Source organism: Paenibacillus timonensis (assembly GCF_022427145.1).
GTDB classification, from domain to species: Bacteria; Bacillota; Bacilli; order Paenibacillales; family Paenibacillaceae; genus Fontibacillus; species Fontibacillus timonensis.
The window spans coordinates 57,672-107,983 of sequence record NZ_JAKSXN010000008.1 but is presented as its reverse complement, the minus strand read 5'-3'; the positions used below and the strand labels follow the sequence as shown (position 1 = coordinate 107,983).

At 57.2% G+C, this 50,312-nt stretch carries 37 protein-coding genes and 1 pseudogene (1 of these 38 only partly in view); 7 read left to right on the top strand and 31 right to left on the bottom strand.

Annotation, left to right across the window (positions count from 1 at the left end):
* Positions 1 to 84: 84 nt before the first annotated feature.
* The 7 genes from MJ257_RS04885 to MJ257_RS04855 form a co-directional block, all read right to left on the bottom strand.
* Complete coding sequence (locus tag MJ257_RS04885) at positions 85 to 4,221, bottom strand: glycoside hydrolase family 2 TIM barrel-domain containing protein (RefSeq protein ID WP_240268181.1); 4,137 nt, start codon at positions 4,219 to 4,221, stop codon at positions 85 to 87.
* Positions 4,200 to 4,904, bottom strand: a complete 705-nt coding sequence (locus MJ257_RS04880) for a hypothetical protein (RefSeq protein ID WP_240268180.1) — start codon at positions 4,902 to 4,904, stop codon at positions 4,200 to 4,202. The genes MJ257_RS04885 and MJ257_RS04880 overlap by 22 nt, the downstream gene beginning before the upstream one ends.
* 222 nt (positions 4,905 to 5,126) lie before the next feature.
* Entirely contained in the window at positions 5,127 to 8,933 is a 3,807-nt protein-coding gene (locus MJ257_RS04875; protein WP_240268179.1) for an Ig-like domain-containing protein, read from the bottom strand.
* Positions 8,934 to 9,057: 124 nt separating this feature from the next.
* Positions 9,058 to 10,605, bottom strand: coding sequence for an ABC transporter substrate-binding protein (locus MJ257_RS04870; RefSeq protein ID WP_240268178.1), 1,548 nt, complete (start codon positions 10,603 to 10,605; stop codon positions 9,058 to 9,060).
* Between the two features lie 31 nt (positions 10,606 to 10,636).
* Complete coding sequence (locus MJ257_RS04865; protein ID WP_178022979.1) at positions 10,637 to 11,521, bottom strand: carbohydrate ABC transporter permease; 885 nt, start codon at positions 11,519 to 11,521, stop codon at positions 10,637 to 10,639.
* Positions 11,522 to 11,536: 15 nt separating this feature from the next.
* A complete protein-coding gene (locus MJ257_RS04860; protein WP_240268177.1) occupies positions 11,537 to 12,562 on the bottom strand; it encodes an ABC transporter permease in 1,026 nt (341 codons plus the stop codon).
* 246 nt (positions 12,563 to 12,808) lie between these two features.
* Complete coding sequence (locus tag MJ257_RS04855; protein WP_240268176.1) at positions 12,809 to 15,115, bottom strand: helix-turn-helix transcriptional regulator; 2,307 nt, start codon at positions 15,113 to 15,115, stop codon at positions 12,809 to 12,811.
* 241 nt (positions 15,116 to 15,356) lie between these two features.
* Between MJ257_RS04855 and MJ257_RS04850 the strand changes: the two genes are divergently transcribed.
* Complete coding sequence (locus tag MJ257_RS04850; RefSeq protein ID WP_240268174.1) at positions 15,357 to 15,899, top strand: flavin reductase family protein; 543 nt, start codon at positions 15,357 to 15,359, stop codon at positions 15,897 to 15,899.
* A 292-nt stretch (positions 15,900 to 16,191) separates the two neighbouring features.
* On the opposite strand, the gene rbsK is transcribed toward MJ257_RS04850, so the two are convergent.
* Genes rbsK through MJ257_RS04825 form a run of 4 tightly spaced genes read right to left on the bottom strand, consistent with a single transcriptional unit; the run spans position 16,192 to position 19,876 of the window.
* Positions 16,192 to 17,490, bottom strand: a complete 1,299-nt coding sequence (gene rbsK, locus MJ257_RS04840; RefSeq protein WP_308193161.1) for a ribokinase — start codon at positions 17,488 to 17,490, stop codon at positions 16,192 to 16,194.
* Between the two features lie 54 nt (positions 17,491 to 17,544).
* Complete coding sequence (locus tag MJ257_RS04835) at positions 17,545 to 18,414, bottom strand: diguanylate cyclase domain-containing protein (RefSeq protein WP_240268173.1); 870 nt, start codon at positions 18,412 to 18,414, stop codon at positions 17,545 to 17,547.
* A gap of 5 nt (positions 18,415 to 18,419) precedes the next feature.
* On the bottom strand, positions 18,420 to 19,505 hold the full coding sequence (locus MJ257_RS04830) for a GGDEF domain-containing protein (protein WP_240268172.1): 1,086 nt from the start codon (positions 19,503 to 19,505) through the stop codon (positions 18,420 to 18,422).
* 11 nt (positions 19,506 to 19,516) lie between these two features.
* Positions 19,517 to 19,876 carry a response regulator gene (locus MJ257_RS04825; protein ID WP_240268186.1) on the bottom strand — a complete coding sequence of 120 codons (360 nt, stop codon included), beginning with the start codon at positions 19,874 to 19,876 and terminating at the stop codon, positions 19,517 to 19,519.
* A gap of 134 nt (positions 19,877 to 20,010) precedes the next feature.
* On the opposite strand from MJ257_RS04825, the gene MJ257_RS04820 reads away from it, so the two are divergent.
* The gene (locus MJ257_RS04820; protein WP_240268171.1) at positions 20,011 to 23,097 is read left to right on the top strand and encodes an ATP-binding protein; all 3,087 of its coding nucleotides are present in this window, start codon (positions 20,011 to 20,013) and stop codon (positions 23,095 to 23,097) included.
* 22 nt (positions 23,098 to 23,119) lie between these two features.
* Here the strand turns inward: MJ257_RS04820 and MJ257_RS04815 are convergent, their stop codons facing one another.
* From MJ257_RS04815 to MJ257_RS04770, 10 genes are all read right to left on the bottom strand, one after another.
* On the bottom strand, positions 23,120 to 24,286 hold the full coding sequence (locus tag MJ257_RS04815) for a response regulator (protein WP_240268170.1): 1,167 nt from the start codon (positions 24,284 to 24,286) through the stop codon (positions 23,120 to 23,122).
* Positions 24,287 to 24,458: 172 nt separating this feature from the next.
* Positions 24,459 to 25,166: a PIG-L deacetylase family protein gene (locus MJ257_RS04810; RefSeq protein ID WP_240268169.1), complete on the bottom strand. Its 708-nt coding sequence runs from the start codon at positions 25,164 to 25,166 to the stop codon at positions 24,459 to 24,461.
* Between the two features lie 44 nt (positions 25,167 to 25,210).
* Complete coding sequence (locus tag MJ257_RS04805; RefSeq protein ID WP_240268168.1) at positions 25,211 to 26,086, bottom strand: carbohydrate ABC transporter permease; 876 nt, start codon at positions 26,084 to 26,086, stop codon at positions 25,211 to 25,213.
* A complete protein-coding gene (locus MJ257_RS04800; protein ID WP_240268167.1) occupies positions 26,086 to 26,988 on the bottom strand; it encodes a carbohydrate ABC transporter permease in 903 nt (300 codons plus the stop codon). Before MJ257_RS04800 ends, MJ257_RS04805 begins: the two co-directional genes overlap by 1 nt.
* 12 nt (positions 26,989 to 27,000) lie before the next feature.
* Complete coding sequence (locus MJ257_RS04795; protein WP_240268166.1) at positions 27,001 to 28,293, bottom strand: ABC transporter substrate-binding protein; 1,293 nt, start codon at positions 28,291 to 28,293, stop codon at positions 27,001 to 27,003.
* A 68-nt stretch (positions 28,294 to 28,361) separates the two neighbouring features.
* Positions 28,362 to 29,321 carry a GNAT family N-acetyltransferase gene (locus tag MJ257_RS04790; protein ID WP_240268164.1) on the bottom strand — a complete coding sequence of 320 codons (960 nt, stop codon included), beginning with the start codon at positions 29,319 to 29,321 and terminating at the stop codon, positions 28,362 to 28,364.
* A gap of 98 nt (positions 29,322 to 29,419) precedes the next feature.
* Positions 29,420 to 30,583, bottom strand: a complete 1,164-nt coding sequence (locus MJ257_RS04785; RefSeq protein ID WP_240268163.1) for a serine hydrolase domain-containing protein — start codon at positions 30,581 to 30,583, stop codon at positions 29,420 to 29,422.
* Positions 30,584 to 31,291: 708 nt separating this feature from the next.
* The gene (locus MJ257_RS04780; RefSeq protein ID WP_240268162.1) at positions 31,292 to 32,935 is read right to left on the bottom strand and encodes a DHA2 family efflux MFS transporter permease subunit; all 1,644 of its coding nucleotides are present in this window, start codon (positions 32,933 to 32,935) and stop codon (positions 31,292 to 31,294) included.
* An 18-nt stretch (positions 32,936 to 32,953) separates the two neighbouring features.
* Positions 32,954 to 33,391 (bottom strand): MarR family winged helix-turn-helix transcriptional regulator, encoded by a 438-nt coding sequence (locus MJ257_RS04775; RefSeq protein WP_240268161.1) that lies wholly within the window; start codon positions 33,389 to 33,391, stop codon positions 32,954 to 32,956.
* A gap of 252 nt (positions 33,392 to 33,643) precedes the next feature.
* Entirely contained in the window at positions 33,644 to 36,679 is a 3,036-nt protein-coding gene (locus tag MJ257_RS04770) for a glycoside hydrolase family 2 TIM barrel-domain containing protein (protein WP_240268160.1), read from the bottom strand.
* A 91-nt stretch (positions 36,680 to 36,770) separates the two neighbouring features.
* Between MJ257_RS04770 and MJ257_RS04765 the strand changes: the two genes are divergently transcribed.
* Positions 36,771 to 37,670, top strand: coding sequence for a helix-turn-helix domain-containing protein (locus MJ257_RS04765; RefSeq protein WP_240268159.1), 900 nt, complete (start codon positions 36,771 to 36,773; stop codon positions 37,668 to 37,670).
* Between the two features lie 26 nt (positions 37,671 to 37,696).
* On the opposite strand, the pseudogene MJ257_RS04760 reads toward MJ257_RS04765, so the two are convergent.
* Positions 37,697 to 38,101, bottom strand: a pseudogene (locus MJ257_RS04760) (alpha/beta hydrolase family protein); the annotation flags it as partial.
* A 312-nt stretch (positions 38,102 to 38,413) separates the two neighbouring features.
* Between MJ257_RS04760 and MJ257_RS04755 the strand changes: the two are divergent.
* The 3 genes from MJ257_RS04755 (at position 38,414) to MJ257_RS04745 (ending at position 42,667) form a co-directional block, all read left to right on the top strand.
* Entirely contained in the window at positions 38,414 to 39,430 is a 1,017-nt protein-coding gene (locus tag MJ257_RS04755; protein WP_240268158.1) for a LacI family DNA-binding transcriptional regulator, read from the top strand.
* A 313-nt stretch (positions 39,431 to 39,743) separates the two neighbouring features.
* Positions 39,744 to 41,192, top strand: a complete 1,449-nt coding sequence (locus MJ257_RS04750) for a tagaturonate reductase (protein WP_240268157.1) — start codon at positions 39,744 to 39,746, stop codon at positions 41,190 to 41,192.
* Positions 41,180 to 42,667 carry a UxaA family hydrolase gene (locus MJ257_RS04745; RefSeq protein ID WP_240268156.1) on the top strand — a complete coding sequence of 496 codons (1,488 nt, stop codon included), beginning with the start codon at positions 41,180 to 41,182 and terminating at the stop codon, positions 42,665 to 42,667. The genes MJ257_RS04750 and MJ257_RS04745 overlap by 13 nt, the downstream gene beginning before the upstream one ends.
* 56 nt (positions 42,668 to 42,723) lie before the next feature.
* Here the strand turns inward: MJ257_RS04745 and MJ257_RS04740 are convergent, their stop codons facing one another.
* From MJ257_RS04740 to MJ257_RS04710, 7 genes are all read right to left on the bottom strand, one after another.
* Positions 42,724 to 44,157 carry an MFS transporter gene (locus MJ257_RS04740; RefSeq protein ID WP_240268155.1) on the bottom strand — a complete coding sequence of 478 codons (1,434 nt, stop codon included), beginning with the start codon at positions 44,155 to 44,157 and terminating at the stop codon, positions 42,724 to 42,726.
* A 19-nt stretch (positions 44,158 to 44,176) separates the two neighbouring features.
* On the bottom strand, positions 44,177 to 44,824 hold the full coding sequence (locus MJ257_RS04735) for a cysteine hydrolase family protein (RefSeq protein ID WP_240268154.1): 648 nt from the start codon (positions 44,822 to 44,824) through the stop codon (positions 44,177 to 44,179).
* 20 nt (positions 44,825 to 44,844) lie between these two features.
* Complete coding sequence (locus tag MJ257_RS04730) at positions 44,845 to 45,879, bottom strand: ABC transporter substrate-binding protein (protein WP_240268152.1); 1,035 nt, start codon at positions 45,877 to 45,879, stop codon at positions 44,845 to 44,847.
* A gap of 55 nt (positions 45,880 to 45,934) precedes the next feature.
* Positions 45,935 to 46,837: an ABC transporter permease gene (locus MJ257_RS04725; protein WP_372489741.1), complete on the bottom strand. Its 903-nt coding sequence runs from the start codon at positions 46,835 to 46,837 to the stop codon at positions 45,935 to 45,937.
* A 38-nt stretch (positions 46,838 to 46,875) separates the two neighbouring features.
* Entirely contained in the window at positions 46,876 to 47,658 is a 783-nt protein-coding gene (locus tag MJ257_RS04720; protein WP_240268151.1) for an ABC transporter ATP-binding protein, read from the bottom strand.
* A gap of 123 nt (positions 47,659 to 47,781) precedes the next feature.
* On the bottom strand, positions 47,782 to 48,162 hold the full coding sequence (locus MJ257_RS04715) for a Na-translocating system protein MpsC family protein (protein ID WP_240268150.1): 381 nt from the start codon (positions 48,160 to 48,162) through the stop codon (positions 47,782 to 47,784).
* 204 nt (positions 48,163 to 48,366) lie between these two features.
* On the bottom strand, positions 48,367 to 48,540 hold the full coding sequence (locus tag MJ257_RS04710; protein WP_240268148.1) for a hypothetical protein: 174 nt from the start codon (positions 48,538 to 48,540) through the stop codon (positions 48,367 to 48,369).
* Positions 48,541 to 48,792: 252 nt separating this feature from the next.
* On the opposite strand from MJ257_RS04710, the gene MJ257_RS04705 reads away from it, so the two are divergent.
* Entirely contained in the window at positions 48,793 to 49,134 is a 342-nt protein-coding gene (locus MJ257_RS04705) for a cupin domain-containing protein (protein ID WP_240268147.1), read from the top strand.
* Between the two features lie 71 nt (positions 49,135 to 49,205).
* On the opposite strand, the gene MJ257_RS04700 is transcribed toward MJ257_RS04705, so the two are convergent.
* On the bottom strand, positions 49,206 to 50,177 hold the full coding sequence (locus MJ257_RS04700) for a Gfo/Idh/MocA family protein (protein ID WP_240268183.1): 972 nt from the start codon (positions 50,175 to 50,177) through the stop codon (positions 49,206 to 49,208).
* Positions 50,178 to 50,311: 134 nt separating this feature from the next.
* Position 50,312, bottom strand: a 1-nt sliver of a protein-coding gene (locus MJ257_RS04695) for a carbohydrate-binding protein (protein ID WP_240268146.1). Its footprint extends 2,690 nt past the window's final position; just 1 of its 2,691 coding nucleotides falls inside the window; its start codon lies beyond the right edge, outside the window; only part of the stop codon is in view: it crosses the right edge, with 1 base visible at position 50,312.

The window sequence follows — 50,312 nt, the reverse complement described above, 5'->3', positions numbered from 1 at the left end:
AAACGAGAACGGTACTTTTTCGGGCAAATCAGGTCTTTCAGGTCCGTTACCGTGAAGCTGAGGTCCGTAGAGGCCATGGTCCGTCTACTTCGGCTCCACCTCGTCCAGCGTCAAGCGGTATGACAGGTCCTTCATATAACCGCCGTCGGGATGTAGGAAGACCAAACCAAAGTCAAGATCCTCGCCGGCCCCTCGTACGATAGCGATCAACCGATTCAAGCCCGGATTCAAGACCATCTCTTGTTCCGGCTCCGGCACCCGCTCACCGTTGATCATGATTTCAACCGTGGAAGAGCCGTCTGCGAGTACCCGCAGCCGCCCTCGGCGAGGAGCTTCCTCTTCTTCCGGCACCGTAACAAAGCAGCTCAGAAACCACGGATCCCGCCCCGCATTGGCGATATGCAATAGACCGTTGGAGCGGCGTTCTTTTTTTTGCATCCAGCCGTACAGGCCTTCCCCTAAATTGTTAAGCGAAAACTCCGGATCCGTATAGTAATCTCGCATTGCGCCGTAATCGACGTAAGCCGGACAAGGCAGCGCCATCATGGCTTCCACGGCCCATTCCCCATCGCCTTTCTCCTCGTTCAAAAGCTCATCGTCGAAAGAGGCACCCAGGTTCGCCAGCAGGCGGGTATATAAGCGCAAAGCCTTCTCGCTTTCGGGGTCCGGCAGCAGTTGGGAGCACACCACGGTTCCGCTCCCCACCTTGGCATCAATTAGGAACGCCCCGGATGGCCGGGCTTTCCGTTGATTCAGCTCCACCAGCGCGAGGCGGCTGTATTCGGCCGTGTACCCCTGCACGAAGAAGTCCTTCCAGGCGGTGCCTTCCACGCTGGTGCAAAGGACGGCGACGCCTGGGGCTTCCAGGCGGTGGGCGGCGAGGACCCGGTTGACCACTTCCCGCGGCGACAAGAACACCTTGTCGAAGCCGAATAAGTCAACCGGGCTGAGCCCGCGGGCGGCGGCGTGCGCGTAGTCCGCCGCCAAATGGTACGTCTCGTGCGGCGCCACGCGCACGGGACGGTCCAGCAGGCGGGCCAACGCCGCCTGCTGCCCGGGCTCCGCCGGCAGGACGAGCACGCGTCCGCCGGCTTCGGCATGGCGCCGGACGGCTTCCGCCGCCCCCGGCGCCTCGAGCAGGCAGGCTTCGGCCACCAGCAGGCCGAAGCCCTGCCCGGGCGGCATGGCGGTGCCCCCGCCATGCCCGCCGAGCGCCGGCGCCGCCAGCGCCGCTACATCGGCCAGCGCGGCGTGCCGCAGCCGCAGCCGGCCGAGCAACGTGGCGGCGGGGCCGCCGGGGCGCACCAGCGCGACGGTCGGCTGCCCCGCCGCCTCGTCCCGCTCCCCGGCCGCGCCGCCCGCATACGCGAGCAGGTTGCGCAGCAGCAAGCAAGCTTGCGGCACGCGATCCGCGTGGGCCATCAGCTCCAGCTGATTGGCCACCATCCGGCCGCGGCCGTGCCGGTATTCCAGCAGCGGCGACCACAGATCGCCGCCGTCGCCGAAATCGCCCGCGCTGCACTCCAGCAGCAGCGTGAAGTCGCCGTAGACCGGCTTCTCGAAAGCGGCGCGGATGATCGGCAACGGGCCGTCTTCGGCAAGCTCCGGTTGCCAGAACATCAGATCGTCGTCGCCGATCCCGGAGAGCGCCGGATGACCGTAATCCCCGGCATGGGCGCGCAGGAAAGAGCGCCGCGACAACGTCAGCTTGCCGAGCGAGAGCTGGTTCTGTTCCAACAGCAGCAACCGGCCGCCCCGCGCGACATACGCCTGGAGCAGCCGTTCCAACGCGCCGTCCGCATCCTCTGCATAACTTCCGATGACCAGAAGCCCTTCGGTCGGCAGACGGGGATCGGCCAACTGCTCCCAATCCACCCGTTCACAGCCGGGCACAAGCCTGTGGATGGTCTCATAATCCGCGTCGTTCCCCCAATAAACCACCGGCCGGTTAACGGGAACGGGACGGCTCCGCAAGCGGGCGGACAGGATCCGGTAGTTCAACCGCAGCTCATGCACCGGCTGTCCGTCGTGAAGAAGCGTTGCCGCAAGCTCCGCCCGCCCTTCCGAATGAACGGGCAGCGGCTGCCACCTCAAGCGGAGCACCTTGGGCTCCGCAGGGCCTTGCGTGAAGCCGAAGCTTTGTTCATGGACGATCGTTCCCCCTTGCTTCACGGTAAATTTCACCATGACATCCCGGGCCGATAACGTATCATTGAACACGTCGAAGCTGCGGTCGACCGGCTGGTCGTCATAGAAGCTCCGGTCGTATTCGGCGGCGAGGATCGTCGCCGGCTTAAACGCCGCCGCCAGGACGGCGAAAGCGGGATTAGGCCGATACGGCGGCTCTTCCTCCGGTAACAGGCCGTTATGGATCGTCAGTGAGTAAGCCGGAATCACCTTCGGCATTACGCCGGGGAAATCTGATTTGACCGGCGGCGGGAGGATCACGTCCCGCTCGGGCATCGCCCGCATGAAATAGTGGGCGAAATTAAACGTCGACAGGCCGGATACGCCCTGGCGGCGCGCATATTCCACGAACAGCCGCTCCTTCTCCGCCAAGCCTAAGGCGCTTTCGTCCGTCCCGCGGTAAGCCCGCAGTCCGACGTACATACTGCTGTTCTGCGGGCAGATGTACCACCAGCCTCCATGTTCGCCGAAGGTTAGCGGAACGGTGCGGTCCCATTGGCCGATCGTCCCGTCGATGTTGTAGTGGCGGCTTTCCACTTCCGTATGCGCTTTGGGCAGCAGCCGGTTATCCCCCTCGGCAACGATCGCCCGCGTCGGATCCAGCTTCCGGATGGATGCCATCAAATCAGGGAGATGTTTCTTGAAGCCGTCTCGCCCGTCCACCCAGCGCATCTCGTTCTGCACGCTCCAGAGGATGACGGACGGATGGTTTTTGTCGCGTTGCACCAGCCGCCGCACATGCTGCCGGCAAGCCTCCAAATAATCGGGATGGTCCGCCTGCATCGATTTGCCCGAGCCGTAAATGGCCGTTTCGTCGACGATCAGCATCCCTTCCTCGTCGGCGATGCGAAGGTAGTCCGCCGGATAAGGCTCCGCGTGCAGCCGGATGCTGTTCACCCCTACGGTGCGGCACATGCGGTACCAGTTGCGGATATACGCCTCCGTCTGCTGGGCCCCGCCTTGAAAATGCCAAGAATCGCCGCGCAGGTTCAGCGGAATCCCGTTCAGCTTAAACTGTGGACCTTCGCACCAGAACTCGCGAAACCCAAACGTTTCCTCACGCCGGTCGATCACCCGTTCCCCGTCCATCAGCTCGAACTCGGCCCGGTACAGAAACGGCGAATCGGGGCTCCACCGCTTGGCGTCGGCCCATTCCAGATGGAACGAAGCGCGGTAAGTTTCCCCGCCGTGCTCGTTCTCGCACAGCCGCAGCCAATTAGCCGCCCCGGCAGAAACCGGCTCAACCGGCTGTTCCGCCACAAGCACCTGCTGCTTTACTTCCGTCGATGTCCCTAAAGTACGCCCCTCATCAAAACTTGAAGCCAGCACCCCCAGCTCGCGAACGCGAAGCCGTACGCGAAGCGGTCCTTCCAAAGCGCCCTCCACTCCTTGCGTCCCGCCGATGACGGCCTCTGCTTCAAGCCGGCCGTTCCGGACGGAAGTGCGCAGGGTGACGTCCTCTACGGCCAGCGCCGGGTAACTCTCCAGATACACATCCTGCCAGATTCCCCGGCAAACGCCGCCAAACCAGGAGCCGACCAGACCGGTCACCTTTTGGGCTCCGGAGGGCAACGTCGTTTGATCAAAGCTCCCGCAGACGAGATGCAGCTCATGCTCCCGCCCCGGCGTCACGTAAGAGGTAATGTCGAGTCTTAGCGGCAAGTAGCCGTCCTCCCATACGGCGATTTCCCGTCGGTCCAGGTAAATCACGGCCTTTTGCATGATGCCGTCCAGTCTTAGCACGATTCGCTGGCCAGCCATCCGCTCCGGCACCCGGAAGCGGCGGTGCAGCACGCCTGCCTCGGCGTCGTCCCATTCCTTCGGGTAACCGTACAAATCCATCGGTACGAAGCCATGCTCCGGGATTTCGCCAAAACGCTTCCCTGCCCCCTGCACGTAGGTTCGTCTCCAACTGGAGGGAACCCTCACCTTCTGTGCCTCATATTCGAGGGATTCCGGCAGCGTGCGGCGCCGCGGCTCGCCATACAGCGGCATAAAATCCCATTCTCCGTTCAGGCATATCGTATGACGCATCGTGTCTCCTCCTCCGTCCGGCGGAACGCCGCGTGCAGCACAAGCTCCAGCTTTCGCCAGAGCTCCTGTCCTGCCGGAACTCCCGTCCACGGGATAAAATGCGGTTCCATCGCTTCGGCCCAGCGTACCGGCTTGAGCGACGTGTTGAGCTTCCCTTCGTAGGTTGCGGGCTCTAGGGTCGCAGGCTGCTCCGAATAGAAAAACAACAAACTCTCATGCAGGCCGATGATGCCGTATTTATCCCCGTCGCCCGGCTTTTCCTCTTGATATTGATAATGGTGGTAGATATAGCTCGCGGCTTCTTCCGGCTTCAGCCTGGCCAGCCTTCCGTAAGGTTCGGCCAAGCGGTCCGAATGCCGCCAGTCCGTACCGGCAACGGGTTGATGGTAATGAAAAATATCCGTCATCGGCGCCCAACGCCGCCCCGTCCCTGTCTCCGTCTCTCCTCCCGGCCACACGATCAGCCGCTCACCAGCCGCCATAAGCAGCCGCTCCGGCGGAACCGCCTCCCGCAAGCATTCATAATACAGATAGAACCGGTTCCCGTCGGCGAACAAGCTGAGATGATCCACCTCCAGCCGTTCCATCGCTTCAGCCAGCGCATGGGAAATCTCCGGCCCCCGCCAGATCTCCGCCCATTCTGCTCCTTCTTCTCCTTCGGCCCGGTATATGTACCGTTTCATGGTCAACCTCCCGATAGCTTTGGGAAATCTATACGAAAAATCGCATAGATTCCCCCCGTTTACGTCGATTTCAAAGGAATATATCTGAAATTTCATACACATTCAGGCTTCAGGAAGACGAAGGCCCCTAATCTATATGAAAAATCGCATAGAATCCCACTTTCTAGCCGCGATCGAGGAAATGTATTCGAAAAATCGAATACAATGATCTCGCAGCAGGGGTCACGGATTCAACGAGATCCGAATATCGTCAAACAGCATGTATTCGAATCCGCTGACGTAAAACCCAACCTTGCCCGATGGCCGGTGGTTCGGATCGGTGCCGGCGATTCGCAGCGAACCGTCTACATAAGCGGCGATGTCGCCGTCCTTCACGACCACCTTCACCGCATATTCCGTATCCGGCTGCAGGTCGAGGCCTGGCAAATCGGCTTCCGCCAGCTTCAACCAGCTGGTGTCGTATAGGATCCAGCCGGAGGTTCCGTCCGCCCGCGTCCGATATCCGATGCGGGTGGAGCCGGCGGAATCCTGGCGGTCGAAAATATACATCACGCCGCCGTTCTCCGGCATCGCGGCCGGGGTTTTCAGCGTGAACTCCAGCACATAGGACTCGAAGTTTCTATCCAGCAGCCCCGTAGCGCCGTTCAAGATCTTGTAGCGCCGGTTGCCGTCGGGGTCGGCCGCGATGCTGCGGTTCGGATCGACCGGCCAGCCGTTGCCGCCGTTTTCGAAGTCCGTCTCATGCATCACGTTGGATACGGTGACCGAGATGTCCGCTTTGATGAGCGGATTCACCGCGGACACCGCCGTGATGACCGTTTCCCCTTCATAAACGGCGTTCACGACGCCCATGGCATCCACCGTCGCCACCGCCGGATCGGCCGATTGCCAGGTAACCTCCGTCACCGGCGTATCCGAGGGGTCGAACGTGAGCTGCAATTGCCGCTGTTCTCCGGGAACCATCCGCACATGGCTTTCAGCGGGAAGGATGCCGGCCAATTCCGTCGACAGCGCCTTAAACCGGATATCGTCAAACAGTATGTGACTGACGCCGGCGACGTAGAACCCGACTTTTCCCTCAGCGTTGTGACCCGGATCATGGCCCTTCAGCCGAAGTCCGCCGTCCACATACACGCTGATGTCGCCGCCTTTGACGAGCATTTTGACCTCATATTCCGTGTTGGGCTGTAAATCGTGGCCCGGCAGTTTCACTTCCTTCAGAATCGCCCATGCGGGATCGTACAGCAGCCAGGCCGAGCTGCCGTCCGCCCGGGTTTTGTAGCCGATCCGGCTCGACCCGCTGCCGACCTGACGGTCGAAGATGTACAAGGTCGCAGCGTTTCCAATCGTCTCCGGCGTCTTCAGCTTGAAGCTAAGCTCGTATTCGGAGAACGACTTGGAGCTCAGCGCCGAGGCTCCGTTCAACACTTTATACCAGCGGTTCTCCCCTTCCTTCACGATGCTTCGGTTCGCATCCTGAGGCCAGCCGTTCGCCCCCGATTCGAAATCGGTGAAGTCCATTACGCCGTCGCCGGCTTCCACCGTGACGTTCACCGTGGCCGTGAACTGCGGATTTTCCGCCGACGCCACCGTGATCACGGTCTGACCTACCGCCAGGCCTGTGACAACGCCGCTACCGTCAACCGAAGCGATAGCCGGGTCGGCGGAGGTGAAGGTCAGCGCCGGATTGTCGGCATTCCAGGGCAGGACCGCGGTCTGCAGCTTCACCGTTTTCCAGCGGTCAACCGTGACGTTGTCGTCATAAACCGCGACGCCCTGTACCGGGTAGCTGTCTTGACCGAGGGTCGTACCCGCTTTGCCTAGGATGCCGATTTCATTGAACGGAATGTTCGGAAACCCGGGAATTTGCTGGAACACTTGCGCATCCGGACGCAGCGACAGGTCCCCGCCCGCCAGATCAACGAAGCCGGGGTCCGCCGCCGCCACCCAGTTGTCAGCATATTGAACCAGCCCGAATTTGTCGTAGGCCCCGTGTTCATTAGTCGTCGTGCTGCGCGGAACCACCGGATTGTAGATCACATTGCCCTGAAACGTGTTCGTGTCGGGATAGTAGCGGTTTTCCGTGAAGAAATCGGCCAGTTCCGGATACTTCTCCAAATAAGGCGTGCCCGCAAAGTTGTTGTTGGCCGCGAACAGGGCCTGCCACTTCGGCATGTAATTCTTCGGCACCTGATCGTCCGGATCGTCGCCGAGATACAAATCCGCGTAATCGTAGGGCACCTTGCTGTCCACGAAGATATTGTTGCGCGTCAGGATGTGCGAGCCCCCGTTGTTTTTGATCGCCGAATTGCCCATTTTATAGAAAATGTTCTCATCGATCGTCAGTCCCATCGTAAAATTGTCGGGATAAACCCCTTCGACCCCGGGTTTCGTCTCCCCGATATGATGGAAATAATTGCGCCGGATGACGGTCCCCCGCTCCTGCGGCGTTTCGCCCGCGTTCATGTAGATCGCGCCGAGGTCGGAGAACGTTTTGCATACATCGTAAATGTTGTTGTATTCCACCGCATGGTCGTTGCCGAAAATCAACACGCCGGGATGGGGCGCATCATGCAGCTCGTTGTGTTCCATTCGGTTGCCCACGCCCGACAGCAGAACGCCGGGATTATAAGCCTTGTGATAATAGGCAAAATCGTGGATATGGGAATTTTTCACGACGTTTCTGCCTGGCGAGAGCGTCGTTTTGTCGCCGCCCGTCAGGGTCACGGCCGTCCCGCCGATATGATGGATATGCGTATTTTCGATCGCGTGGTCCGTGCCGGGGACGCCTTCGAAGTCGTTGTAATAGAACCGGCTTTGGGTGTTCACCAGCACGCCGCTGTTGGTGAAGTTGCGAATTTCGCTGTTTTGGATCTTCATATGGCTGCCGCCCATGAACACCGCTGCCGAATCGCGGCCATTCTCCAGGACCAGCTCGGAGAAGTTGATGTACGAAGCGTTCAGCGCGTTGATCATCGGCGATTTCAGCATCGTCACCTCGATCGTCGGATCGGCCGTCATGAATTCCGCATTCGGCAGAAAATACAGTTTTCCGGCCGAACGATCGATGTAATACTCGCCGGGCATGTCGATTTCCTCCAGCAGGTTTTGCGCGAAATGGAAGTCGGGATACCAGTTCTTGAAGATCCCGCTCATCTCTCCGTAACGGAGCGTAATGGTTTTGGCGGCGGTATCGATCGAGGCGATTTTGTTGTACGACCACTCCCAGCTATAGCCGAAAATCCCATCCAGCCAAATGTCGTCCGCCTGCGTCCAGTATTGCGGACGATCATACGTGTACGTAAACGTCCCCCCTCGCTTATGCACTTCCCCGTCCGGGTCTTTCCGCGTCGGGCCGGGATCCAGGATTTCGTCCATCTGAACGGTGCCCTCGTTCGGCCAGCGCGCCAGCGTCATGCCCTGCCCGTTGACATACAACTCCATCGGCGGAACCTCGCTCAGATCGTTGGCGAGATAATACCCATGCCGGCTTAAGTTCCCATAGTCCGTGAGGCCAAGCGCCGCCAAATCCGCCACCAGCACCTTCTCCCGTGCTTCGGGGCTGATGATGCGGCTTCGCACCGCCTCGTCGGCTACCGGAACGAATGCGGACTTCTCCAGTCGTTCGGAGCCGGAGATGACCACCTTCTCGCCGGGGTACGCCGCGTAGGTGATCGGTTTGCCCGCAGCGCCCGAATCCTGTTCCCGCAGCTCGAAGCTCGCCGATCGCTCGTAGCGGCCTTCGCGCAAATACACCGTGACGCCTCCGGGCGGCAGCCCCTTCTTCGCTTTCAGTTCCCGAATCGCGTCCCGTGCTTTCTCCAAGGTCCGAAACGGAGCCTTCTTACTCCCGTTGTTGGAATCTTTGCCGTTGGTGGCCACGTAATAAACCGTGGCGCGGGGATGGCCGGAATTGCCGGGATGGCCGGGATGGCCGTTTTCCGCCGCGGAAACCGCTGACGGTGCTACAGGACTTAACGTGAATAACAGACTGGCGATCATGAACGTGAGCCAACTCTTTTTCTTCATCGCTTTGCTTCATCCTTTCGCATGAGAACTAAACGGCTTTGCCCCAAAGCGCTGCGGCAAAGCCGTCCCTCACAGCGGGTCTCTCCCTATCTCCGCTCCACGTGCCTTGTGCTGGTGAATCCGGTTACTTTAATCCTTGTTCCTTCAGGAACGCTTCGAATTGACGTGTAACCTCTTCCACGTATTTGTCTTCGCCCGCTTCCTTCAGCTTGCCGTATAACACGGGCCAGGTTTCGTCGAAGTCCAGCGTGCCGGTAAGAATCCCTCTTTTATACTCGCCCCATACGGCATTCAGGTTCGCAATCTCCGTATTGACCGGCTCGGAATTGAATTTGAAGGCGCCAATGGGATTGACCTCTGCGCTCGCATTGATTTTCTTGGTTTCCTCCCACACGTTTTCCGGCTGTCCTTCCTTCAGGTAGGAATTGAATACGCTGCCAAAAACCCAGTCCATATTAGGCTTATAGCGGGAGTCCGGCAACGCCTTGATGTATTCGCCGCTAAGCTTCTCGTAATGCGTGCCTTCCAAGCCGTTGCAAAGCAGGTTGTATAGCTCTTTATCAGTGTTGACCAAGTTCAGGAGCATCATGGCCCGTTCCGGATTCGGCGATGTCCGGCTGATCGATTGGTTGGTGGCCGCCGAATAGCCGTTGGTGTACCAGTCGCTGAGCGGAATGACGATGACGTCGTTGCCGCCGTTTTTCGCCTTCACTTCGGCCTCCACGCCGGGCTTCAGCGTCACATCGAATTGAACCGCGATCTGCCCTTTGGTTTGAAAGTCTTCGAACTTGGCCGTGGCCGCATCCTTGTAAATATACCCTTGCTTATACCATTTGCTGACGAGCCGGTAATTGTCCAGTTCGGCTTCAGGATACCGCTGCAGTGCATAGGTAGGATCGTTCGTCTTGATGTAAAAATGATTGTCGACGCCGGGAACGCCCCAATACTCGTCGTCATGGACCTGCGGAATAAAGTCGAAGTAGTTGCCGAAATTGCCGAACGGGATCACATCCGGTTCGTTTTGCTTAACCTGCGCCAGGAACGGCTCGATGTCCTCAATCTTTTTGATGGACGCCGGGTCCAGCCCGTATTTGTCGGCGAACCGCTTCTGAACGATATAGCCGTAACGGTTGCCGTTGATCTGCTGGTTCGGAATGCCGTAGATTTTCCCGTCGACCGTCAGGCCGTCCCACATCACCTGCGGGACATCCGCTTTTAGTTCGGGAGCGTACTTATCAAGCAGCTCGTCGATCGGTTGGAGCGCGCCTTTGCGCACCAGTTCCTCCGGTTTCAGCATGTACCCGGTCCAAAGAATGTCGAACTTCTCGCCCGCGGCGAGCACGGTATTCATCTTCTGCACGTAATCGCCGATGGCGATGGGAACCAGCTTGACGGTGGCGTTCAGCTTTTCCTTCACGATTTGGTTCACCGCCTCCTGCACCTTATCCTGGTCGGCCTGCAGCTGCGACAACGGATAATACCAGGTCAACGTGACCGGCTCAAGCTCGCTTGCGTTTCCCGTTTCCTCCGTCGGGGCTTTCGCGTTATCCCCGCCGTTCCCGGCATTTCCGCCGTTGGCGCCGTTACCTCCGTTGCCGTTACCGCCGCAGCCGGCAAACACGGATGCGGCCAGCAAGATCAGCGCCAACATACCTAACCATCGTTTTCTCATTGTGTGACCTCCTGTACATATTTGTTTTATGTTAACCCTTGAGGGAGCCAACCGTAAGCCCTTTCACGAAAAATCGTTGAAAGAACGGAAAGATCACAAGCATCGGTCCGCCGGCCAGCACGGCGATCGCCATTCGCGCCGAATTGTTCGGAAAGCTTGCCAGATCGATGCCGAGCTGCTGCGTAAACTCGGAATTGGAAGTGAGAAACTCGATGCTGTTCAAGGTTCGCACCAGCAGCAATTGCAGCGGTACTTTGCTCGGATCGTCGATGTACAACATCCCGTTGAACCATTCGTTCCAGTAAGTGAACGAGATCAGCAGGCCCAACGTGGCCAGGGCGGGCGTGGACAGCGGCAGGATGATCCGGAAGAAGATCCGCAGCTCCCGCGCCCCGTCGATTTTGGCCGATTCGATGATCTCGAGCGGAATTTTCGACATGAACCCTTTCATGACCATGATGTTGAAGGGCGACAGAAGCACCGGAAGGATGAGCGCCAGCAGGCTGTCTTTCAGATGCAGGTATTGCGTCATCAGGATATAGGAAGGCACGAGGCCACCGCTGAACAGCATCGTAAAAAACACGTAAAACGTCGTGATCCGGTTATAGCGGTAATCCGGCCGGGAAATGACGTAGGCGGTCATCGCGGTCAGCAGCAGCCCGGTCAACGCTCCGATCACGGTGACCGTGATCGTTACCCCGTAAGCCCGGAGCAAAATATCGGGAGCGTCCAGCAGATAGCGGTAGGCATCCAGGCTAAACGACTCGGGGATGAATTGGTACCCGTTCTTGGTGATCGTCTTCTCATCCGTCAACGACACCGCAACCACGAGCAGAAACGGCAGTACGACGACGATGGATAGGACGATGAACAACAGATTGAGCCATATCTTGGAGATCTCGAATTTTTTAGGCATAGCCGTTCCTCCTCCTTACCACAGCGAATGGTCCGGATTGATTTTGCGCACGATGCCGTTCGCAAGCAGCACCAGAATGAACCCGACCACCGATTGATAAAATCCCGTCGCCGCGGACATGCTCACGTTGCCGATCTCGCGCAGCGCCCGGTACACATAAGTATCGATCACGTCCGTGGAGCCGTAGAGAAATCCGGAATTGTTCGGAATGAAGTAATGCAGCCCGAAATCCCCGCGGAACATGTTGCCGATGGATAAGATCAGCATGATGATGACGAGCGGAGCCAGCAGCGGAACGGTGATTTTCATGGCCATTTGCCGTTTCGTCGCCCCGTCGATCCGCGCCGCCTCATAGTACTCGCCGTTGATGCCGATGATGCCGGCAAAATAGATCAGCGTATTGAATCCGATCGCTTTCCATAGTTGAACCAGAATCAGGATCACCGGCCACGGTCCGGGATTTTGGTACCAGCTGACCGGATCCATGCCGAACGCCTGCAACGTGCGATTGATGAATCCGTCCGAGTGGTTTAAGAACGCGTAGGCCACGTAACCCACCAGCACCCAGGATAAAAAGTAAGGCAGAAACAAGGCCGTCTGATAATATTTGCTCCATTTTGCCTTCACTTCGTTCAGCAGGATCGCCAGCAGCAACGCCGCGGCCGCCGTGGTCAAAATATAGGCGGCGTTGTACAGCACCGTGTTGCGCGTGATCCGCCAGGCCGCATCGGTGGAGAACAGATAACGAAAATTGTCCAGGCCTACCCATTTGCTGCCGAACATACCGAGATCGTACCTGTAATTTTTAAAGGCGATAATCAGCCCGATCATCGGAATATAGGCAAAGATTAATTTGTACAGGATTCCCGGCAGCGACAGCAGAAACAGCTCCCGGTTATTCCGGAAATGGCGAAGTTCTCTCCGGATTTTCGATTTTTCCCTGCGCGTTTCCGGCGGGATATTCGGCTGTGCCTTCCGTCCCCCCGTCTCCGGCTTTCGGGCCGTCTCCGCGTCGTCCGCCCATGAAACTCGATTCAACATAGCCAAGCTCCTTCCTTATGTGCCTTGCGCTTTGCGGCTGGCCTGCGATCAGGCTTTGCACGTCTAACGATAGCGCAGACCGTGGTTTCTTCGTTACTGTACAATTTCAAGATTGCTGTACGGGCGGGCTGTAACAATTTCGGATAACTGTACCGGGGCGGCTCCCCCGCTTGCACGAACGCAAAAAACCCGCAAGCGGTAGGCTCCGCTGCGGGTCCAAGGTGAAGACGGGTTCTTGGATGGGGTTCAAGTATTGCGGTCAATGGCCGCTTTGAGGCGGTATTCCTTCGGCGTTGCCCCGTAACGTCGCTTGAACAGCCGATAGAAATAGCTTTCGTTGCCAAAGCCGACTTTCTCCATGATTTCCGCCACGGTCAACTGCTGCTGCTCCAAATACAGACGAGCTTGGGCGAGGCGGACTTCGTTGATCCGGTCGACCACCGACAACCCTTCCTCCGCTTTGTACACCTGGCCCAGATGAACGGAGCTCAACTTCAACATGTCGGCGATCCTCTGCACGTTCAGGTCGGGATCCGCGTAATGCTTATCGATGATTTCCTTGACGGTATCGGCCAGCAGCCGGTTTTTGTTCTCGCGTCCGCTGCGGCGTTGTTCCAGCACCTCCCGCACGACCTCCAGGAGCACGGCCTCGATTTCGTCCAGCGTTTCCTGCTCCAGAATGCGCCGGTTGATGGCTTGCAGGTTCACCGACACCGGATTGGCGTTGTGATGGTTCATTTCTCCAAGCGTATTGCTTAGCGCTACCGTCAAATGAAGCAGGCCAGAGTACATATTCTCGAAACTGAACCCGCCCAGAAGCCGGATCCAGCTGCGGATCGCCAGCTCCGCTTCTTCCGGATCCCCGCTTTTCAGCCCTTCCGTCAGCCGCCGTTCCAGCTCCTGCGGAACGCGAAAGGCCTCGTTCGTTTCGTTGGCGTGCAGCCGGTCCGGTTCAAGAATCGCTCCTTTACCGAAAATCATGCGGTAGTTGGAGCGCCGCACCGCCAGATTATAATGCTCCGTCAGCCGGCGGTAATCCTCGAACACTCCGCTTAATGTTACCGTAAAGGTGATCCGGTAGTAGCGAAGGATCGTGTTTTGCAGTTCGCCGAAGCGGTCTCCCAGCTTCTCCAGCGCTTCCGGCTCGCCGCCGACGATGAAGACGAGGTGACCGCTCTTCATATCTGCCGCTTCGCAGGAACCTCCGTTCCCCAGCAGCTCCTGGCCGATATTGGCGACGGCGAAGTAGAGCAGCGACTCCGCCCCGGAGCCTTGCTGTTTGGCCAATTCCCGGGCATCGTCGATCTGCACCAGCGCCAGCCGAAGCGGCGACGGATACGCGATGTCGATGCCGTATTGCGCTTTAAGCTTTAAGAAGGCCGGCTCCTCGAGGCTTTCGCTCAGACTGATCAAGCTGCGCAGGTGATACAACTTCGCGATGTTCCATTGCGAAGCCCGTTCCTGCTCCAGCCCCTTGAGTTTACCCAGCATTTCCGCCACGTTGTCCGCGATAAGCGACAGCTCATCCTTGGCGTGCGCCGCCGGAAGTCCTCCCGGAGGAACCAGCGTAAGCAGATGGCCGACCGGTTTATACAGCCGCATTGCGAAGAACACCGACAACAGGACGGCCAGGAGCGCCACGGACAGCGTTACCGCGATTTCCGTCCACCTCATCTGCCGGACGCTGCCAGACACATCGTCATAGTCCTGAAGGCTGATAATTTGCCAATTGTTTAAAGCTTTGCTTAAAAAGGTGACCTTGTATTTGCTTCCTTCCTGCGCGTAGATAAACGAGTCCAGCGAATGTTCCGAACCTGCGATGCGCCCGAGAATATCCTTTGTATCGAGTCCTGCGGGCAGCGAACGGTCGTTGGACATCAGCAGCCTGCCCTCGCCGTCGGTAACGAAAAGCATGTCGTTTTCCCGGTCGACCACCCGATTAAGCGCTTTCAGATTATCCAGCATCCAACCGGGCTTCACCGTCAGAATCAACACGTCGTCGTTGACGGAACCTAGGGTAAGCCCGTCGTACACGAAAAAAGCAAACACGTCGATCCCCTCGTTCCCGCCGTCCAGGTCGAGCGGCAACAGCTGCAGCTTCGGCAAATCGCCGCCGGATGCCATGATTTTCTCCAAGGCGCCGTACAGCTGTCCGTTGTCCATCCCGTGGTTGATGGACGAGAAGAAACGTTTCTGTTTGCCGTTGTAAAAGACGATGGCGTGCAGATAAGGAGAGGTAGCCACCGTTTTGTTCAGCCGTTCGATTTTCAAAATGCTCTGTTTATAGTCCCCGCCTGACTTCAGCGCGATCATCTCTTCGTCGTTGTACAGCGAAACCGCCAGATCTTTGACGATGCCGTTCATGTTTTCGATATTGTAGTTGAGTTGAGTGAGCAGTTTGCGGTCGGCGTCGTTTTGCAGGCTCAGCACCTTATCGCGCGCGACGGAGTTCAGGACGAGGGAGGCAATGGCAAGCATGGCGACAACGGGCATAAAGCTGAGCATGATCCGCTGCAAGTATTTGCGCGAGCGGAGCATTTGCAGCACATTCATCGGTTCTCACTCCCTGCGGATGGCTTAGGGTAGATGTTCCAAAGTCTTTCATTGGGGCATCGGGAGGATGCCTGGGTTCGGGTGCCCTTACTATATCGCTCGCTTTTTGGGTTGTCAATCCTCTCCCCTTGCCTCCGAACCGGTGAATTGTGACCGCAATCACCTTGCCGCTCGTTCGGCCGCGTTATCCTTCGAAAGAGATGGACAAGTGACAAGAATGATGGATGCAGGAGGACGTAACATGGAGAAAATCGCGGTCAATTACGAAAAAATGTACTATGGTTTCCCGGTCATTCTAACCAGCTTTTACGATGAAGACGGGGTCGCGCACGTGACGACGAGCTCATCCTCTTATTCGCTCAAGGACATGATCGTTTTGGGCTTCAACAGTAAAGGCTTTGCCGCCCAGCACCTCAAGGCAGGCACCGACTTCGTGGTGAACGTACCGGACCGCTCCCAGCAGGAGTCGATCAGCTATTGCGGTTCACGTTCCGGCGCGGAGGGCAGCAAATTCGCCGCAGCCGGCCTGACGCCGGAAGCTTCGGAGCATGTCCATGCCCCCGCCGTCCGGGAGTGCCCGATTTCGATCGCCTGCCGGGTCGTGGAAGTCGTCGAAAGCGAGCAATTCCCGGGCGTGACCAACATTGTAGGTAAAATCGTGAGCCGCTCCGTGGCCAAAGATTATTTGAACGCGGAGGGACGCCTGCAAATCGACAAGCTGAGTCCGGTGATCTACGCGGGAGACGGGGTCAACAAAGGGTTCCGGGATTTGCAGGAAAGCTGAATTTAAGGAAAGTCGAATGCTGGAAAGCCAACAACAGACGCCGAGCTCCAAAATGTTGTATAATGTACAACATTTTGGGCAAGAACCGGCGACATAACCGCAAAATGTTGCATTAAGTGCAACATTCTCAGCGGCTTACCCTCCCAAGGGCTATAAAATGTTGTACTTATTACAACATTTTCGTCTGGAGGGGGTTGTAGACGATGGAAATGTTGTACTTCTTACAACATTTCCTCACGCGAAAAAAGCTGCTTCGTCGCTACCCAAGCGAGGAAGCAGCTTTTTTTAAAATTCACTCCATCAGCCAACGCCGAAGCACGTTCGCGTGATTATACACGGAGTCCTTCGCGGCGTACAGCAAAGTGACCGGGCATTCCCGAGCGAGATCGCGGATGCGGTCGGCCAGCACGGCGCACTCCGGGTTGGCGTTCAATTCCCGGAGATAGCTTGCGCTGAACTCGGCATAAAGCTCCATCCGGTGCGCGAATTGCTTGCGCAGCTCCGGGCTTGGCGCGATCCCCTTCATCCATTCGTCGATCGCGGCATCCGCTTTGGTCATCCCGCGCGGCCACAAGCGATCGACCAAAATGCGGTACCCGTCCTCGGGAACCGCGTGTTCGTAAATCCGTTTCACGCGGATCCGCTCTTCTTGCGCCGTCCGGGACGAGCCGGCCGCCGCAAATAGCCGCACTTCGTCCGCCGTCGGCATGCCCGCCTGGGCGCCGAACTTCGTCACGGCCAGCGCGGAGGCCAGCGATGCAAAGCGTACCGCTGCCTCCGGGCTCTCCCCTTGGGCAAGCGCCGTCGCCAGCGCGGCGTTGAAGCAGTCGCCGGCCCCGGTCGTGTCCACGACGGAGACGGCATGCCCCTTTACCGTGCGAACCTCCCCGGCCTCATCCAGATAGGCCGATCCGGCGGCTCCCAGTGTTGTCACGACCTGGGTCGCGCCCAAGTCCTTCAGCCGCCGCATCCCCGATTGGAGGAAATCGCTGCCCGTGATCGACTCCATCCCGGCGTATCGCCCAAGTTCGGTGCGGTTGGGCGTCAGATAGTCGATGTAACCGTACAGCTCCTGCGGAAGTTCCCGAGCCGGAGCGGGGTTCAAGATCACCTTCTTGCCCAGCGTTTTGGCGGTCCGCGCAGCGTAGAGCACCGTTTCCACTGGGATTTCCAGCTGGAGCAGCACGATATCGGCCTGCTCCAGCTTGTCCGCGTGCCGGTCGATATCCGCCGGCGTTACCCGGTCGTTGGCGCCGGGGACAACGACGATGCTGTTGTCCCCATCGGCGACATAGATCGAAGCGACGCCCGTGGCCGCATCGGACAGCCGTTTGACGCCGCCGACATCCACGCCGTCCCGGCGCAGGGCGGCCAACAGCTCGTCGCCGAAGGCATCCGTCCCCACCGCGCCGATCATCGAAGTGACCGCCCCCAAACGGGCGGCGGCTACCGCCTGGTTCGCGCCTTTGCCCCCCGGGATGAAGCGGACCCGGTCGCCCAGAAGGGTCTCCCCGATTTGTGGAATTTGCCGCGTCTCCACCACGATATCCATATTTAAGCTGCCGATGACAACCACCTTGGGTATTGGCATAACGATCCGTCCTTTAAGAGGTTTTGCCTTAAAGTGTATGCCAGAACCGGCCGTTCAGCAAGCCGGCGTGTTTCGTTCGGCCCGTTCCAAGGCAAGTTCCGCGTCGTCACCGTAAATAAAATAACGGTTCTTCCCTAGTTTTTTCGCCTGGTACATGGCCTGGTCCGCCGTCTTTAGAAGAATGGAGCGGTCGGAATCGCCAGGCGTCCCGAGCCGGATCCCGATGCTTCCCGTTACGAGAAATTCCCGTTCTCCGAGCAGGATCTTTTGCTGAAGGGTCCGCAGCAAGGCCTCGGCCATTCGCTCTGCCCGATCCCGGGTACAGGACTCTAGGATCATCACGAATTCGTCGCCGCCGATGCGGTATACCCGCTGCCCTCCGCGCACGAAGGGATGCAGTCGGATTCCGACCTCCTGAACGAGCAAATCCCCCATATCGTGACCCAACGTGTCATTTACCGTTTTAAAATGATCCAGATCCAGTAACAACAACCCTAACGTTTCCTGCATTTGACAGGTATCAAAAAAGCGGTTCATTTCGTTCCTGTTCGGCAAACCCGTGAGCGCATCCCGGTATGCCATCTGCTCCAGCGATCTCCGATCAGCCACCAGGGTCAACCAGGAGAAGAGGAAAACGAGAAGCAAAGCCGCAGCCACGCCGTAAACCGCCAACAGGTCAACGTTCATCGCATCCCGTTCGCCTCCGTTTGCATACAGCAGCATCCCGGCCACATGCGCCGCCCATACCGCAACGCCCATCGCCGAGGCAATGCCACAAAGCATAAGAGCTCTCGTTTTCCGGTCGGTCTGCGATGTTTTGGCGATGACGGCGGCAATGCCGAGTACGGAAAACGAAGCTAATATAGCCAAGGCCGTCGGAATTCCGACCGTATTCCAATCCAAACCGCCGCCCTTGATTTCCATAGAGATCATCCCCCAACCCAATGCTTCGGATCCTTCGACCTGTACAGATCGGCTTTAGCCGCCTGCAGTACCCCTTCCCCGTGCTTGGAAAACGACCCGATCCCCACGGCTGCAGTCAGACGGCATGCAGGATCGAGCGGGAACGGTCTTGATCCGACCTCCATTGCCAGCCTGCGGCCAAGCATGGTTGCTGCTTTCTCCTCTATATCCCACACGAGCGCAGCAAACCGGCTTTCTCCCATCCGGCATAGCACGGCAGCAGCCGGCAATCCGTCGGACAGCAAATCCGCAATCTGTTTAAGTCCATCATCTTCGGCCACCTGGCCCAACCGTTCCTGAATCTCCTGCAACCCTAAGATTTCAAAATACAGGACGACGAACGGGCGAGGACTCCCCTCGCCCTGCCGGAAAGCCTGCTGCAGCCGTTCCCGGAAAAACGATCGGTTGGGCAACCCCGTCATTTCATCATAGTAAAGACGCCGATGCAGTTCCTCGCGTATTTGCATCCCTTCAGTCGCCAGTCTCAGGAGCTGGCCTCCCACTTTAAGCAGCTCCAAGGCATCGGGTGTCGGCGAAGCATGAATCTCGCGGTGCAGCTCGAAAACAGCGGCCACGCTACCGTCCGATGCCAATATCGGAAATGCCCAACACGATCTCAACTGTGGATGCTCCAAGAGAAGATCGAAGTAGTGCAGGCAACGCGAATCACGGCCGGCATCCGCCACGACAACGAGTCGCCGCTGAGCGGCCGCGGCGCCGCATACTCCCATGAACGGGGCCAATTCCATTCCTTGGATGCGGCGGACGTACTCCCTTGGCAACCCGGATGCGGCGGTTAATAGCAGTTTACCCGGTCCTCTCTCGCGGTCCGGCAAATAAACGGCGCATCGCGCATCGGTTTGCCGTTCGATAAACCCGGCTAGTTCCTGGAGGATGGGCTTCGGCTTTATCCCCTTCGCGATCATGTCCAAGATGCGCCCTTGCTGTTCGAGCAGTTCCAACCATCCTTCTTTCCGAGCCCGGGGAGTTGCCGGCCCGGCGAAACCTTTGGCCGCCCTGAAAATTCCGGCAAGCCGTTTAGTGATCCCCATATTTCCCCACCCTAACTCAGCACTTTCTGTACGGCTTCGATCACCCGTTCTTTTTGAAATGGTTTCACGACGAAATCCAGCGCGCCGGCCTGTATGGCCTGGACCACCATTTTTTGCTGTCCCATGGCGGAGCACATAATAATTTTGGCGGCCGGATCCATCCCTTTTATCGCTTGGACTGCCGCGATGCCGTCCATTTCGGGCATCGTGATATCCATCGTCACCAGGTCCGGCGTCCAGGTATCGTAATAACGGACAGCTTCTAGTCCATCCTTGGCTTCTGCAACGACCTCATGGCCGTCTTCCTGCAGCATTTGCTTGATCACCATACGCATAAACGCGGCATCATCGACTACCATGACGCGTGCCATATCCATCTCTCCCTGCGGTGAATGTTTAGACATTTACCGCATTTTCGCATAGGCAGCTCTACAATTTATCGACAAACACGGATTCTTTTTGACAAAAAGGATAAACCGAATGCCTTAGCGAATGTAAATGGATTATGAAAACACAGAAAACGCTGCTAATCATTGTCTTATTTATTGTTGCCATTACCGGAATCCGCCTCACTTGGCTGGCATTGAACCGTACCGTCGACCATCCGCAGGCATCGGGCGGCATACTGGACTTACGGGGCTGGAAGCTTCCCCCAAGCCATACGATCCCGCTGGAAGGGGAATGGGATTTCTATCCCGATGCCCTGATCGTTCCTTCTTCGGAGCCGGGAAACGAGCTGGCGGGGATTCGCGGCAAAACGTCAATTCCCGTACCGGGATCCTGGCGAAAGTATTTTCCTGAAGAACACCGGAGCTCTTATTATGCCGGCACTTACCGCCTGCAGATTTTAATGGACAAGGAGGCTGCAGAATCCGCTTATCTGCTGCGTACGGGCGATATTAAACGCGCTTCGGCCGTTTATATCAATGGGAAATGGGTGGCCGGTCAGGGTCGCCTCTCGGAAAACGGGGATGAATTCACGCCGAAATATATGCCTTACACCATCCCGGTCCCGCAAGGTTCGACGAAGGTGGACATTGTCATTCAAGCCGCTTCCCATGTCGGGGAGGGCGGTATCGTTCAGTCCATCCGTTTCGGGACGACGTCCGCGGTGAACCACCGCATTGGGTTATCCATGGCCCTGCAAGGGTTACTTTGCGTCGTCTTGCTGGTTCACGCGCTCTATGGAGTCATGCTTTATTTTCTGGGAGCTCCTCGGAAGGGTTTATTATATTTTGCCGCCGTTATCTTTTGCGCGATTCTTTCCGTCATCGGCGCGGACGACAAGCTGCTTTACCATTGGCTGCCCGGCATGTCCTTTGAAATTGGCGTAAGAGTGGTCATCGCCTCGTACATCGGAGTCGTGTCCTTTATCCCGCCCCTCGTAAAGAACATGTTTCCAAATGTGGGACAATCCAGGTTGCTGCGGATCTTCGCCTGGTTCTCCGCGGGGTACGCGGCTCTCGTCCTGTTCCTTCCAACCCGAATTACGCTGCCGCTGGAACGGTTTATGCTGACAGCCGTGCTGCTGTCGGCCGTGCTAATCACGGCCTTCCTGCTCCGTAAAGCGGTTCGAAACCAGGAGGACGTCATTTTTCTGCTCCTGGCTTGTTCAAGCTTGGGCACCAACATCCTGTGGACCATTGCCCAGAGCCGACTTGGGTTGCAGCATATGCATTATCCATTCGATTTGATCTTCACCGTGCTGGCTTTTGCCGCATTTTGGTTCAGGCGTTATTTTCGGACCGCGCAACAAACCGAACGGCTGGCTGATCAATTGCAGCGGGCCAACCGGCAGAAGGACGATTTTCTCGTCAACACCTCGCACGAGTTAAGAAACCCGCTGCACGGCATCATGAATCTTACCCAAAGCGTGCTGGACGATCAGGAACACCCGGCCGGCGAAGCCCAACGTCAAAAGCTGGAGATCCAATTGTCCGTGGCAAGGCGCATGTCGCGGTTGCTCGATGATTTGCTGGATGCCGCCCGGCTGAAGGAGAACTCGCTTCGCCTGAATTTTGTCGCCGTCCGGTTGCAAACCGTCGTGCCGGGCCTTCTGCAAATGCTCGATTATCTGCTCGACGGCAAACCGGTTCAAATGCGAATCGGAATCGCGGATGACTTTCCATCCGTCCGGGCCGATGAAAACCGGTTAATTCAAGTGCTGTATAACCTGCTCCATAACGCCATCAAATTCACCGACCGGGGCGAAATCGCGCTGGAGGCCGATACGATGGGCGATATGGCCTGCATTCGCGTGAAAGATACGGGGATCGGGATGGATGAGGAGACCTGCCAACGGATCTTCAAACCGTATGAGCAAGGTCCATCGATCATGGAAAGGGCCGCTGGCGGATTCGGGCTGGGACTGAGCATCTGCCGCCAGCTCGTCGCCCTGCATGGGGGAACGCTGGAGGTATCCTCCTCCCTTGGCCGCGGCTCCGTCTTTACCTTTACGCTGCCTCTGGCCGTAGGGGGCAAAACGGCCGGGTCCCTTGGTCCGGAGCCTGCAGGGCTGACCGGGCCGCAGGCGGGTCCCGCCGAAGCTGGGGCGCGCGAGGCAGAGCATCGGGATCGGCCGGTAAGTCAGCCGATCGTGAACAGCGGCAAACCCCGAATCCTGGCCGTTGACGACGATCCGGTCAATCTGAAGATCCTTGCCGATTTGCTAGGACCGGCCGAATACGAAATCACGACCGCCACTAACGCCGAGGAGGCGCTCGGCTTTTTGAGCCAGGGAACTTTCGAGCTGGTGGTGGCCGATGTGATGATGCCGGGCGTGTCGGGCTACGAACTGACGCGCGCGATTCGCGGCCGATATACCGTCTCCGAGCTTCCCGTTCTCTTGCTGACGGCCCGAAACCGGCCGGAGGATATTTTTACCGGCTTCGAGTCCGGCGCCAACGATTACGTGACCAAACCGGTGGATGCCTGGGAATTAAGGTCCCGGGTACGGGCATTAACCGCCTTGAAAGTGTCGATCGAGGAACGGCTGCGTCTGGAGGCGGCTTGGCTGCAAGCCCAAATCCAGCCGCATTTCCTCCATAACACCATCAATTCCATCGCCGCGCTCAGCACGGTCGATACCGGCAAAATGCAACGGCTGCTCGAGGAATTCAGCAACTATCTGCGAACGAGCTTCGATTTTCACAATGCCGACCGGGTCGTGCCCGTTGCCAGCGAATTGGATCTAGTCCGCTCGTACCTGTTTATCGAGAAGGAACGGTTCGGCGATCGGTTAAATATCCGCTGGACGTTGGATGTAGAACCAAATTTCACGCTGCCTCCGCTGTCGATCCAAACGCTGGTGGAAAATGCCCTTCACCATGGCATCCTCCGGCGATCCCAAGGAGGAACGGTGGAAATACGCATCGTCCGTTCCGACCAGGGGTACGAAGTGGCTGTGAACGACGACGGCGTCGGCATAAGCGAGGAACTGCAGCGCCTGATTCTCGAACCTTCCTTCCGCCCCGGCCAAGGGGTCGGCCTGCGGAATACGGATCGGCGCCTGAAGCAATATTACGGCAAAGGGCTGAAGATTCGCAGCGCTCCGGATCGGGGAACCTCGGTTTCCTTTCACATTCCCGTATGAACAAAAAAGCCTTCCCGGCAGCTTATGAACTGCTTTGGGGAAGGCTTTTTTGCGTGAGCGACCAATCATGGTACCACTGGAGGATCGACGGGCTGGGGGGTTCGTTGAACTCCTCGGCCAACACCTCTTCCAATCGGCGGTATTGACGAAGCACGAGCGCGCGTTTGTCCAGCGAAGCGTACAGCTTCATCAAGGCGAAATGGGCTTCTTCCGCCAGCGGATTGCGGTCGCAAATCAACTGGTACCCCTCGATGGCCCGTTCCGGGTTCCCGTGCGCCGTATGCCATTCGGCGAATTGGACAGCGACGCGAAGCCACGACGATTTCAAGCGGTAACGCTCGCTTTCCGCCCACCAGTACTCGTCATCCTGCAGGTAATCCCCTTGATATAGGTCCAGCGCCTCTTCGTAATCGGCCAAGGTCCCTTCGTCAAGCGGCGTTCCCGAATGAACAAACCGGTCCCAAGCCTCCACGTCCAAGTCGGCGTTGGCGAGCTGCAGCACATATCCGTCCGTGGCGCTGTTGATATGCATGATTCCGCCGTAAGGCTCCAGCGTTTTGCGGATATGGTACACCGCCGTATACAACTGCGAATAGGCTCGGGCGGGCTCGTACTCCGGCCATAGCAAGTCGACAAGCACGGACTTTCGGACAAGCTGCCCCCGATGCTGTAGTAAATAAAGAAATAGTTCCTGCGCTTTGGTCGTCCGCCAACGTACCTGCAAGGGTTCACGATTCGAAGATTCGATCCGAAACTGCCGGAACAACCGGATGTTCAGCCTCTTGCCCTCTTCGGAGCGGGGGGCCTCCTGTTTCGTCCGTTCGTCCAAACGTTCCTGGATCCGCCGCAGCGTGATTTCAAGACGTTCTTTGGGAACCGGCTTCAAGACATAGTCGAGGGCATTCAACTCGAAAGCTTTGATCGCGTATTCGTCGTATGCCGTAACGAACACCACGTTAAGACGCGGCTTGTCCTGCAACAGCTGCTCGGCAAGTTCGATACCGTCGATCTCGGGCAGGTGAATGTCCAAAAACACCACATCCACATCCACGTCCTTCTCCAGCACAAAACGTTTGGCCTCGAACGGATCGGCAAACTTTCCAAGAATTTCGACCGGGGACACTTTACGCAATTGATGCTCCATATAATTCAAAGCCAGGTGCTCATCATCAACCAAGATAACCTTCATCCGGGGAACCCCTCTTGTCTGATCTTCATTTTTACCTATCCTTTAGTATACCTGAGATCACAGGGATTTCCATCTTAAATGCGGGATGAACAAAAGGGAGGATCGAAGGAACACATGCCGTGGTACAAGCCTTAAAAAAAAGCCGGAACCCCAAGGCCCCGGCCGCTGCCAGCTACAAAAACTGCACCCGCTTGTTCAACGCTCCTCGCGGTACCATAAAGGCTTGGGCCCGTTTGAACCCGGCCGGCGCACCACGCACGACCGTCAGCGCTTTGTAATATTCGATGAAAGGGAAACCGGACGTTTCGCCGCGCGCATAGGCGTAGACATTCATCGCCTTCACCCACGTGTCGTAGGCCTCCTCGGGAATATCCACGAACACCTCCGGCTGGAAGTCGTACGGGTCCTCCCAGTTGTCGGCGTAATAGAGCGGGCCCGAATAATGGTTCGGCAGCGCCCGTTCGATCGTCTTCAGCGCCGCATAAAACCGGGCATCCTCGACGATGTAGTGCGTGTTCGCATGGTCCTTGTGCATCGAGCCTTTCCAGTGCGTGATCAGGAGCGTCGGTTTCACCTCGCGGATCACGTCCGCGACCTGGTATTTCACCTCTTCGTCAACCGGCAGCTCGGCATCCTTGTAGGCAAGGAACCGGACGTCCGCGCCAACGATCTCGGCGAATCGGTGCGCTTCCTCGATTTTTTGTTTGGCATAGTCGTCCGGGGACAGCTTCGGGTGTCCCTTCTCGCCCGGAGTGAGGTGCAAGAACGTCGCTTTATGACCCGCCTGCACGTATTTGGCGATGACCGCCCCCGCCGTCAAATCCATATCCCCGGCGTGGCCGCCGATGGCCAAAATATGCTGTGGCTTATCCAGTTCCATGAGAAAAACTCCCTTCACGTTGCAATGTAGTGGTATTGCAGCCTTTACTCTTTCAACCCGGAGTTCATCATGCCCCGCACGTAGTATTTTTGCAGGACGATAAACACGATCAGGATCGGCACCGTCGAAATGACCAGCCCGGCCATCAGGAGCGGCTGAGTCAACGTCGGATCGAGATGGTCCTTGAGCATTTGTACCCCGACGGGAAGCACCGCCAGTTCGGGATTGACCGAGTTAATGATCAGCGCCCAAATGAATTCGTTCCACTGCCCGATGAATTCGAAAATCGCCAGGGTCGCCAGCGCCGGTCCGGTCATCGGCAGGACCAGCCGAAAATAAATGCGGAACTCCGATGCGCCGTCGATGCGGGCCGCTTCCAAATATGCGTTATGGATCGTCATGATGAACTGGCGCATCAGGAAGATTCCGTACGCGCTGACCGCAAAAGGCAGGATCAGCGAGAGGATCGACGTCGTTAGCCCGCCCACGCCGCCGTTGCCGAACAGATCGTTGCCGCCGACGAGCGGAAAATGCGTCATGATATAAAAGTTCGGGATAAAGAACAGAAAGCTTGGAATCATCATCGTCGATAAAATAAACCGGAAGACGCCGTCCCGCCCGCGAAACCGCAGCTTCGACAACGCATACGCCGCCATCGAACTCGTCAGCAGCACCAGGACGGTGGTGACGACGGATTTAATCAGGCTATTTTTGAACAGCAAGGCGATGTTCAGCGATTCGAACGCCAGTCCATAGTTGCCGAACTGGAACGTCTCCGGCAAGAAACGGTAGTACAAGCTGTTATATTCCGCCGCCCCTTTGAACGAGCTGAAGATCATGTCCAGGAAAGGAAACAGCATCGCGACGGAGCCGATCACGATGATCGCGAAGGAAACCCAAGGCGTTTTTTTTCGTCGCATCAGTAGCTCTCCACCCCTCCCCGTTTAAAGAACCGCATCTGGATCGCCGTTATGATCATGATGCAGACGAACAGCACAAATGCCATGGCGCTGGCGAGTCCCCAATTGCCGAACGAAAACGCCTGTTTATACATTTCCAGACCGGCTACGTTAGTGGCATCGCCCGGCCCCCCGGTCCGCGTCATCACCATGGTCAGCGTAAACGACTGCAGCCCGCCGATAAACGACGTGATCAGCACGAAGGTGATGGACGGCTTCAGCAGCGGCAGCGTAATTCCGACGAACACGTTCCACAAACTTCCCCCCTCCAGATCGGCCGCCTCGTAGAAGTCCTCCGGGATGGCCTTCAGCCCGGCCGACAGGATCAGCATCGAGCTGCCAATCCCGAGCCAGCCGCCCACCACGATCACCGACGTCAGCGCCGTATTCGGATCCTGAAGAAAGTTCTGCCGCGGCAGGCCCACCCAAGTGAACAATTCGTTGATTAGCCCATTTGTCGGATTGTACAGGTACAGCCAGATATTGCCTATGGCCACTACCGTCGTGACCGATGGCAGAAAGTACAGCGTCCGCCACAGCCCCTCCCAACGCAGCCGCGTAATGAAGTAGGCGACCGCCAGCGCGCAGAGGAATGAAACGGCTACCGTGCCGAAGGCGAACGTAAACGTGTTGGTCAGCACGGGATGCAGGAAGTTCGATTCCGGAGAAAACAACAAGCGGTAATTGGCCAGCCCAACCCACTTGATCGACGCGAGATCGAAGCCGCCCCATTCCGTAAAGCTGAGGAAGAAGGAGAAGAAAAACGGGATCACCAGGAAAATCGCATAAAACGCGAATACCGGCGACAGGAACAAATAACCGACTAACCCTTCCCGATGCGCCAAACCCAGTTTCTTTTTCATCGGCCGGCCACCCTATTGCCCCAGCTTCGCCTGGATGTCCTTTTGCGCGTTCTCAAGCACGTCTTCCTTCGTCGCTTTGCCCGCCCACATGTTTTCGATCTGCTTATACAAAATGTCCTGAATTTCCGAAGCGGTCGCCGGGTTTTGCTCGGGGCTCGCGTACTGCAGCGCATCGGAGAATGTCTTGGCAATCGGGTCGGCGGCCAGCTTGTCTTGGATCGTCTTCGAAGCCAGATCCGTTTTGCGCGCAGGTACCGTATTAAAGCCTTCGATCAGGAAATTGCCTTCCGGCGTCATGTCGTTCTTGACGTTAACCGAGTTGAACCATTTGAGAAACTTCCAAGCCGCATCCTGATGTTTCGACTTCGAGTTCACCCCAAAGGCCCAGGTATACGCCAGGGAGCCTTGAGTCTGGCCGTCCGGCGAAGGCAACGGGGCTGCGCCGACGTCGGCGAATCCGTCCTTCATGAGCGTCTTCAGCGAACCAGCCCACCAGCCGGCTTCAATCGTCATCGCCACCTGGCCGGCACCAAACGCCTTGGTCGTTTCGAACCCGATATCGGAGATGCCGCCGCTTCCGTAAACCTTGGAATACAGATCGACCGTCTGCTTGGCGGCATCGCTGTCAAGGTTCGGCTTGCTCATGTCCTCGCTCAGGAGCGTGCCTCCGGCCGTGGCCAGCAACCCCATGAACGGCTGCACGACCTTGCCGGCATAGCCGCGAAGGAAGCCGAAGCCTTGCACCGTCGTTTTGCCGTTCTTGTCTTTTTGTTCGATCGCGGAAGCCATCTGCAGCAATTCGTCCCATGTTTTCGGCGGCTGATCGAAGCCGGCTTCCTTCAGTAGCTTTTTGTTGTAGAACAAACCGTAAGCCTGCACCTCGGTCGGATAACCGACGATCTTCCCGTCGATCGTTGCCGCCGCCACCGCGGAAGCCGGATAGTTCTCCTTGATATCCGCCGCGACGTCATCCGGAGCCGGGGCCAGCACCTTGTTTTTGGACAGCTGTCCGCCCCATAACGTGTACGTATGGACGATGTCGGCTACCTGGCCGGCCGTCTGTTTGGTCATCATCGTGCTCAGCAGCTGGTCGAATTCGACCGGCGTCAGCTTGACCTGGATGTCGGGATTTTCCTTGTTCCATTGCTCGATATAAGGTTGGATGAATTTCTCGTTTTCACCGGTGTAGTGCGAGAGCAGCGTGAGGGTCACTTTCGAGGAGGAGCTCGCGTTATTGCCGGAAGAACAGGCGGTCAAACCGAAGACACATACGATCGTCATAAGCCAAGCTAACGTTTTTTTCACGCTTCTCCCTCCCGGAATTTGAATTTCACTTTCGCATGCCGCATTCCTAAGCGGCCGTCAAGCGGTGATTACGCGAGAGTCTTAACCATGATGTCGAACGTTCTTGTGACGGAAAATCCGGTTTGTTTGTACAGATGCCCGGCCGGGCTTTGCTCGCCGGTCCAGAGGAACCAGGCCCCGTGCAGCGCATGGGCGCGCATGTTCCGAAGGCAGTCGTGCAGCAGGATTTTGCCGATGCCCTGGCCGCGTTGGTCCGGATGGACGCCAAACGGTCCAAACCGCTCGCGGACGCCTTCGTATCCTCCGAACAGGCAGAAGCCGACAAGCCGGCCCCGTTCGCGGGCCACCAAAATTTGCTCCAGCGCCAATCCCTGGAGGATTCCCTCGCGGATCGCCCGCGCCCAATCAGGGTTGAAATGATCCAGGTTAAAGCGGATCAGTTCCGTAAGGTCCGCGTCCTGCGCCGTTTGGAAGGTATACCCCTCCGCCTCCCTTTGACGTTTGAGCGCGGCCACTTCCGCCGGGATCTCGTAACCGACCAGGCTGTAGTCCATTGCGACGGCCGAATACTGCTTAGTGAAGCCCGTTTTGCGCAAAAACGACTCGCCCTTCGGATATCCCGTCGCGTCGATGCCGGGAACGATGTAATTCGGGGCGTAGGAGGCGAAAAACAACTTCTTTCGGCCAAGGCCGCGCAAGAACCCCTCGGCTTCGTCCAGCAATCGGCTGCCAATGCCCTGGCGCTCGGCTGCCGAGTCCACGAAGAAGAACGGAATCCAGCCGTGATCTGGCTCCAGTTCCGTACCGCTCATCGGCAGCAAGCGGCGGACGGCGTACACGCAGCCGACCAGTTGACCTGCTTCGCCGAACGCCAGCCTCATCCCCTCCGGGTCGAAATTGGCGTCCAGCAGCACCAGATTGCGGAATCGCTTGGCCGTTACCGGATCAAGGAGCAGCGTACGGTTCCAAAGCTCGACGATCCGCGGCTCGTCGCCGGGCTTGTAGCCCCGGGTAACGATTTGTTCCATGATCGATCTCCTCCTGCATCAAAATAGTGCCCCCCGCCGTTGGCCTGAGGCTCGCTTGCGGCGACCCATAGCCAAGCTTGGGCGATTCGCGATAACCTTCAATCGGCGATCGCCGCGGCTGCCGCATTATGGAACTTGGCGCGCAAGCCGGCCACGGAGCGGTCCCGCCCGTAGTGGACGCGATTGGTAAGCAAGACGCAAGCCAGCTCCCGCGGAGGGTCGACGTACAGGCTTGTGCCGGTGAACCCGGTGTGACCGTAGGCCACCGGGGAGAGCAGGTCGCCGGCGGCGTCGAACGGATCGCCGCGCAGCACCCAGCCGAGGCCGCGGCAGCCGCCCGGCACGCCGGCCGTGCACGGCCGCGTCGCGGCTTCCACCGCCGCGGCCGAGAGCACCCGCTGGCCGGCGGCGGCGCCATAGCCGCCGGCCAGCCACAGCTCCGCGTACGACGCCAGGTCGTCCGCGGTGGCAAACAGGCCGGCGTGCCCGCTGACGCCGGCCAGGGCCCGGGCGTTCTCGTCGTGCACGACGACGGGATCGCCCGGGGCCGCGGAGCCGACCGCCGCGCCGGGCTCGGCGGTCGAGGCGATGCGCCGGCGCAGCTCCGGCGCCGGCAGGTAGCCGCTGGACGCCATGCCCAGCGGTGCGAACAGCTCCGCTGCCGCGAGTTCCGGCAGCGGCCGCCCCGCCACCTTGGCGATGATCTCGCCAAGCAGGATATAGCCCAGGTCGCTGTACGCCACCCTAGCGCCTGGGGCTGCCTCCGGCGGTGCCTGGCAGATGAAGTCCACGATCTCCTCCCGGCTGAACCCCCGGGAATGCAGATCGTAGAACGGCGCCAGGCCCGCCGTATGCGTGAGCAGATGCCGGAGCGTCATCCGCTCGCCCGCGGCTCCCGGCCGCCGCCTTGCTTCCGCGGCGGCCAGAGCGGGCAAATGCGACGCTGCCGGTTCGTCCAGCCGCAGCTGCCCACGCTCGGCCAGCCGCAACGCCAGCGGCAGCGTCACCGCGATCTTCGTCAGCGAAGCGCAGTCGTAGATCGTATCGAACGATACACGCGTTTGCCCGGTCTCGTCGTCAACGGCGTTGCCGCAGGCGAAGCGGATCCGCCTTCCACGCCGCGATACGACCGCGACCCCGCCGGGGATATCGCCGGCACGCACCGCTTCGCGCAGCGCTTCTCCGATCCACGGAACCCGGTTCGGGTCCAGCCCCATCGCTTCCGCCGCCTCCATATCGACTAGCCAGTTCGCTTCCCTCATGCACGGTCCTCCTCGGGCTTCCTTGTGCTGTTTTCCCATGTGTCCGGCATAGACGGTTATCCTTTCGGCAGGACGTCAGCTGCTCCATGCCGGCTATGTCCATCACCTCGCTCTCCGTAAACCAACTGATAGTTTTACTCTTAGGGCAATTATAAAGACGTCGAAATTTTATTTCAATAAGAAAATATTTTTTGAAATTTAGTTCCGCAAAATTGTCCAATACTTCTCTCGAATCGACAAATCTCCCCCCGGATTACTAACAATACAGAAACACGCGCTGGGAGTAGATGTAGCCTTGTTGACCAGCCATTATGCCGCACAGCATGCTTTAACGCTGATGAGAAACGCTAGGGTGGCCATTTCGACGCGAACCCAATTCTAACGACGCTGAGCCACGCTATTCCTGCGAAAGCACCTCCTTTCACCCGTAAAATGGTGCAATAAGCGCTGTGATCCGCGTTAGAATCGCAATGCCGCGTTTTTTGCCGGTTTAAGACTTGTAGCAAGCGTTAGAGTCGCGTTTGGAAAGTTTCGGCAGATTACGAATTTATAGCTTACGATAGAGCCGTGGTAGAAAAAAAAGACGCAAACCTCCCCTTCTTCGGGAGTTCGCGTCTATATGGCGGCGGGGGACTCCGACCGCAAAAATAAAGCCAGAGCCTTCGCATTCGTGATGCGATGACTCTGGCTTATGCGGAGCGGTTCCGATTAAGCTTGATGCGGAGCGGAAGCTTGAGCTGCCTGCGCCGCACCTTCTTCGCCGCCTTCTTTGGCAGTCAGCGGAGCCGGTGCCTGATTCGTAGACCGAAGCGGCAGTTCTCTCAGGAAGAAGACCAACACGAAAGCCACGACCAGCACCAAGGTTCCGGTCAGGAACACGGTGGACAACGTATCGCCCAGCGCATCGCGGATGCCTTGGATCATCTGCGCGAACAGCGGCTGCGCTTCCGCAGGCAAGCCGGCTTGCGTCTGCTCCAGCAACGGCTTGTTCATCAAGGTTTGCGGGTTAGCGAAAGCGGTCATTTGCTGTACCATCTGCGGATCCATCTTGCTCATGTCAGGTGCTGCGGACGATTGCAGCGCTTCTTTCAAGTTTTTCGTCAAATTGTTCGACATGACGGTACCCATGACCGCGATCCCGATCGTACCGCCGAGGTTACGGAACAGCTGCGTCGAAGCGGTAACTACCCCAAGCTCTTTATGCGGCACGGCGTTTTGCGTGGCCAGCGAGAATACCGGCATCCCGACGCCCAGTCCCAAACCAAACACGATCATGCTGAGGATGGCGACCGGTACGCTGTTCATGAAGATCATAATGGCCATCCCCGCAATCATGATCGGAATGCCAAACAGCGCAAATTGCTTGTATTTGCCTTTCTTCGCGATCATTTGGCCGGTGACGGCACTCGCGACGACCATCACGATCGACATCGGCATCGTTACGTAGCCGGCATACGTCGGCGAAATGCCGAGCACGCCTTGCACGAAGAACGACAGGTAGATCAAGGCGCCCATCATCCCGAAGTTCATGATGAAACCGATGATATTGGAAATCGTCACGACATCGTTTTTAAACAAGTGAAGCGGCAAAATCGGATTTTTCACCTTCGATTCCACGAACACGAAGATCAATGCGGATACGACCGAGGCCGCGAGCAAACCGATAATTTGCGCCGAATCCCAAGCGTACGTCGTTCCCGCCCAAGAGAAGGCCAGCAGCATCGGCACGATCGTCGTCGTCATGAACAGGGAGCCTAAATAGTCGATGCTTTGGGAGCTGCCTCGCTCCATTTTCGGAAATAGCGACAAGATCATGACAAACGCTACGATGCCAAGCGGCAGGAAAATCCAGAACAACCAGTGCCAATCCATGTGATCGACGAGATAACCGCCCAAGGTTGGGCCAAGTACGCTGGAAAAGCCGAAAATCGCCGTCATGAGACCCATCCATTTGCCGCGCTCCCGCGGCGGGAACAAGTCGCCGACAGCCGTAAAGGCGGTCGATTGGATGATGCCGGCGCCGATCCCTTGAATCCCCCGGTAGGCGATGAACTGGAATACGTCCGAGGACGTCCCGGTCATAAAAGCGCCCGCCATAAAGAGCAGGATCCCGATCAGCAGGAACGGCTTCCTCCCGTACATGTCGGACAGCTTGCCGACCAAGACGGTAGCGATCGTGGACGTCAGCAAGTAAATGTTGATCGTCCAGGTATAATAGTCCATGCCGTCAAGAATCGAAATGATCCGCGGCATCGCCGTGCTCACGATCGTCTGGTTAATGGCGGCGAAGAACATCGCGGCCATGATGGCGATCATAATCGAAACTTTACGTTTAAGTGTTAAGTGTTCCATGTAGTTTCTCCATCTCCGTTATGATTTATTGTCTATATTTGCAAGCACTACGCCAAAAATTCGCCGCAAATGCTGTAAATCTTCCTCTTGCAGTTGATCGAAAATCCCCTCGAGCATCTCCTTTTGCCGTTCGGTGACCTGGCTGATGATTTCCCTGCCCCGGTCGGTAATCGAGATGTTCACGACCCGGCGGTCGTTCTCCCCGCGTTCCCGGTTCACGAAACCTTCCGTGACCAGCCGGTCGGTAATCCCCGTGATCGCTGCCGAGGTAATTCCAAGCCCCTCTGCCAGCTGCGATACGGTATGCGTCCCGGTGGCATTCAGCATGTAGAGCATTTTATATTGCGGGAAGCTGAGGTTAAAATCGCCGCCGCGTTTGTTCCACTCCTGAGTGATCGCCTTAATCAGCGTTCGAAACATCGAAGTCACTTCGAACAGCTCTTCTTTTTTCACCAATGCCCCTCCCCCTCCTTCCTGCTTTGAGCCGTCCGATTATTTAACAATTTAATTAATTTACTGTTTAAATATTTCAGCGCTTAATAATATACTCCCTAATGAATCGCCCGTCAAGTCTTCCCCCCAAACAAACTTTTGACATGGAAAATACGCCTAAAGTCGCCAGCTTCAGCGTCCAACCGCAACAAAAAAAGCCGTTCGCCCGGCCGCATGGCCGGGGAACAGCACTATATCACCTGGTTTATTCTACTTCTAATCTTCTTCCTTAAAGACCGGTTGAATTGTGAATTCGAAATCAAACGATTTCTCGGCAAAACGGTAAGGCTCCGCCAGCTGCGGTCCGCAGGAGCCAGACCCCGCGCCGCTCATTTGGTAATCGAGCGAAATGATCGTTTCGGGACGGCGCTTGAGCTCGTACGTATGTTTCGCCGCCGCCAAGTCCTCGGCCGCGTAATGCAAGGCCTGGAACGAGAACGGCTGCGTCGCCGCGAATTTCAGCCCCATGCCTTGTACGGTGGAAGCGATCGCCCAATCGGTGCCATAGCGAGAACCGGTTTCCTGCGGCATGACGTAATTCTCGAACATGTCGTCCACCGACAGCAGGTATTTTCCTTTGCGTACGCTCGAACGCTTGTCGATGTAGCTCTCATGCGGACCGTATCCGTAATATTCGATCTCTTCGGTCCCCTTCGGCATCGTCAGCTCGAGGCCGAAGCGCGGCAGATAAGGAAGATTCTCGCGCACGTCGGCATGAACTGCCAGCTTGACTTCCCCCGTGATTCCAACCGTCCAGACGGCGCTGCCGCGCACGAACGGTTCGTAGCTGTAGCTGGCGAGCGAGAAGTCGACACGGACTTCGACCGTAGCGTCCGGTTTCTGTTCCCACCGGCTCGAGTATACCTTCATGGCTGCATGATGGAGTCCGGCAGCTTCCCATTCCCGGCGGATATACATATCGTTGTCCATCGGTGCCCGCCACAGGTTAAACCGGGCCGGACGGGAAAGCAGCGGAACGCCCTGCTTCGACAACTGCCGCGGCATGCCGAGCTTCAGGTCAAAGACGTGCTCGAAATCGAATCCGGTCACGGTAAGGAGTCCGCCCCGCTCCTCCGCTTGCATAAACGCTGCGTATTCCCGGAACTGCGGCTTCTCTTGAGACAGCTTGGCCTTCGCCCCCGGCAGCTCGAATTGATAGAAGGCGATTTCGTACCCTTCCTCCGCCCATGGCGTATCCTGCTGCTGCCGGACCGAGCAGGTCAATACGAACGGTCCCGGCACGTCGTGCGGCAGATCGCAAGGGAGGTTCATCTCTTGCGTCTCGCCCGGCTCCGCCGTTAGCAAGGCCGACCGGCCTTGCCGAAGCACTTCCCCGTCCCGCTCCAGCTTCCAGCTGACGGCCAGGTGCGACAGATTGCTGAAGTCATAACGGTTCAATACGCGGAACCGGCCTTGCCCGGCATCCTCCGCTTCGATCTGAACCGGCGCAATGACCTGCTTCAATTCCAACAACCCGGTGTGCGGCCGGCGATCCGGCGATACAAGGCCGTCGATGCAGAAGTTCCCGTCGTTCGGCTGATCGCCGAAATCGCCGCCATATGCAAAATAACGCTGTCCGTCCGGCGTCTCGGCCGCAATGCCGTGATCGCACCACTCCCAGACGCAGCCGCCCATCAGCTTCGGATAGCGATAAATCACGTTCCAGTAGTCCCGCAAATCCCCTGGCCCGTTCCCCATGGCATGGCTATATTCGCACAGGAACAGCGGTTTGGTGCTGTTCTCATCCAGGGCATACCGCTCGATCTTCTGCACCGAGGGGTACATGCGGCTGTCCAAATCAAGGCAGGCCGTGTCCGGATCACCGTAATACCGGGCATCCGCCCCTTCGTAATGCACCGGCCGAGAAGCGTCGCGCGCTTTCGTCCACTCCGCCATCGCCATATGGTTGGCCCCATACCCGGATTCGTTACCCATCGACCAGAGGATGACGGAGGCGTGATTCTTGTCCCGCTCGACCATGCGGACTGCACGTTCCACGAACGCGTCCCGCCATTCCGGGTTCTTCGTCAGCTTATGGAAGACTCCCTCTTCAAGTTTCCCGGTGCTGGTGACGCCATGGCACTCCAAGTCCGCTTCATCGACGACGTAGAACCCGTATTGATCGCATAAATCAAGAAACTTCGGGTCGTTCGGATAATGCGAGGTGCGGATTGTATTGACGTTATGCCGCTTCATCAGCATTAAATCCGTCATCATATGGTTCATTGGGATCGTTTGCCCCAGCTCCGGATGGGAATCGTGGCGATTGACGCCTTTTAGCTTCACGGCCCGGCCGTTAATGCGGAAGATGCCGTTTACGATTTCTACCTTTTTGAAGCCGACGCGAAAACGCAGTACCTCTTGACCCGCCGTCAGTAGCAGCTCATACAATCGAGGTTGCTCGGCATTCCATAACTGCGGCTGCGGCACATCCAGCTCGATGGCCCCTTTGCCGTCAATTTGCGTCTCCTGCCGTTCCACCAACTTTCCTGTCGGATCCCATAATTCTGCTTGCACGGTCAGGCTGCCCGTCGTTTCAATCTCCGAGCGGAGCTTGCCCTCGGTCAGATCGTCCGACAACAGCGGTTGGTTGAATACGTCGCGAACATGCGATGTTTCCCGGGATAGCAAATAGACGTCGCGATAGATTCCGGAGAACCGCCAGACATCCTGATCTTCCAAATACGTGCCGTCGCACCATTTCAGCACCAGCACGGCGATGCGGTTGCGGCCCGCGGTGACGTACGGCGAAAGGTCGAATTCCGCTGGGATCCGGCTGCCTTGGCTGTATCCGACGAAGCGTCCGTTCACCCACAAGTAAAAGCAGGCGTTGACTCCCTCGAACACGATATGCGTCTCCTTCTTCGTCCACGCTTCCGGCAAATTGAACTCCCTCGCATATGCGCCTGCCGGATTGTCGTCCGGCACAAACGGCGGGTCGTAAGGAATCGGATAGTTCACGTTCGTGTAATGCAACTGATCATAACCGTTGGTTTGCCAGCAAGAGGGCACGATCAGGTCGTCCCAAGCGCTTACATCCGTTTCCGTGTCAAAAAAGCGTTCGTCTACCTCACGAAGACTGCGATGATAGCGGAATTTCCACATTCCGTTTAACGTTTGGTAATGCGGTGAGCGACCGCGTTTTCCCGTCCGGGCCGCCTCGGCGCTTCCATATGGAATAAAAGTGGCGCGGGCCGGCAGCCGGCCGATGTGCAGACACGATAGATTTTCCCATTCATGGTTTAGTTCCAACCTGATTCACACTCCCAAAATGATTTGCTCTCATTATAGAGGTGGGATATAATCGGGCGGAAGCCACAAATCGGACAATCCACCAAACAAAATGGACAAAATGGAGGGAACCTCATTGGACCTGCTCCCGCTCAAAAGCAATTTAACCCCTTCCCGCAACGAGATTCTGCCGCTGTCCGTATATACGGTAGGGACGGAAATTCAGCCGCCGCTCACGCGAATGAAGGGATTTTCAGCGCATCAGCTCTTCTTGACTCTCTCCGGGGCGGGACAGTTCCGCCGGTTAACCGTCGATAAGGACAAATGGGACATTCTTCACCCCGGCCAGCTGCTCTTCATCCCTGCGGGCTGCGCCCATGAATATATGCCCTACGGGGAGCAACCGTGGTTCGTCGGGTACGTCACGCTGCTGGAAAACTTCGGCGAAGTGCTAAGCCGATGGGGCTTCGGGGATGCACCGCGCCTGCTGCAGCTATCGGACGTCTCCCTGTTTACGGACCGCCTGCTTGCCATATGGCGCCTGTCCGGCAACGAGCATGACCCTTGGCGAACGACCGAGCTGCTGTACTCGCTGCTGCTGGCGATCCTCAAGGATACGTCAGGGCAAACGAACCGGCAAAACGACTCGTCCGCCCCGTTTGTGCCGCCGTCTGCTCCCCCATCCTCGTACCGCGCGTCGGTTGTGGATATTGCGGTCCGCTTCCTGCACGACCACTTGAACCGACCGATCACGATCTCCGGACTGGCGGGGCATGTCGGCTATTCGCAGAAGCAGCTAACTCGGCTGTTCCGTCAATCGATGGGATTGACGCCGCTGCAGTACCTCCATCAGATCCGGCTGCAAACGGCCCGGCACTTGTTGCTCGAACATCCCGGCATGACGATTCGCCAGGCGGCCGCCTATGTCGGCTTAGAGCCGGTGTATTTCGCCCGGCTGTACAAACGCGAGTTCCGCCGCCTACCGTCGGAAGAGCTTCGCGGGGATCAGTAGGCCGCCTCACCGGCGGAGAACTCCCCCTACTGCGCGGAACGCACCAAATGCCTTGCGATAAATTCCAGCCAGGCAGCCCGCATTTCCGCGGTTTCCATATGGCCGCCGCCGGTGATGACGGTCTGCCAATGGTCCGGCTTCCCGGCTGCCGCGTAAGCTTCGCGTAAACCCTGTTCCAACAGCTGCACCCCTTCGAACGGGCATAACCGGTCGTTTCGGCCGACAAGGCTGAGCCGGGGACGGGGAACGATCAGCTTTTGGATATCGAGGGTCGTAACATGCTTCAACAGCCCGGGGACGTAATAGTAAAACCCGTGTTGCTCCAGGCCGCGCCTGGCGATCAGGGTTCCCGCATCGACCTGCCCGCAGAGGTCGACCACGACGCCGATCCGCTCGTCGAGCGCCGCCAGCCACCAGGCCATCAGGCCGCCCGACGTGGATGCTTCGCGAATCGGGACGATCGGCATGTCCATCGCTCCCGCTTCAGCAGTTGGACCGTGACCGGCATATCGCCGGTCGGCAACTCCCCAAGCAATTCCCATAGCTTCGACCGAGGCTCCTCCACTCGCATATCCGCTCATCCTTCCTGTTTCACTTTCTGTAATGATAGCGCTTACATTTGGGCGTCGGCAATTTTTATTTTCACGTGTGCATAGCTTGTTTTTCTTGACTTTTTGAGGATATGGGGAATAGAATGATAACGTGAAAAATAACTAGTGACTCTCTGCGAAAGATGAGGTTCTATGATTACGATCAAAGACATTGCCCGCGTGGCCGGCGTGTCCCACACCACGGTGTCGCGGGCGCTGAACGGCAGCCCGTTGATTAAGCCGGAGACGCGGGACAAAATCGAAAAAATCGCCGCCGAAATGAATTACGTTCCCAACGTCAGCGCCAAAAGTTTAGTGATGAAGAAGACGTATACGATCGGACTGTTTTTCTCCAGCATCGATCAAGGAACATCCGCCAGCTTTCTCGTCGATGCGATTAAGGGCATTCACCGCGCGCTGGACGAGAACTATAGCCTAACCGTGCACGGGATCGACGGCATCCGCCATTTGGAGGGAATATCGCCGCACCGCTTCGACGGCATCCTGGTCATGAGCCAAAGCGATGCGGATAACGCGTTTATTTACCATGTCAAGAAGGCGGGCATTCCGCTTGTCGTCCTGAACCGCCATCTGGACGATCCCGGCATCGCCAACGTCGTGGCGAACGACCGCGAAGGCGTGCGGGAAGCGATCGATTACGCGATCGGCCGGGGCCATCGGCGGTTGGCGATCCTGGAAGGGAAAGCGGGCTTCCGATCGGCGGCCGAACGAAAGCAGGGTTTCCTGGAAAGCTTGCTCGCGCACGGACTCTCCCTTCCCGCCGAATATCAGGCGGCCGGGGATTACAGCATCGACAGCGGGTTCCGGAGGATGCTCGCGCTGCTGGAGCTGCCCGATCCGCCGACGCTGGTGTTTTGCGCGAACGACGACATGGCGATCGGCGCGATGAACGCCTGCTTCGCCCGGGGCGTGAGCGTGCCGGATCAGGTGTCGCTGATCGGGTTCGACGATATCGTGTTCGCCAGTTACACGAATCCGGCCCTGACGACGGTCCGCAAGCCGGTCGCCGAGATCAGCGAGCTCGGCACCCGCAAGCTGATCGAGCTGTTGCAGCCCCCGGGGCCGGGCCAAGCGGATAAGGAGCAGTTGCGGGACACCCTGTTCGTCCCGACGACGCTGATGATCCGCCAATCGGTGGCCGGGATTTAACGGCTGACGGTTGACGCTGGCGGTTGCAGCGCCGAATCTTGCTAGCTGGCATGAATAGAATAACGGCTGCCATGCAGTTATTTTCGAGATTTCGACGCATCCAGGGAATATAGTTGCAGAAATGCAGTTATTTCCGGTCGATATCGCTCTACCTAGACAGATCACCAGAAATAGCTGCACTATAGACGCTATTTGCCCATGATCGGCGATCAAATCGAGTATAGCTGCATGCAGGCAACTATTTTCCGGCTTCGGCTGCACCTCATTTTGTTCACGTGTGCATAATATCCCAAATAAAGGAGTCGTGGAGCCCATGGATACGCAGCTTTCGCTTTACCCGCTCTTATCCCGAACCCTATTCCCCGATTTGCCCGCCTATCCCGAAAAGGTGATCCAGTTCGGCGAAGGCAATTTTATGCGCGCCTTCACCGCCTGGCAGGTGCAACAGATGAACAAGCAGGGCCGGTTTCAAGGCAGCGTGGTGATGATCAAACCTCAGGCCAGCCCGGTATCCGAGCATTACGCGAAGCAGGATCACCTTTACACGGTGCTAATGAACGGGATCGCGGAGCAGCGAGTCGTCAACGAACACGAGATCATCCACTCCGTCAGCCGGCTAATCAGCCCGTACGCGGAATATGATCGATTTCTTGCCCTGGCGGAGCAAGATGCGCTCGAGTTCATTACCTCGAATACGACGGAGGCCGGCATCGTCTACAATCCGGACGATCGCTTGACGGACGCGCCGCAGCGCAGCTTCCCCGGCAAACTGACCGCCCTGCTCTATCGGCGTTATCAGTTGGGGAAAGCGGGTTTTACGATCATTCCCTGCGAGCTGATCGACCGCAACGGGGAGAAGCTGCGCGAGATCGTGCTGCGCTACGCCGCGGATTGGAATCTCGGCGACGGGTTTACCGAGTGGCTGGAACGGGAAAATACGTTTTGCTGCAGCCTCGTGGACCGCATCGTTCCCGGGTTTCCGCAGGAGAAGGAGGAACAGCTGGAGCGGAAGCTTGGTTATCGCGACCGCCTGATGGTGACCGCCGAGCCGTACCTGCTCTGGGTCATCGAAGGTCCGTCCTGGCTGCCCGAACGGCTGCCGCTGGCCAAGGCCGGATTGAACGTTATCTTCACCGACGACCTGCGCCCGTACCGCGAGCAAAAGGTCCACCTGCTGAACGGCCCTCACACGGCGATGACCGCTTTAGGCTTGCTCGCCGGCTTGGAGACCGTGGAGGAAGTGATGAATGACGAGGATTTATCCGTATTCGTCAGGGAACTGATGGAGGAGGAGATCGTTCCAATGCTGGATTTACCCAAGGTAGGGCTGCTAGCTTACGCCCAGGCCGTGCGGGAACGTTTCATGAACCCGTTTATCTGTCACGAGCTAGCTTCGATCTCGCTGAACAGCATCGCCAAATTCCAAACCCGGCTGCTGCCCGCGCTCCTGCGTTACCGGCGGGAACGCGGCGAGCTGCCGAAGCGGATCACGTTAGCCTTTGCCGCGCTGCTGATCGGTTACCGGGGCGACCGGCTGGAGCGGAAGGACAGCCCGGACGTGCTCGCCCTTTTCGACGAGGCCTGGGCGCAGCCCGCTGAAACGATCCCGACTCTTTTACGGGAAGCCAAACTATGGGGCGAGGATTTGTCCGGCATCCCCGAACTCGTCAGTACCCTCGAGCAATACGTCCGGAAACTGGACGCTTTCGGCGCCCGGGCCACGTTACAATGGATAGGAGGCGGCAGCCCATGCGGCGATTAATAAGAATGAATCCGCGCGACAACGTTGCGGTTGCTTTGCGGCCGATCGCAGCCGGGGAGGAGATCCGGCTGGACGAGGTGTCCGTTCAAGCCAAGCAAGACATCCCTCAGGGCCATAAAATCGCGTTGACCGGCATCCCCGCCGAATCGTCCGTCACCAAATACGGCTACCCCATCGGCCATGCCGTTACGGCCATCGTCCCAGGCGAATGGGTGCATACGCATAATGTGAAGACGAATTTGGCCGGCGAGGAGCAATACGTATATCAACCCGACTTGCATCCCGTGATTTACCCGAAACGCCCGCTAACCTTTCAGGGCTACCGCCGGACCAATGGGAAAGCCGGCATCCGCAACGACCTGTACATCGTGCCGACCGTCGGCTGCGTGAACGGGATCGCCGAGCAAATGATCAGCGCCTTTAAGGCGGAGCATCCGGATCTTGGCCCCTTCGACAACATCACCGTGCTGAAGCATCCCTACGGCTGCTCGCAGTTGGGCGAAGACCACCTCATGACGCGCAGCATTCTCGCGGATGCCGTGCAGCATCCCAATGCGGGCGGCGTGCTGGTGTTCGGCTTGGGCTGCGAGAACAACGTCGTAGCCGAGTTCCGCCAACGTCTGGGCGATTACGACGAGCAGCGCGTCAAATTCCTCGTTGCCCAGGAGGTCGAAGACGAGCTGGAGGCCGGTCTGGCACGGCTCGAAGAGCTGACCGAAGCGGCCCGGGACGACCGCCGGGAGCCGATTCCGCTCAGCGAGCTGAACGTGGGGCTGAAATGCGGCGGCTCCGACGGTTTCTCCGGAATTACGGCCAACCCGTTGCTTGGCGCTTTTTCCGATTTCCTCATTTCCCAAGGCGGTTCCACGATATTAACCGAAGTCCCTGAGATGTTTGGGGCCGAGCAGATGCTGATGGCCCGTGCGGAGAGCCCGGAGGTGTTCGAGCAAATCGTCGCCCTCATCAATGATTTTAAGCAATACTTCCTGTCCTACGGCGAACCCGTCTATGAAAACCCATCGCCCGGCAACAAGGCCGGCGGCATCAGTACGCTGGAGGACAAATCGCTGGGCTGCACGCAAAAAGCCGGGACCGCCCCGGTGGTCGACGTGCTGAAATACGGCGAGAAGCTGCGCAAGAAAGGACTCAGCCTGCTGCAAGCGCCGGGCAACGATCTGGTAGCCTCCTCCGCGCTGGCCGCCGCCGACTGTCAGTTGGTCCTCTTCACGACCGGACGCGGCACCCCGTTCGGCAGCTTCGTTCCCACGGTAAAGGTCGCGACCAACAACGACTTGTTCGCCCGCAAGCGGCACTGGATGGACTTTAATGCCGGCACCTTGCTGGATACGCCGATGGAGGACGTGCTGGAAGAATTCATCGCGTACGTCATCGCGGTGGCGAGCGGGCAGCAAACCCGGAACGAACAGAATGAGGTCCGCGAGCTGGCCATTTTCAAAACCGGGGTCACGTTGTAAACGGTTCACACCAATAAGCCATTGCCCGGACGATCAACGTCCAGGCAATGGCTTGTTTAGGATGGCGATACCGTCTCCTCGTGGTGACGACGGTGCCGTGCTTGACGAATTGTAACAAGAAGGAGAACTAAGGAACCTAACACCAACACCAGACAAAGGACGAAAACCATCCGGTAACCGTCTGCGCCGGCAATTAACGCGCCGCCCGCCGCAGTGCCGAACATCATGCCAAGATTACGCGACAACGCTAGTAAACTACTGATTAATCCCAAATGGCCATTCTCCACGCGGCCCATCACCAGGCTCGTATTGGGCGAAGTGATCATCCCCATGGAGGCTCCAAGCAATACAATCAATGTAATTAGGAGAAGCATCGGATATGAGGATGAAAGAAAACCTAATGCAGCTAACGTCCCGGCCATCGCCAACAATCCGGCCGTCAGCAGCGGCAAGGAGCCGTGCTTGTCCGACAAACTGCCGAACAACGGGGAAGCGACGATCAACGCCAGCGGATAACCCATCATCATCAATCCGGCCATCGCCGGCGGGGTACCCAGCTCATGGCGAAGAAAAACCGGCAATACGAGTTGCGCCGAAAAAGCGGCCATATACGTAACGATGGTGATCCAGATCCCGGCATTTGTCGCCGCATCCCCGAGCAGCTTGAGATTGATGAACGGGGAGCCGTCTGCCCGCTCCTGTACCTGCGGGGGGGCGACAGGGGCATCTCTTACCTCCACGCCCCACCGGGAGGAGAGACTCCACATGGCAAACCCGGCGGCACAACCCGCGAACAATAGCAACAGCACCACCACAGGCAGGGAGCCCCATCCCCATTCCGAGCCTAGATGAATCGCTGCGACAAGGCCTGTTAACGAAGCACCGAACAGCAGGGCTCCGGTTACGTCGATGTGTCCCTGCTTCTCCGGCTTATCCTTCGGAATAAATCGCCGGGCCATCATCCAAGCCAATAACGCGGTGCCGGCCAGCAGCCAGAAGCATGCCTCCCAGGATATCCATTGAATCAGCACACCTCCCAGGCTGGGGCCGATCATCGAACCGGCGGCCACGAAGGTGCTGATCATGCCTAAGGCTCTCCCTCTCTTCTCGGGAGGAAACAGCGATACGATCAGCGCCATGTTTGTCGCCTGATACATGGAGGCACCAACACCTTGCACGATTCGGAAGGCAATCAGCCAGCCCAGTGACGGCGCAAGCGCGCAGCCGAGCGCCCCTAACGCGAAACCGAAGTAACCCAGATTATGCACGGACCGCCGGCCTCGGATATCCCCGAGCTTCCCCATCACCGGCAGGAGCACGGAAATGACCAGTAGATAAGCCGTAACAACCCATTGCGCGGAGGCTAGGCCTACCTGATAATCTCCAGCAATATCAACTAGCGCGATGTTGAACATGCCGGCGGAACAGTTGGATAAAAAAGCTCCCGTACAAATGATATATTGAACCAGCGTACGGTATTTGCCGTTCATGTTCATGACCCCACCTGCTTTACACTTGCGTCATCGTCATCGGGTTCGCGGTCGCCTTCCAAGCCCGTTCCCACAAGGAAATCACTTGGCGGGTGTCCGTGACTTCTCCGAAATATCCCTCGATATTTTTCATCGTCATTTCATGAGCCTGATTCGAATAAGAGGCGCAAGCATCGCGAAGCAGCACGATGTGATAATCCAGCATAAAACCGTCCCGGGCCGTCGATTCCACGCAAACATTGGTGCTGACGCCGGTCATGATCAGCGTTTCGATCTTCTGGCTCCGCAGTATCGAGTCGAGCCGAGTATTCACAAAAGCGCTGTACCGGTGTTTGTTAACGACAGCCTCACTTGGCTCGGGCGCAACCTCGAAGAAATCAGCCCCCCAGGTGCCCTTCCGGCATACCGCCATCGATTTTCCATTAGATCGTTCTTTCCAAGCTTCGGAGTCGGTCGCTTCTTCATGAAAAGTCTGGATAAAAATAACCGGCACCCGGAATTCTCTGGCAGCCGCCAGCAAACGATGCATATTCGGCATCATCCCTGCGACGGCACCAACGTCATTCCCCGCTTGGGCTAAAGCCCCCTCCGGGTGACAGTAATCATTCTGCACATCCACCACCACGATGGCCGCACGGCTGTTCAGCAGCTTATGATCTAAATTCACTTCGTTTCACCTTACCTTCCTTAGTTGGATGAATTGACGAACTGCATATCGACCAATTGATCATAGGCGTATTCTCCCGTAAAAATCCCGGTTTTGATCAGCACGTCCATGTCCTGTTTCACGGCGGCTTCCGTGATGAACCCGTCCGGACTCCATAAGCTGTCCGCATAAGCACGATCAAGGGAGGCCTGAATCGCAGCATCGGATAACGTTGGGAACTCGGCTTTCATATTTTTCATCGCCAGCTCCTTGTCCTTGTTCACAGCCTTTAGCGCCTCGATAATCGCATCGGTGAACAGCTGCACCGTCTCCGGATCCTCTTCGATCGTCGACTGTTTGACACTGAGCACGGAATAAGAGAAATCGCCGAAATCGTGGAACTTATAAAAGGGTTCGCCCCATACGTCTTTGGATATCCCGTCGCTGATTTGCGGCTCCGCCCCATTGCCGATGTCCGCCGCTCCTTGCTGCACCATCGTCACGACCGTCGAGGCATCAGCCGGCTCAAGCAGGGTGACGTCCTTTTCCGGATCCAGCCCCAAGTAGATCAGCAAATAACGGATCAGCAAATTGGGAGTACCGCCATGACGTCCGGCGTTGATCTTCTTCCCCTTGAAAAATTCTTTCAAATCCGCCTTCGAATCACTGACCGGGGCCAGCCCCTTCTTGGCTACCAAGTATACGTTGGCACGGTTAACGACGTTTACGATCGACACGATCGGGTCGGAATTTTTCTTGTTGGCCAGTGCATTGGACTCCGTCCCGCCGATGACTCCCCATGCGTCACCGCTAACGACCGCCGTGACGTGAGCTCCGCCGGCAGCCTGAATCACTTCCACGTCCAGTCCCCGCTTCTTAAAGTAACCTTCCCGTTGAGCCAAATAAAGCGGAAGGTATCCCGTGGAATGAACCGGTTCGGCGATCACGATTTTTTTGAGCTGTGTGCTCCCCTCCGCCGCCTCCGCTGTTGGCTCGCTACTCCCTCCGCATCCCGCGAGTAAGCTGCCAGTCAAAGCCAATCCCAATAGTAACGGTAACATTTTACTTTTTTTCATCCGACTTCCCCCTCATGGACATTTTCTGATTCCGGTTGACTGACAAGTCTCTCCGCTACTTGACGCCTAAACCTTTAGACAACCCTTTTTCCAACAAGATGACCCCCCAATACATCGCCATGGAGAGCACTGACAAAACCACCACGCCGACCCATACCAGATTGATGTCAAGAATCGTCCCCGCATACATGATCATTCGCCCGACACCTTGACTGGAGGCAATAAATTCGCCGACGATGGCCCCGGCAAGCGCCAGAGCAATGTTGATACGCAAGCTGCTGATGATCCAGGGCATCGACCACGGAATGACGACTTTGGTAAATACCTGCCAGCGTTTAGCCCCTAGCGAATACATCAACTTCTCCATGTCCGGGTCTACGCTTTTCACCCCGCTGTAGGCGGACAAGGCCGATACGACAATCGTCATGGAGAAAGCCAGCGCCACTTTGGAAAAGAAGCCGATCCCCAGTAAAATGACGAGTACAGGCGCAAGAGCCAGCTTCGGCATCGCATTCAAAATAATTAAGTAAGGTTCGCTGATGCCGGCATAACTCCGCGACCACCAGAACGACAGGCCTAGCAAAGCACCGCATAGCGTTCCGAACACAAAACCCAGCACGGTTGAGCCCGACGTATAGGCGATATCCCCCAGCAAGCTGCCTTCCGACACCTGCAGCCAAGTCGTTTGCCAAATCGCGCTCGGACTGCTCCAGTAATATGGATCAAGCCAGCCGATCCGGGTGAACACCTCCCAGATGATGAATAGCAGGACAGCCACGGCCAGCCTCCCCCAGCCGATCCTGCGCGCTTTCTTCCGTTCCGCTGCCTCCTCATCATAAATAAGCGGTGCAGAATCTGATGTAGACAGTGTCTTCATCTTTTTCTCGGCAACCGTTACCGCCGCATCGGTGGGCAGAGAATGGATCACAAAGGTCGATTTCCGTACAGTTTCTTCCACGCTTCATCCCTCCAAGATCGATATTTTTATCCAAACGGTCAAAGCGCGAGTTCTTCCTCCGCATGTCCCGCCGATAACTGGTCAAGCAAGAGATGTTTCAGTTCCATAAAATCCGGGGAAGTCATATCCTCCGTTTTGCGCGGACGCTCCATCGTTACCGTTATTTTCGTTTTGACCCGGCCCGGTCGCGAAGAGAATACATAAATGTCGTCGGACAAGTAAATCGCTTCATCGATGTCATGCGTAACGAACAACACCGTTTTTCCAAAGTCGGTCCAAATTTGCAACAGCCAATTTTGCATCGTAAGTCGGGTCTGTGCGTCAAGCGCGCCAAACGGCTCGTCCAGTAAAATGATGTCGCGGTCGTAAAGCAGTGTCCTGAGCAGCGCAGCCCGCTGCCGCATTCCTCCCGATAATTCCTTGGGATAATGCTTGTCAAAGCCCTTGAGTCCGTACTTCTCCATCAGAGGCAAAGCCCGATCCACCGCTTCCTTTTTCGGGACGCCCCGGACTTCCATACCCAGAATGATATTGTCGAGAATCGTCCGCCAGGGAAGCAGCATATCTTTTTGCAGCATGTAACCCACATATCCCGTCTTCCCAACAATGTTCTCCCCATCCGCAAGCACCTCTCCGGTCGAAGGCGGAACGAGCCCGGCAATAATGTTGAACAGGGTGGACTTGCCGCAACCGCTCGGGCCAATGATGCTGACGAACCTCCCCGCTTCAATCTTCAGGCTCGTTTCTTGCATGGCAGGGATATCCCGGCCGTTTCGGCGAAACCATTTACTGACTCCGTTAATTTCGATTTTGGTTTGCATGTTCCACTCCCCCACTCTTTTCATTTTCATATCTGGTTATAAAAAAAATCGCCAGTTAAAACCCATAGCGCATCCTAACGATGGCGCTGCGAGTCCAAACTGACGATTGGCCGGCTCTTACAATTAGCGAAGTTCCGACGACTCCTTCAGATAATGCTCCACGTCGCGATCCAAGACGACGATCGTACCGGAAAATTCGGTCTCTGCATCGTAATCTTTGAGTACGGCGACGATATTCAGTTGAAATTGCCGTTCGAGAGCAGCCTTAATCTCCCGCTTGAACACCTGAAACAACAAGTAATCCAGCTGCCTTGTGGACTGGGGATAATCCTCATCCAATAGCTTTAAGATCGGCACTCGCCCATTCAAAGAAATAATCACGATTTTGTTGCCGACGAAATCCACTTTTTGCTGTTTTACACCCACGTTAAATATTTGCTTATTTATCGCGTTGTAAATCCTCAAAATGTCCTGCTTCCATTCGCCTGCCGTTAAGATTGCCATATCCACACCCTCCTTCATGTAAGGGATTCTATCATAAACCTTGGGTGTGATTGGTTAAACTATCATTCTTGTGATTAATTATAGGCGATTAGATGGCATTGTCAATACATTTACGTCAAAAAATAACATTCACCCCCGAGGATGTAATGTTATTTAACATAGAGATAACATTGAAATATATGGCTTAGGATTAAACGTGTCAAATCAACCGGTGAGCAAAGCCAACCTGTCGATCTGCTGGTATAACCGCTCTGCCTCGTCCGCCAAGCTGGGTTGATTCAGCCGGATCGACATGGCCAGCAGCCGGTCGGCTTTCTGTTTGAGCTGCTTGATCTCCATCATGACCGCCTCTTGATCCATCCCCGGATAACGTTTCACGAGCGTTACTCCTTTCACCACATTTTCAAAAAACATCCATTCGCTTTCCTCCAATTTACTTCATTTTGCAGTAGTGGACGTTGCCTGGAGTTTTGAAATAGGACATTTTTTCGCATCCTTGATCTAGATCAAGAATAAGTCGGCGGCTTGATGTTAACATAGGAGACAGGAAGACGACGTTCCTAGCGACGATGAAACGTAAAAGCCAATACCATCACCCGGTCCAAGCGGCCGGTCAAGGAGGATCTATCCATGGAAAAGCTTGCGATAACCGGGCTCCAGGACTACCAAACCGAGAAATTCACCAAACGCATCGCCTTCAAGAAAGGCGAAAGCGTCGTATTCGTACTGAACTTTATGCCGGGGCAAGAGCTGCCGACCCATACGCATCCGAATACGGACGTGTTTATTTTGGCCTTGCAAGGCAACGGGTCCATCACGGTGGACGGCGCAACCTCGCCGCTGGCTCAAGGCGAAGCGCTGCACCTGGAGGGAGCCGAGGCCTTCTCCTACCGCAATGACGGAGCCGAACCCGCCAGCCTGTACGTTGTCTTAACCAAAGTCCCTGCACCGGAATACGCGCAGAACATTTAACGCGAATAAGTCCTGCACATGCCAAGGGGCGCCAGCTATCTAAAAGTAGCTTGGGCGCCCCTTGGGTCTTTTTAGAATACGACCGAGCGTTTGACTTGAACCGACTGATAAGCGGCCTCCATGATCCGAGTTAATTCCACGGCCTCACGGATATTCTCCTCCGCCGACGTACCGTTTTGGATATGACTAACCCATTGCGCAAACGCGCCGGGGCGGTTGGCCGGAAGCGGCAGCTCCTGCCAGCGTCCGGCCTCTTCCTCGCCCTTCGCACCGGTCCGCAGCAGCAGCTTCGGCTCGGGGGTCCCGTACAGCAAGCTGCCCTCGGTGCCGTGAACCTCGATGGTAAACGGAGAATACGGATTCACGAAACCCGTCTCGGCGATCCCCACAGCCCCCGATGCGGTGCTTAACGTCAACACGGCGTTATCTTCCACCGGCTTGCCCGTCACATATCCGAACTGCGCCGTCACTTCGGCGGGTTCTTCTCCCAAAAACAGGCGGGTCAAATACACCGGATGGCAGCCAAGGTCAATCAAAGCCCCTCCGCCGCAATCCACCGGGTCATAGAAATGCTCCGGCAGCCAACCCGCGATCGCGCCGTTGTGGGATAAGCGCACGCGAACCTGGGTGACGCGCCCGAGCAGCCCTTCCCGAAGCGCTTCCGAGATGGCCAGCGTATATCCGTCATTCAGCCGGGGCAAGGATACCGTCAGCTTGACGTCGTTTCGCGCGACCTCGTCCAAGATCTCCCGGACCTCGCTTAAGGTCGGGGCCACCACTTTTTCGGTAAAAATATGCTTCCCCGCCCGGGCAGCCTGCACCATGACGTCCCGATGCAGCCTCGTCGGCGCATCCACGATGACCGCATCGATGCCGCTGTCCAGCATTTCTTCTAATGAATCGAAATAGGGAACGCCCAGCTTCCCGGCCTGTTCCTTGCCCCGTTCCGGGTTCTCGTCCCAAACCGCCGTGATCTCGGTGTCGGGATGCGCCAAGGCCTCCTTCGTATAATCCCATGCATGCACATGCCAATAACTGATCATGCCAATTCGAATCGCTGCCACTCACCATTCCTCCTCGGAAATAATGTCCAATTGATTCCCTCTAAATGTAACACAACCCGGAGCAAAAAACAGACCGAAGACTGGACCACGTCCGCCTCGGTCTGTTTGGGATCT

Coding starts and splice junctions, on each gene's coding strand:
- MJ257_RS04820 (WP_240268171.1), top strand. CDS start 20,011: ATGAAAACACAGAAAACGCTGCTAATCATTGTCTTATTTATTGTTGCC.
- MJ257_RS04865 (WP_178022979.1), bottom strand. CDS start 11,521: ATGCCTAAAAAATTCGAGATCTCCAAGATATGGCTCAATCTGTTGTTC.
- MJ257_RS04850 (WP_240268174.1), top strand. CDS start 15,357: ATGGAGAAAATCGCGGTCAATTACGAAAAAATGTACTATGGTTTCCCG.
- rbsK (WP_308193161.1), bottom strand. CDS start 17,490: ATGCCAATACCCAAGGTGGTTGTCATCGGCAGCTTAAATATGGATATC.
- MJ257_RS04815 (WP_240268170.1), bottom strand. CDS start 24,286: ATGAAGGTTATCTTGGTTGATGATGAGCACCTGGCTTTGAATTATATG.
- MJ257_RS04785 (WP_240268163.1), bottom strand. CDS start 30,583: ATGAGGGAAGCGAACTGGCTAGTCGATATGGAGGCGGCGGAAGCGATG.
- MJ257_RS04825 (WP_240268186.1), bottom strand. CDS start 19,876: ATGGCACGCGTCATGGTAGTCGATGATGCCGCGTTTATGCGTATGGTG.
- MJ257_RS04755 (WP_240268158.1), top strand. CDS start 38,414: ATGATTACGATCAAAGACATTGCCCGCGTGGCCGGCGTGTCCCACACC.
- MJ257_RS04855 (WP_240268176.1), bottom strand. CDS start 15,115: ATGAATGTGCTGCAAATGCTCCGCTCGCGCAAATACTTGCAGCGGATC.
- MJ257_RS04705 (WP_240268147.1), top strand. CDS start 48,793: ATGGAAAAGCTTGCGATAACCGGGCTCCAGGACTACCAAACCGAGAAA.
- MJ257_RS04860 (WP_240268177.1), bottom strand. CDS start 12,562: ATGTTGAATCGAGTTTCATGGGCGGACGACGCGGAGACGGCCCGAAAG.
- MJ257_RS04885 (WP_240268181.1), bottom strand. CDS start 4,221: ATGCGTCATACGATATGCCTGAACGGAGAATGGGATTTTATGCCGCTG.
- MJ257_RS04730 (WP_240268152.1), bottom strand. CDS start 45,879: ATGAAAAAAAGTAAAATGTTACCGTTACTATTGGGATTGGCTTTGACT.
- MJ257_RS04810 (WP_240268169.1), bottom strand. CDS start 25,166: ATGGAACTGGATAAGCCACAGCATATTTTGGCCATCGGCGGCCACGCC.
- MJ257_RS04745 (WP_240268156.1), top strand. CDS start 41,180: ATGCGGCGATTAATAAGAATGAATCCGCGCGACAACGTTGCGGTTGCT.
- MJ257_RS04835 (WP_240268173.1), bottom strand. CDS start 18,414: ATGGAAATCAAGGGCGGCGGTTTGGATTGGAATACGGTCGGAATTCCG.
- MJ257_RS04740 (WP_240268155.1), bottom strand. CDS start 44,157: ATGAACGGCAAATACCGTACGCTGGTTCAATATATCATTTGTACGGGA.
- MJ257_RS04780 (WP_240268162.1), bottom strand. CDS start 32,935: ATGGAACACTTAACACTTAAACGTAAAGTTTCGATTATGATCGCCATC.
- MJ257_RS04875 (WP_240268179.1), bottom strand. CDS start 8,933: ATGAAGAAAAAGAGTTGGCTCACGTTCATGATCGCCAGTCTGTTATTC.
- MJ257_RS04720 (WP_240268151.1), bottom strand. CDS start 47,658: ATGCAAACCAAAATCGAAATTAACGGAGTCAGTAAATGGTTTCGCCGA.
- MJ257_RS04750 (WP_240268157.1), top strand. CDS start 39,744: ATGGATACGCAGCTTTCGCTTTACCCGCTCTTATCCCGAACCCTATTC.
- MJ257_RS04880 (WP_240268180.1), bottom strand. CDS start 4,904: ATGAAACGGTACATATACCGGGCCGAAGGAGAAGAAGGAGCAGAATGG.
- MJ257_RS04700 (WP_240268183.1), bottom strand. CDS start 50,177: ATGATCAGTTATTGGCATGTGCATGCATGGGATTATACGAAGGAGGCC.
- MJ257_RS04830 (WP_240268172.1), bottom strand. CDS start 19,505: ATGGGGATCACTAAACGGCTTGCCGGAATTTTCAGGGCGGCCAAAGGT.
- MJ257_RS04870 (WP_240268178.1), bottom strand. CDS start 10,605: ATGAGAAAACGATGGTTAGGTATGTTGGCGCTGATCTTGCTGGCCGCA.
- MJ257_RS04765 (WP_240268159.1), top strand. CDS start 36,771: ATGGACAAAATGGAGGGAACCTCATTGGACCTGCTCCCGCTCAAAAGC.
- MJ257_RS04715 (WP_240268150.1), bottom strand. CDS start 48,162: ATGGCAATCTTAACGGCAGGCGAATGGAAGCAGGACATTTTGAGGATT.
- MJ257_RS04805 (WP_240268168.1), bottom strand. CDS start 26,086: ATGCGACGAAAAAAAACGCCTTGGGTTTCCTTCGCGATCATCGTGATC.
- MJ257_RS04800 (WP_240268167.1), bottom strand. CDS start 26,988: ATGAAAAAGAAACTGGGTTTGGCGCATCGGGAAGGGTTAGTCGGTTAT.
- MJ257_RS04790 (WP_240268164.1), bottom strand. CDS start 29,321: ATGGAACAAATCGTTACCCGGGGCTACAAGCCCGGCGACGAGCCGCGG.